Source organism: Kribbella sp. NPDC002412 (genome assembly GCF_053592935.1).
Genome location: NZ_JBSFBL010000038.1, coordinates 1 through 56547, shown reverse-complemented (window position 1 = coordinate 56547; position 56547 = coordinate 1). Strand labels below are relative to the sequence as shown.

At 69.0% G+C, this 56547-nt stretch carries 51 protein-coding genes (1 of these 51 only partly in view); 31 read left to right on the top strand and 20 right to left on the bottom strand.

Annotated features, from left to right (window positions below):
• Window positions 1–453: the 5' portion of a DUF4188 domain-containing protein gene (locus ACWCOV_RS27445; protein WP_449832186.1), read on the bottom strand. It extends 30 nt beyond the left edge of the window; the window shows 453 of its 483 coding nt (coding positions 1–453); it begins with the start codon at window positions 451–453; the stop codon falls past the left edge of the window.
• A gap of 23 nt (window positions 454–476) precedes the next feature.
• Window positions 477–1094, bottom strand: a complete 618-nt coding sequence (locus ACWCOV_RS27440) for an alpha/beta fold hydrolase (RefSeq protein ID WP_449832185.1) — start codon at window positions 1092–1094, stop codon at window positions 477–479.
• A gap of 23 nt (window positions 1095–1117) precedes the next feature.
• On the opposite strand from ACWCOV_RS27440, the gene ACWCOV_RS27435 reads away from it, so the two are divergent.
• Both ACWCOV_RS27435 and ACWCOV_RS27430 read left to right on the top strand, forming a co-directional pair.
• Window positions 1118–1534 carry an acyl-CoA thioesterase gene (locus ACWCOV_RS27435; protein ID WP_449832184.1) on the top strand — a complete coding sequence of 139 codons (417 nt, stop codon included), beginning with the start codon at window positions 1118–1120 and terminating at the stop codon, window positions 1532–1534.
• Window positions 1531–2640, top strand: coding sequence for a zinc-dependent alcohol dehydrogenase family protein (locus ACWCOV_RS27430; RefSeq protein ID WP_449832183.1), 1110 nt, complete (start codon window positions 1531–1533; stop codon window positions 2638–2640). Before ACWCOV_RS27435 ends, ACWCOV_RS27430 begins: the two co-directional genes overlap by 4 nt.
• Here the strand turns inward: ACWCOV_RS27430 and ACWCOV_RS27425 are convergent.
• Window positions 2619–3062, bottom strand: coding sequence for a YciI family protein (locus ACWCOV_RS27425; RefSeq protein WP_449832182.1), 444 nt, complete (start codon window positions 3060–3062; stop codon window positions 2619–2621). The two genes, ACWCOV_RS27430 and ACWCOV_RS27425, sit on opposite strands and share 22 nt — an antisense overlap.
• A gap of 198 nt (window positions 3063–3260) precedes the next feature.
• Between ACWCOV_RS27425 and ACWCOV_RS27420 the strand changes: the two genes are divergently transcribed.
• Window positions 3261–4691: a M12 family metallo-peptidase gene (locus tag ACWCOV_RS27420; protein WP_449832181.1), complete on the top strand. Its 1431-nt coding sequence runs from the start codon at window positions 3261–3263 to the stop codon at window positions 4689–4691.
• Window positions 4692–4774: 83 nt separating this feature from the next.
• Entirely contained in the window at window positions 4775–4951 is a 177-nt protein-coding gene (locus tag ACWCOV_RS27415; protein ID WP_449832180.1) for a hypothetical protein, read from the top strand.
• A 110-nt stretch (window positions 4952–5061) separates the two neighbouring features.
• On the opposite strand, the gene ACWCOV_RS27410 is transcribed toward ACWCOV_RS27415, so the two are convergent.
• Window positions 5062–6246: a M20 metallopeptidase family protein gene (locus ACWCOV_RS27410; protein WP_449832179.1), complete on the bottom strand. Its 1185-nt coding sequence runs from the start codon at window positions 6244–6246 to the stop codon at window positions 5062–5064.
• An 89-nt stretch (window positions 6247–6335) separates the two neighbouring features.
• On the opposite strand from ACWCOV_RS27410, the gene ACWCOV_RS27405 reads away from it, so the two are divergent.
• Complete coding sequence (locus ACWCOV_RS27405) at window positions 6336–7505, top strand: M48 family metalloprotease (RefSeq protein WP_449832178.1); 1170 nt, start codon at window positions 6336–6338, stop codon at window positions 7503–7505.
• A complete protein-coding gene (locus ACWCOV_RS27400) occupies window positions 7502–13516 on the top strand; it encodes an AAA domain-containing protein (protein ID WP_449832177.1) in 6015 nt (2004 codons plus the stop codon). Before ACWCOV_RS27405 ends, ACWCOV_RS27400 begins: the two co-directional genes overlap by 4 nt.
• Window positions 13517–13962: 446 nt before the next feature.
• Here ACWCOV_RS27400 and ACWCOV_RS27395 read toward each other — a convergent pair whose 3' ends face one another.
• The 4 genes from ACWCOV_RS27395 to ACWCOV_RS27380 all read right to left on the bottom strand — a co-directional run bounded on the left by ACWCOV_RS27395 (window position 13963) and on the right by ACWCOV_RS27380 (window position 18090).
• Window positions 13963–15123, bottom strand: coding sequence for a hypothetical protein (locus ACWCOV_RS27395; protein WP_449832176.1), 1161 nt, complete (start codon window positions 15121–15123; stop codon window positions 13963–13965).
• Window positions 15124–15532: 409 nt separating this feature from the next.
• Window positions 15533–16363 carry a DUF72 domain-containing protein gene (locus ACWCOV_RS27390; protein WP_449832175.1) on the bottom strand — a complete coding sequence of 277 codons (831 nt, stop codon included), beginning with the start codon at window positions 16361–16363 and terminating at the stop codon, window positions 15533–15535.
• A 66-nt stretch (window positions 16364–16429) separates the two neighbouring features.
• On the bottom strand, window positions 16430–17509 hold the full coding sequence (locus ACWCOV_RS27385; RefSeq protein WP_360513878.1) for an inositol-3-phosphate synthase: 1080 nt from the start codon (window positions 17507–17509) through the stop codon (window positions 16430–16432).
• On the bottom strand, window positions 17506–18090 hold the full coding sequence (locus ACWCOV_RS27380) for a helix-turn-helix transcriptional regulator (protein WP_396351408.1): 585 nt from the start codon (window positions 18088–18090) through the stop codon (window positions 17506–17508). Before ACWCOV_RS27380 ends, ACWCOV_RS27385 begins: the two co-directional genes overlap by 4 nt.
• 216 nt (window positions 18091–18306) lie before the next feature.
• Between ACWCOV_RS27380 and ACWCOV_RS27375 the strand changes: the two genes are divergently transcribed.
• The 4 genes from ACWCOV_RS27375 (at window position 18307) to ACWCOV_RS27360 (ending at window position 23846) form a co-directional block, all read left to right on the top strand.
• The gene (locus ACWCOV_RS27375) at window positions 18307–19794 is read left to right on the top strand and encodes a short-chain fatty acid transporter (protein WP_449832174.1); all 1488 of its coding nucleotides are present in this window, start codon (window positions 18307–18309) and stop codon (window positions 19792–19794) included.
• Between the two features lie 160 nt (window positions 19795–19954).
• A complete protein-coding gene (locus ACWCOV_RS27370; protein ID WP_449832173.1) occupies window positions 19955–22183 on the top strand; it encodes a transglycosylase domain-containing protein in 2229 nt (742 codons plus the stop codon).
• 103 nt (window positions 22184–22286) lie between these two features.
• On the top strand, window positions 22287–23504 hold the full coding sequence (locus ACWCOV_RS27365; protein WP_449832172.1) for a mannosyltransferase family protein: 1218 nt from the start codon (window positions 22287–22289) through the stop codon (window positions 23502–23504).
• A gap of 48 nt (window positions 23505–23552) precedes the next feature.
• Complete coding sequence (locus tag ACWCOV_RS27360; protein WP_449832171.1) at window positions 23553–23846, top strand: hypothetical protein; 294 nt, start codon at window positions 23553–23555, stop codon at window positions 23844–23846.
• A gap of 197 nt (window positions 23847–24043) precedes the next feature.
• Here the strand turns inward: ACWCOV_RS27360 and ACWCOV_RS27355 are convergent, their stop codons facing one another.
• The gene (locus ACWCOV_RS27355; RefSeq protein ID WP_449832170.1) at window positions 24044–27991 is read right to left on the bottom strand and encodes a GH92 family glycosyl hydrolase; all 3948 of its coding nucleotides are present in this window, start codon (window positions 27989–27991) and stop codon (window positions 24044–24046) included.
• 261 nt (window positions 27992–28252) lie between these two features.
• Between ACWCOV_RS27355 and ACWCOV_RS27350 the strand changes: the two genes are divergently transcribed.
• Both ACWCOV_RS27350 and ACWCOV_RS27345 read left to right on the top strand, forming a co-directional pair.
• On the top strand, window positions 28253–29152 hold the full coding sequence (locus tag ACWCOV_RS27350; protein WP_449832169.1) for an NAD-dependent epimerase/dehydratase family protein: 900 nt from the start codon (window positions 28253–28255) through the stop codon (window positions 29150–29152).
• Complete coding sequence (locus tag ACWCOV_RS27345) at window positions 29149–31368, top strand: glycosyltransferase family 2 protein (protein ID WP_449832168.1); 2220 nt, start codon at window positions 29149–29151, stop codon at window positions 31366–31368. The genes ACWCOV_RS27350 and ACWCOV_RS27345 overlap by 4 nt, the downstream gene beginning before the upstream one ends.
• Here ACWCOV_RS27345 and ACWCOV_RS27340 read toward each other — a convergent pair.
• The gene (locus tag ACWCOV_RS27340) at window positions 31268–31768 is read right to left on the bottom strand and encodes a GtrA family protein (RefSeq protein ID WP_449832167.1); all 501 of its coding nucleotides are present in this window, start codon (window positions 31766–31768) and stop codon (window positions 31268–31270) included. The two genes, ACWCOV_RS27345 and ACWCOV_RS27340, sit on opposite strands and share 101 nt — an antisense overlap.
• Window positions 31769–31927: 159 nt before the next feature.
• Here ACWCOV_RS27340 and ACWCOV_RS27335 point away from each other — a divergent pair, with 159 nt between their 5' ends.
• The gene (locus tag ACWCOV_RS27335; protein ID WP_449832166.1) at window positions 31928–33085 is read left to right on the top strand and encodes an NAD-dependent epimerase/dehydratase family protein; all 1158 of its coding nucleotides are present in this window, start codon (window positions 31928–31930) and stop codon (window positions 33083–33085) included.
• Here the strand turns inward: ACWCOV_RS27335 and ACWCOV_RS27330 are convergent.
• Window positions 33082–33438: a VOC family protein gene (locus ACWCOV_RS27330; protein WP_449832165.1), complete on the bottom strand. Its 357-nt coding sequence runs from the start codon at window positions 33436–33438 to the stop codon at window positions 33082–33084. The two genes, ACWCOV_RS27335 and ACWCOV_RS27330, sit on opposite strands and share 4 nt — an antisense overlap.
• A 10-nt stretch (window positions 33439–33448) precedes the next feature.
• Window positions 33449–34171 carry a methyltransferase domain-containing protein gene (locus ACWCOV_RS27325; protein ID WP_449832164.1) on the bottom strand — a complete coding sequence of 241 codons (723 nt, stop codon included), beginning with the start codon at window positions 34169–34171 and terminating at the stop codon, window positions 33449–33451.
• Window positions 34172–34288: 117 nt separating this feature from the next.
• Between ACWCOV_RS27325 and ACWCOV_RS27320 the strand changes: the two genes are divergently transcribed.
• Window positions 34289–34654 carry a VOC family protein gene (locus ACWCOV_RS27320; RefSeq protein WP_449832163.1) on the top strand — a complete coding sequence of 122 codons (366 nt, stop codon included), beginning with the start codon at window positions 34289–34291 and terminating at the stop codon, window positions 34652–34654.
• Window positions 34655–34736: 82 nt separating this feature from the next.
• Here ACWCOV_RS27320 and ACWCOV_RS27315 read toward each other — a convergent pair whose 3' ends face one another.
• The 4 genes from ACWCOV_RS27315 to ACWCOV_RS27300 form a co-directional block, all read right to left on the bottom strand.
• The gene (locus ACWCOV_RS27315) at window positions 34737–35402 is read right to left on the bottom strand and encodes an AIM24 family protein (RefSeq protein ID WP_449832162.1); all 666 of its coding nucleotides are present in this window, start codon (window positions 35400–35402) and stop codon (window positions 34737–34739) included.
• Between the two features lie 42 nt (window positions 35403–35444).
• Window positions 35445–36446, bottom strand: coding sequence for an alanine racemase (locus ACWCOV_RS27310; protein WP_449832161.1), 1002 nt, complete (start codon window positions 36444–36446; stop codon window positions 35445–35447).
• Between the two features lie 4 nt (window positions 36447–36450).
• Entirely contained in the window at window positions 36451–37581 is a 1131-nt protein-coding gene (locus ACWCOV_RS27305; protein ID WP_449832160.1) for a lipid II:glycine glycyltransferase FemX, read from the bottom strand.
• A gap of 81 nt (window positions 37582–37662) precedes the next feature.
• A complete protein-coding gene (locus tag ACWCOV_RS27300; protein WP_449832159.1) occupies window positions 37663–38580 on the bottom strand; it encodes an SDR family NAD(P)-dependent oxidoreductase in 918 nt (305 codons plus the stop codon).
• Between the two features lie 123 nt (window positions 38581–38703).
• On the opposite strand from ACWCOV_RS27300, the gene ACWCOV_RS27295 reads away from it, so the two are divergent.
• From ACWCOV_RS27295 to ACWCOV_RS27285, 3 genes are read left to right on the top strand one after another with little or no spacing between them, the layout of a single operon-like run.
• Entirely contained in the window at window positions 38704–39270 is a 567-nt protein-coding gene (locus ACWCOV_RS27295; protein WP_449832158.1) for a TetR/AcrR family transcriptional regulator, read from the top strand.
• Window positions 39270–39986, top strand: a complete 717-nt coding sequence (locus tag ACWCOV_RS27290) for an SDR family NAD(P)-dependent oxidoreductase (RefSeq protein ID WP_449832157.1) — start codon at window positions 39270–39272, stop codon at window positions 39984–39986. The genes ACWCOV_RS27295 and ACWCOV_RS27290 overlap by 1 nt, the downstream gene beginning before the upstream one ends.
• A gap of 31 nt (window positions 39987–40017) precedes the next feature.
• Complete coding sequence (locus ACWCOV_RS27285) at window positions 40018–41226, top strand: MFS transporter (protein ID WP_449832156.1); 1209 nt, start codon at window positions 40018–40020, stop codon at window positions 41224–41226.
• Here ACWCOV_RS27285 and ACWCOV_RS27280 read toward each other — a convergent pair.
• Entirely contained in the window at window positions 41195–41731 is a 537-nt protein-coding gene (locus ACWCOV_RS27280; RefSeq protein ID WP_449832155.1) for an NUDIX domain-containing protein, read from the bottom strand. The two genes, ACWCOV_RS27285 and ACWCOV_RS27280, sit on opposite strands and share 32 nt — an antisense overlap.
• Before the next feature lie 92 nt (window positions 41732–41823).
• Here ACWCOV_RS27280 and ACWCOV_RS27275 point away from each other — a divergent pair, with 92 nt between their 5' ends.
• Window positions 41824–42186 (top strand): hypothetical protein, encoded by a 363-nt coding sequence (locus tag ACWCOV_RS27275; protein ID WP_449832154.1) that lies wholly within the window; start codon window positions 41824–41826, stop codon window positions 42184–42186.
• On the opposite strand, the gene ACWCOV_RS27270 is transcribed toward ACWCOV_RS27275, so the two are convergent.
• Complete coding sequence (locus ACWCOV_RS27270; protein ID WP_449832153.1) at window positions 42167–42970, bottom strand: deoxyribonuclease IV; 804 nt, start codon at window positions 42968–42970, stop codon at window positions 42167–42169. The two genes, ACWCOV_RS27275 and ACWCOV_RS27270, sit on opposite strands and share 20 nt — an antisense overlap.
• Before the next feature lie 62 nt (window positions 42971–43032).
• Window positions 43033–43533 carry an Lrp/AsnC family transcriptional regulator gene (locus ACWCOV_RS27265; RefSeq protein WP_449832152.1) on the bottom strand — a complete coding sequence of 167 codons (501 nt, stop codon included), beginning with the start codon at window positions 43531–43533 and terminating at the stop codon, window positions 43033–43035.
• A 94-nt stretch (window positions 43534–43627) separates the two neighbouring features.
• Between ACWCOV_RS27265 and ACWCOV_RS27260 the strand changes: the two genes are divergently transcribed.
• The 6 genes from ACWCOV_RS27260 to rplI all read left to right on the top strand — a co-directional run bounded on the left by ACWCOV_RS27260 (window position 43628) and on the right by rplI (window position 47387).
• Window positions 43628–44773, top strand: a complete 1146-nt coding sequence (locus tag ACWCOV_RS27260) for an MFS transporter (RefSeq protein WP_449832151.1) — start codon at window positions 43628–43630, stop codon at window positions 44771–44773.
• Window positions 44770–45429: a DUF4241 domain-containing protein gene (locus ACWCOV_RS27255; RefSeq protein ID WP_449832150.1), complete on the top strand. Its 660-nt coding sequence runs from the start codon at window positions 44770–44772 to the stop codon at window positions 45427–45429. The genes ACWCOV_RS27260 and ACWCOV_RS27255 overlap by 4 nt, the downstream gene beginning before the upstream one ends.
• Window positions 45430–45641: 212 nt before the next feature.
• Window positions 45642–45932: a 30S ribosomal protein S6 gene (rpsF, locus tag ACWCOV_RS27250; RefSeq protein WP_132211461.1), complete on the top strand. Its 291-nt coding sequence runs from the start codon at window positions 45642–45644 to the stop codon at window positions 45930–45932.
• A 90-nt stretch (window positions 45933–46022) separates the two neighbouring features.
• Window positions 46023–46613 (top strand): single-stranded DNA-binding protein, encoded by a 591-nt coding sequence (locus ACWCOV_RS27245; protein WP_449832149.1) that lies wholly within the window; start codon window positions 46023–46025, stop codon window positions 46611–46613.
• A 79-nt stretch (window positions 46614–46692) separates the two neighbouring features.
• On the top strand, window positions 46693–46926 hold the full coding sequence (gene rpsR / locus ACWCOV_RS27240) for a 30S ribosomal protein S18 (RefSeq protein WP_133798335.1): 234 nt from the start codon (window positions 46693–46695) through the stop codon (window positions 46924–46926).
• 14 nt (window positions 46927–46940) lie between these two features.
• Window positions 46941–47387, top strand: a complete 447-nt coding sequence (rplI, locus tag ACWCOV_RS27235) for a 50S ribosomal protein L9 (protein WP_449832148.1) — start codon at window positions 46941–46943, stop codon at window positions 47385–47387.
• A 434-nt stretch (window positions 47388–47821) separates the two neighbouring features.
• On the opposite strand, the gene ACWCOV_RS27230 is transcribed toward rplI, so the two are convergent.
• A complete protein-coding gene (locus ACWCOV_RS27230) occupies window positions 47822–49237 on the bottom strand; it encodes a hypothetical protein (protein ID WP_449832147.1) in 1416 nt (471 codons plus the stop codon).
• A 304-nt stretch (window positions 49238–49541) separates the two neighbouring features.
• Here ACWCOV_RS27230 and ACWCOV_RS27225 point away from each other — a divergent pair, with 304 nt between their 5' ends.
• Genes ACWCOV_RS27225 through ACWCOV_RS27195 form a run of 7 tightly spaced genes read left to right on the top strand, consistent with a single transcriptional unit; the run spans window position 49542 to window position 56535 of the window.
• Window positions 49542–50168, top strand: a complete 627-nt coding sequence (locus ACWCOV_RS27225; RefSeq protein WP_360513974.1) for a DUF6668 family protein — start codon at window positions 49542–49544, stop codon at window positions 50166–50168.
• A gap of 60 nt (window positions 50169–50228) precedes the next feature.
• Window positions 50229–50456 (top strand): conjugal transfer protein TrbC, encoded by a 228-nt coding sequence (locus ACWCOV_RS27220; RefSeq protein WP_449832146.1) that lies wholly within the window; start codon window positions 50229–50231, stop codon window positions 50454–50456.
• A 32-nt stretch (window positions 50457–50488) separates the two neighbouring features.
• Window positions 50489–51343: a hypothetical protein gene (locus ACWCOV_RS27215; RefSeq protein ID WP_449832145.1), complete on the top strand. Its 855-nt coding sequence runs from the start codon at window positions 50489–50491 to the stop codon at window positions 51341–51343.
• Window positions 51343–52245, top strand: coding sequence for a type IV secretion system protein (locus ACWCOV_RS27210; protein WP_449832144.1), 903 nt, complete (start codon window positions 51343–51345; stop codon window positions 52243–52245). The genes ACWCOV_RS27215 and ACWCOV_RS27210 overlap by 1 nt, the downstream gene beginning before the upstream one ends.
• A gap of 1 nt (window position 52246) precedes the next feature.
• Entirely contained in the window at window positions 52247–53866 is a 1620-nt protein-coding gene (locus ACWCOV_RS27205; RefSeq protein WP_449832143.1) for a type IV secretion system protein, read from the top strand.
• A complete protein-coding gene (locus tag ACWCOV_RS27200) occupies window positions 53853–55361 on the top strand; it encodes an SCO6880 family protein (RefSeq protein WP_449832142.1) in 1509 nt (502 codons plus the stop codon). The genes ACWCOV_RS27205 and ACWCOV_RS27200 overlap by 14 nt, the downstream gene beginning before the upstream one ends.
• A 16-nt stretch (window positions 55362–55377) precedes the next feature.
• Window positions 55378–56535 (top strand): ATP/GTP-binding protein, encoded by a 1158-nt coding sequence (locus ACWCOV_RS27195; RefSeq protein WP_449832141.1) that lies wholly within the window; start codon window positions 55378–55380, stop codon window positions 56533–56535.
• Window positions 56536–56547: the final 12 nt, after the last annotated feature.

The window sequence follows — 56547 nt, the reverse complement described above, 5'->3', positions numbered from 1 at the left end:
GGCGGCGGTGTCGCCGCGCTCCTTGACCGGGACCACGCCGGCGACCTTGCCCAGCCCGATCAGCGGCATGTTGCCGTAGATGGTCTCGTGGCTCCCGGCCGGCACGATGTACGTCTCGTGCCAGATCCCGGCCGCGCCACCCTTGAACGACTGCCGGAAGTAGTCGAGCCAGGCCGGCCGATGGGTCCGGTCACCGTCGTTCGCGAACGCCTGCAGCTTCTCGACCGACTCCCAGTACTGGATCAGCGTGATCCCGCGCCACGTCGGGAGCATCCGGTACCCGAGCAGACCGCTGTCCGGGTCCTTCGAGAGCTCCCGCAGCATCGGGCCCATCGCCCGCGCCACCGGCCGCCACGCCTTGACCGCCCGCAGTGAGTTGATCCGCATCCCGATCAGGAACACCACCAGGTCCCCGTCGTACGCCGCCGTCTGCCGTCCCTCGACCACACCCATCCGGCCCGCCACCCCTCACGTCGTCAGATAGTCCGCCAGCACCTGTGGATGACCGAGCATCGGGAAGTGCGCCCCGGGCACCTCGTCGGGTCGAACCCGAGCCGCTCCCGCGTCACCCGCCGCAAGAAGTCTGCCGGGAACAGGAGGTCGTCACGCCCGATCACCGCCCGCGTCCGAACGTCCGGCCACCGCTCGATCGCGCACGGGTCACCCATCGGCCCGTCGCTCTGCGCCCACAACTGCCGCCGCGCCTCGGCCGCGAAGTTCGCCGGCAGATCGTGGAAGAACGTGTCCGTGTCGTCGTCGGCCGACGACACGTAGCCGGCGTTCGCCCACCAGTCCTGGATGCGCTCACCCGGCGCCGGCACCATCGCCGCGACCAGCACGAACTCCCGCACCGGCAGCCGCTCGCACACCATGGCCCCGGTGAAACCACCCAGCGAGTGCGCCGCCACCACGACCTCGTCACCCGCCGGTACGGCGTCCAGCACGACGTCGACGTACGCCGCCAGACCGGCCCGCGGGTCGTCACACGGCAGGTCGACCGCGATCACCTCGTGCCCGCGGCGGCGCAACTCGTCCGTCACGGGGTGCCAGTGCCACGACGTGCACCCCGCGCCCGGGATCAGGACGAATCTCATGTCCATCACCTTATGGTGGGGCGATGGACCGGAGCTCCTTTCCGCACTTCCTGGGGATCACGTTGCGGTGGAAGGACAACGACGTCTACGGGCACGTGAACAACGTGGAGTACTACAGCTTCTTCGACACCGTGATCAACGACTTCCTGATCCGGGTCGGCAGGCTCGACATCCACCGCGGCGCGGTGATCGGGCTGTGCGTGGACTCGCAGTGCACGTTCAAGGAGTCGCTGGAGTTCCCGGGCACGGTCGACGCCGGCCTGCGGGTCGGGCAGCTGGGGACCTCGAGTGTCCAGTACGACATCGGCCTGTTCCGCGCGGGTTCGGACCAGCCTGCCGCGACCGGCCGGTTCGTGCACGTGTTCGTCGGCCGGGAGGACCGTCGCCCGGTTCCGGTCCCCGACCCCATCCGCCAGGCACTCGAAGGGATCACGGGATGATCGTGCGCGGCGCCGTACTGCGGGAGATGGGCCTGCCCAGCCCGTACGCCGAGTCACGCCCGCTGCAGGTGGAAGAAGTCGAGCTGGCGCCACCCGGACCAGGGGAGCTGCTGGTCCGGATCCGCGCGGCCGGGCTCTGTCACTCGGACCTGTCGGTGATCGACGGCTCGCGGCCGCGGGTGATGCCGATGCTGCTCGGTCACGAGGCCACTGGTGAGGTCGTGGTCTCGGAAGCGCCGGGTTTCGCGGCTGGTGACACGGTCGCGTTCGCCTTCGTGCCGGCGTGCGGCGAGTGCGCGCCCTGCGCTGAGGGACGGGCCGCCCTGTGCGAGCCGGGCGCCGCCGCCAACACCGCCGGCACGTTGCTCAACGGCGTACGGCGTCTGGACGGGGTGCATCACCACCTCGGGGTGTCCGGGTTCGCGGACCACGCGGTGGTGTCGGCGCGGTCGGCCGTGCGGATCGACCCGGCGCTGCCGCCGGAGATCGCGGCGCTGTTCGGCTGTGCGGTGATGACCGGCGTCGGCGCGGTGGTGAACACCGCCCAGGTCCGAGCCGGCCGGAGCGCGGTCGTCTTCGGTCTTGGCGGCGTCGGGTTGTCGGCGCTGCTGGGCGCGGTCCTGGTCGGTGCGCATCCGGTTGTCGCGGTTGACGTCGTACCCGAGAAGCTGGAGCTCGCCAGGTCGCTCGGAGCCACTCACACGGTCGATGCCCGCGACAACGACGCTGTGGACCAGGTGCGGGAGGCAACGTCCGGGGGAGCCGACTACGCCTTCGAGACGGTCGGGAGCGCGAAGGTCCTCGAGCAGGCGTACGCCGCCACCCGCCGCGGCGGCACCACCGTGACGGTCGGGTTGCCGCACCCGTCGCAGTCGTTCAGCGTTCCGGCGGTCAGCCTGGTCGCCGAGGAGCGCACGGTGAAGGGCTCGTACCTGGGCTCGTCCGTCCCCAGCCGCGACATCCCGCGCTACATCGCGCTCTACCAGGCCGGCCGGCTCCCGGTCGACCGGCTGCTCACCTCGACCGTCGAGCTCGACGACCTCAACGAGGCGTTCGACCGGTTGGCGGCCGGTACGTCGATCCGTCAGGTGCTGCTGCTTCGGTAGTTCTCCGCGGCCTTCACGCCGGTCGCCGCCTCGCGGGCCCGCGCCTCGGGGGTGAACTCGTCGCCGAAGTCGTCCTCGGTGGCGACCTGCCGGATCTCCAGCCCGCCGGAGTTGCCGTCGTCGGCGGCCAGACAGCGCCAGCCCCACTCGAGCGCCTCCTCGCGGGAGGCCACCTCGATCAGGCAGAACCCGGCGATCAGCTCCTTGGTCTCCGCGAACGGCCCGTCGACGACCCGCTGCTTGCCGCTGCTGAGCTCCATCCGGAAGCCCCGCGAGCTGGGCAGCAGGCCCTCACCGGCGAGCAGGACGCCCTTCTCGGCCATCTCGGCCATCACCAGACCCATCTCGGTCAGGCTCTTCTCGCTGGGGTTCTCCCAGGCCTCGGACCCCTCGCTGGCCCGGAACATCATCATGAACCGCATCGGATCTCCCCTCGTTCCGTCGGCCTCATCATGGCGCAGCGACGGGTCGGCGGTCTGCGCGGCAGACGAAGGTTAATTCCGCGGAGAGCTATAGCCACCCGGACAACCATCGGGCAGGCTACGCACAGTGCGGAACCGCCCACCGCACGTGAGGCATGTCACAAGTGAGGCGTAGGAGTCCCTGAGGAGGACCCCCTAATGCACACCCGTTTCCGCCGCACCGGCGCCCTGGTCGGCGCCGGAGCCGTTGTCTTCGGCGCGCTGGCCGTAGTCGCCGGCAACCAGGCCGACGCCCAGCAGCCGGTCCCCACCCCGATCGACCAGCTCCTCGGTCAGGAGCTGCAAGGCAAGGCCGCGCTCGGCAAGGTCCAGTCCCGGCTCGCCGAGCTGTCCGAGCGCAACGGCATCCCCGCCCCGAAGCTGCAGCAGATCCTGGCCACCGACAAGACCGCTTGGCTGGACAAGGAGGGCACGCTCTTCTACCGCGAGCCCGTCGCCGGCACCCAGAAGGCGTCGGCCGCGTCCCCGCGCTGGGCCACCAAGGCGGTCGCCGCCGCGACCGGCCCGGCGTTCGAGCTGCACAGCAAGCCAGGCTCGAACCGGGTCATCTACTTGGACTTCACCGGTCACACCATCACCGGTACGGCGTGGAACACCAACGGCAAGCCTTCCACCGTCAACGTCACGCCGTACGACACGAACGGGAGCCCGAGCACCTGGAGTACGGCTGAGCAGGACGTCGTACGCGATGTCTGGGCCCGGGTTGCCGAGGACTACGCGCCGTTCGACGTGGACGTCACCACGCAGGAGCCGGCCGCGTCCGCGATCACCCGGTCCGGCGGCTCCGACCAGCAGTACGGCACCCGGGTCCTGATCGACCCGACCACTTGGTACCAGTCCGGCTGTGGCTGCGGCGGTGTCGCTTACGTCGGCGTGTACGACAACAGCAGCAACCACTCGTACTACCAGCCCGCCCTGGTCTTCACCAAGGGTGTCGGCACGGGTGCCAAGAACATCGCCGAGGCGGCGTCGCACGAGGCCGGCCACAACATCGGCCTGAGCCACGACGGCACGTCGTCCGTCGGCTACTACCAGGGTCACGGCGCCTGGGCGCCCATCATGGGCGTCGGCTACTCCAAGGCGATCAGCCAGTGGAGCAAGGGCGAGTACACCGGCGCCAACAACAAGGAAGACGACTTCGTGGTGGCCGGCCAGAACGGCCTGGCGCTGCGGGCCGACGACCACGGCAACGGTACGAGTGACGCCACTGCACTCACCCTCGGCACCAGCGTGAGCGGTGTGTACGCCAACGACTCGGACGTCGACACGTTCCGGATCGACCTGTCTGCCGGGACCTTCACCTTCGCGGCGAACGCGGCCGCCTCCGGCGCCGACCTGGACATCAAGCTGCAACTGCTGAACTCGGCTGGCACCGTGCTGGCCACCGCCGACCCGGCCGCGGGCCAGACGAACGCGTCGACTCCGACCGGCCTGAGCGCGAGCCTCAGCCGGCAGGTCACCGCGGGGCGGTACTACCTCCGGATCGAGAACACCGGCTACGGCAGCCCGCTGAACACCGGCTACTCGACGTACGGCAGCCGCGGCGCCTACACGGTCCGCGTCAGCTGACACACCTGAACTGCCCGGGGCCGCCGTTCCCACCGAGATCGACGGCCCCGGGTCCTGGTGGGGGATTCTGTGAGGAGATTCCGTTGCGTTCCCGTCTTGTCGAGGTTGCTGCCAACAACACCGAGTACGGCGACACCGATCTGTACCGCGTCGACGTCAGTGCTGCCGGCAACTACACCGTGACCGCGAGTGTTACCAGCGATCTCCAGCCGGGTACGTACTACTGCGGGTCGACAACGTCGGCTACGGCGACCTGCTGAGCACCGGCTACTCCACCTACGGCAGCCGTGGGGCCTACAGCCTCACCGTCGCGCCGTCCTGATCCCTGCGGCTGGCCGGCCTCTGGCGGGCCGGCCAGCCGTCAGGTCAATCAGCTCGGGATGAGGTGCGTGGTGGCCAGGTGCGCCAGGGCGGCGGCTTGGTCGGCCAGTACGGCGTCGTCGAAGCGGACCACGCTGGAGTGGTTCGACGGCCCGTCCTCGCCGACGTCGTCCGGGCGCGCGCCCAGCATCACGAACGTCCCGGGCACCTCTGCCAGGACCATCGAGAAGTCCTCCGACCCCATCAGCGGGTTGTCGAACGGCGGCACCCGGTCCGCGCCGAACAACTGGGTCAGTTGCTCGGTGGTGTGCGCCGTACGCGCGGCATTGTTGATCGTCACCGGGTACTGCAGGGCGAAGTCGGCCTCGACCGTGCAACCGTGGGCCGCGGCGATCCCCTGAGCCAACGCCGGCAGGTCGCGCGACAGCTGGTCGAACGTCTCGTGCGACAGGGTGCGCACGGTGGCGCCGAGCCGGGCCGTGTTCGGGATGACGTTGACCGCGACCCCGGCCGCGAGCTGGGTCACGGTGATCACCACCGGATCGAACACGTTCACCTTGCGCGTCGCGTACGTCTGCAACGCCAGCACGAGCTCCGCCACCACCGGCACCGGGTCCACGGTCGTGTACGGCGACGAGCCGTGCCCGCCCTTGCCGTGCACGGTGATGTGCAACTGGTTCGAGCCGGCCATCATCGTCCCCGGCCGGGTCTGGAAGAGCCCCTTCGCAGCCTGCGACCAGACGTGGATCGCGTACGCCGCGATCGGCTTGTCCCCGGTCGCCTGCAGCAGCCCCTCCCGGAGCATGTAGCCCGCACCGCCCAGGCCCTCCTCGCCAGGCTGGAACATGAAGAGCACGTTGCCCTCCAGCTCCTCGCGCCGCGCACTCAGCAGCCGCGCCGCACCGACCAGGCCGGCGGTGTGCAGGTCGTGGCCGCACGCATGCATGCTCCCGTTGGTGGACGCGTACTCGAGGTCCGTCTCCTCGACCACGGGCAGCGCGTCCATGTCGCCGCGCAACAACACCGTGGGCCCTGGACGACCACCGCGCAGTACGCCGACCACCGATGTCAGCTCGGTGCCGGTGCTGATCTCCAGCGGCAGCCCGGCCAGCGCGTCCAGCACCATCGCCTGCGTCTTCGGCAGGTCGAGCCCGACCTCCGGAATCCGGTGCAACTCCCGCCGCAGCTCGACAAGCCCCGGTCCGATCGCGGCGGCTTCCTCGACCAGGTTCATCAAGCAACTCCTTCGAACGGGCGACGTCCCGTCACCGTACCCGCCGCCATCGAGCGGCTTTCGTCGGTGGGCGTGGTTACTGTGGCGGAATGCTGTCGCCTCTGGGCTACCACCGGGCCGTGCTGGCGTACGTACGCCGCGTGGACGAGCGTGCCTGGACGGCTCTCCGGGGCGGGCCGGTTGGCCGGCTGGACGACGTACTGCTGCGGAACGCTTACCGACTGGAGAAGGCGGTGCATCCCGAGGTCCATGAGGCGGGCCGACGCGCGGCCGAAGCCTTGGGAGTGGATGCGGAGCTCGAGTTCTTCCAGGTGAACGGGGAGCCCAACGCCCACTACGTGCACCAAGCGGGTACGGCGGTTGTCGTCTTCGAGGGATCGTTGCTGGAGAAGCTGGACCAGGACGACCTGACCGCGGTGATGGGACACGAGTTGGCGCACCGGGTGCTGTGGAACACCGACGACGGCGACTATCTCGCAGTGGACCGGTTGCTGGACGCGGCGGCCGGTGACGCGCGCACACCACAGCAGTACCTCGAGACGCATCGGCGGTGGAGCCTGGCGACCGAGCTGTTCGCCGACCGTGGCGCGCTCACGGCCTGCGGCGACCTCAGCCTGACGATCCGCGCGCTCCTCAAGCTCCAGACCGGTCTCAGCACCGCCGACCCGGACGCCTACCTGCGGCAGGCGGACGAGCTCGATCTCAGCACCGGGAGCCGTGGCACCTCGCATCCCGAGGGCGTCGCCCGCGCGTGGGCGTTGAAGAACTGGCTCGCCGGCGACGACATGGAGTCGCTGATCACCGGTCCGCTCGACATCGACGCGCCGGACCTCCTCGACTCGGTCCTGCTGCGCGACCTGAGCCGGGAGTTCGCGGCGTCGATCGCCCACACCTCGGGTCTGCGCACGGATGCGGTCGCGACCTTCGCGGCAGGATTCTCGGATCCGCCGGGTCCGCTCGGCGTACCGGCGTCCGCGATGCCTCGGTTCGACGAGCCGCTGGCGGTCCGGCCGATCGACGGCGCACCGCTGCCCCGACCACGACCGCTGGCCGACGCCACCAAGCGGTACCTCTGCTACCTGCTGCTGGACCTGGCGACCGCCGACCCGGACACCGGCGATGCCGGATTGGTCGCCTCGATGGTAATCGCCCGTCGCGCCGGCCTGACGGCGTACGACGATCTGGCCGACGACGAGCTCGGCTGGAGCGACAAGCGCCGGGCGAAGCTGGCCAAGGCCGCGGACGAGGTGGTCGGATGAGCGCCGAGGACCTGGTCGCCCTGGCGGTCTCGCAGGGCGGGCTCGGCAACGACGCCCTGCTGGCCGCGGTGCTGCCGCTCTTCCACGCGACGGCTGCGGTGCATGAGCGCGGACTGGTCGCGCCGCTGCGCGGACTCGGCCGGCTCACGGTCGACGAGCAGGCCCGGCTCGGCTTCGACCCGTCCTTGGCCGGCCGCCCAGTGCTCGACGAGCCGGCGCTGGCGGAGCGGGAAGGTCCGCGGGCGAGTGCGGTCGAGGTGGTCGCGCACCGGCAGTCCGATGTCGACCTCGGTGCGAGCGGTAGCCGGCCGCGGACCACGGTGGTCGAGCCGGTTGCGGCGGCCATCACCGCGCCGGTGCATGTCGCCGGGTGGCAGAGCTGGGAGCACGTGGTCGGCCATCACGACCAGCTCACCGACATCTTCAGCCTCGGCCAGCTGCTGATCGGGCTCGGCTGCGGTCTCGACCTGTCCCGAACTCCTGACGTGGCCCGCCTGATCGATGCGCGAGGCAACCTTCACGCCCTCGACCCGGCCCTGCATCCGGTGATCGTCTCGGTCGCCGCCCGGATGGCCGAGCCGGACCGTCACCGGCGCGCGCAGGACCTGCGGTCCCTGATCGAGCAGTTGGAGAACTACCGCGACCAGCCGCTCGACTTCGACGTTGGGGCGATCACGCAGGGCGTGGCAGACCGCCGTACTGCGGTGCTTCGGGCGTTGCGTGACCGGCTGTTCGACCTGTCCCGGCGCAACCGGCTGATCAACTTCCGGCCGACCGCGCAGACGCTGAACCTCACCGAGGTGTCGGTCCCGCTGATGCTCGACGTGCGGACCATCCGCCCCGACCAGCTGTTCACCTGGCGCGACGATCTCGGCGCATCGCTGCTCGGCAAGCCGCAGCCGCTCGGGCGCTGGATCCGGTACGACGAGGCGCCGTACGCCGCTTTGTCGCTCGACAAGTTGATCGCGACCGCCCGACGGGATCGGGCGGAGTACGGCCAGGACCAGCTGCGGCTGGTGCCGGCGTTCCTGCGCTGGCACGACCTGAAGAACGATCCGCAGACCAGGCTCGCCTCCCCGCTGGTGCTGGCGAAGGTCGAGCTGGTGAAGAAGCGCGGCGTCCGGGACTCGTACACGCTGCGCATCACCGACCCGGTCGCCGAGATCAACCCAACGCTGCGGCACCACCTGCACCAGTTGTACGGGATCAACCTGCCGGAGTACGTCGACCTCGCCGAGCCGGGCGCTCTGGCGACACTGCACGCGCAGCTTGCGCAGGAGATCCGGTCGACCGAGCCGGGGCTGCAGCTGCACCTGCGGGAGAAGCCGCGGATCGACCTGGTCCGGCAGCGGGCGATGGTGAAGCTGCGGAACTACCGCCGCCGGCAGCACGGCAACGCCGAGCATGAGTTCGGTGGGCGGCAGTACGCCTACTCGTACCGGCGGACCGACTACCAGCCGCTGGGAGTGCAGATCTTCCGCGCTCAGCTCGCTGCTCCGGAGCTTCCGCTCGGCATCACCCTCGGCGGCGAGCCGCGGCGACCGGCGGCGATCGAGACCGACACGTACACCCTCGACACCGAGGGCGGTCCGTACTCCTGGGACGTCGACCTGTGCGCGGTGGCCCTGGCGAACTTCAACTACCGGACCCTCGGCCTCGTCCGGGACTACGACGAGCTCCTCGCGACCGGGACGTCGTGCCCGTCGTTCGACCAACTGTTCTCCGACCGGCCACGCCCGATCAGCAGCCCGCCCCCGGAGCTCCCGGTCGCCGAGCGCCAGTTGGTCGTCCCCGCCGACGGCTCCCAGGTCGCGGCCATCGCGCGGGCCCAGCGCGGCGAGAGCTTCGTCATCCAAGGCCCGCCCGGCACCGGCAAGTCCCAAACGATCACCAACATGATCGCGGACTTCGTAGCCCGCGGTCAGCGCGTCCTGTTCGTCTGCCAGAAACGCGCCGCCCTGGACGTAGTCCACGCCCGCCTCGCCAGCCGCCGCCTGGACGACCTGTGCACCCTCATCCACGACTCCCAGGCCGACAAGAAAGCCTTCATCCACAGCCTCCGCGAAACCTACGAGTCCTGGCTCACCGCCACCGACGACCTACCCCACCTCACCACCCGCCGCACCGAACTGATCACCCGCATCAACCACCTCCTCACCACAGTCACCACCCACGAACAAACCCTGGAATCCGGCCACCCCCCACTCCGAACCCTCCTAACCGCCCTAATCCACCACCGCCCCCACCCCACCTCCGCCTCGTCCCCCGCCCCAACGTCACCCGTCGGCCCGACCTCACCCCCCGCACCCGCTTCACCCACCGCGTCGGGCACGCCCACCTCGTCCCCCGCGCCCGCCGCCTTCGCCCACCTCGACGGTGAACGGCACCTGATTCCGTCGCCAGTTGACTGGTGGTCCGCGCGGGCGATCGTCCGCAAGCTCGCCCAGGACCTGGCATCCGCCGACCCCACCTCAGCCGGAATCCTCGCCCGCACCCCACTCGCCTACATCACCCCCACCCGCTGGTCCGACCCCGCGATACCCGACCAAGCCCGCGCCCTACAGCCCACCTGGACAGCCGTAGCCACCGCCCTAACCACCTCCGGCATCCCCAACCCCTCGCAGCCGTCCGGTATCACCGAGCAGGACAACAGCCGAACGGTCGAACAGCACACCGGCTGGACGGTCAAGCAGGCCAGGGCTCTCGGCGAACTGGGCCGCGTGATCAGCCCCCTCGCCGACCGCAACCTCGCCGACGCCATCGACCCCCGCTCATCCACCGCACAGCGCCTGAACGCCTCAGCCGCCGACCGCGAACGCCTGATCGCCACCGAACGCTCAGCCTGGGAAGAAGCATCCGGCTGGAGCGAACCGCTGACCCCCACCGACGCCCGCTCAGCCCTGAAGCTTGCCCAAAGCAAAGAAGGAACCATCTTCGCCTTCCTCAGCAGCGACTGGCGCCGACTGAAATCCCTGGTCAACACCCGCTTCGACATCACCACCCGAGCAGTCCGCCCGACAATCGTCGAACTACTCACCGACCTCGTCGCCGCCCACGACGCAACCGCCGCCGTACACCAACACGCCGAGCAAACCCAACGCGAGTGGGGCGCGGCCGACCCACGCCACCTGGTCACCCGCCTCACCGCCACCCGCAACGACCCGCACCTCGACGACTGGCGGCTCGCCCTGCAGGACGATGCTCCTGCTGCCCTCACCCGCATCGCCGACACCCTCGACCGAGCCGAGGCATCCACCTCCGGACTGCTCGCACCGGAGTACGAGGACCTCACCATCCCCGCCGTACGCGACCTGATCGACAACCTCGCCTCCGCCGAACCGATCCTGCGGTTCGTAGGCCCGGCCCTGCAGGACCTCGCGACCACGCCGGAGTCCGTCCAAACCGCGGTGCGACAACTCACCGCGACCCCAGACCAACTCGAGTACGCCGTCTGCGCAGCCGAATGGGACCGCATCCGATCCGCCGCCCCGCTGCAACTCTCCTCAACACGAGTCAACGCGATCGTCGGCGAACTGAGCCTCCTCTACGACGAACTCACCACCCTGAACGCCGACATCGTCGTCGCCCAGGTACGTCGCCGCTTCCTGACCGAACTCGCCCACTCCGAACTCAGCGTCAGCGGAATGTCCCCCGAGGACCGCGCCCGCAAGAAGACCTTCGCCACCGGCCGCCGCGAACTGGAACACGAGTTCGGCAAGGTCATGCGCTACCGCTCCATCCGCGACCTGGCCTCCGGCGCCCCCGGCACAGTCGTCTCCCTACTCCGCCCCGTCTGGCTCATGAGCCCGTCCTCGGTCTCCGACACCCTCCCCCTCACAACCTCCTTCGACGTAGTCATCTACGACGAAGCCAGCCAAATCCCCGTAGAAGAAGCCATCCCCGCCCTACACCGAGCCCCCCAACTCATCGTCGTAGGCGACCAAATGCAACTCCCTCCCACCCAATACTTCCAACCCCGCACCACCCCCCACCCCCTCCCCACCCGACCAACCCCCACCCCCCAAACCCCCAGCCCCACTCACGCCACGCACACTCCCGCCACCACCGACCCCGGACCCGCCGCAGCCGGTGTCACCCTTCCGAGACCCCACACCCCCGGCGCCATAAAAGCCACGCCCGACGCTCCCGGCACCAAGCCGCCCGCGCCCCGCACCTTCAACCCACAAGACCCCGCAGTTGATGGTGTGGATGAGTTCGAGGATGACGGGGTTGCCGAGCAGGTGGGGATCGCGTTGACCGAGGACAGCTTCCTCTCGATCAGCGCGTTGAGGCTGGCGTCGACGATGTTGACCTGGCACTACCGCAGTCGCTCCGAGGCACTGATCTCCTTCAGCAACTCGGCCTTCTACCAGGGACGCCTAGCAACCGTGCCCGATCGGCTTCCCCCGCACATCGCACCACCGTGGACGCTGCGTTCGGACGCACCCGCAGTGGCCGAGGTGTGCGACGGCCTGCTCGCCGGCAGCATCACCGCTGTCCGGCTCGTCGACGGTGTCTACGTGCGCCGTACCAACCCCGCCGAGGCGCAATGGATCGCCGGCCTGGTACGTGAACTGCTCGGACGCCGGACCGGCAAGAGCATCGGCATCGTCGCGTTCTCCGAGGCCCAGCAGGGCGAGATCGAACGCGCACTGGACGAACTGGCGGAGGCGGACCCGGCGTTCGCCGCGCTGTACGAGGCCGAGCAGGTCCGTACGCACGGCGAACAGGACATCAGCCTGTTCGTGAAGAACCTGGAGAACGTCCAGGGCGACGAACGTGACATCGTGCTGATGAGCGTCTGCTACGCCGCCGGCCCGGACGGCCGCATGCTGATGAACTTCGGCCCGATCAACACCGCCGGCGGAGAGAAGCGCCTCAACGTCATCTTCAGCCGCGCCCGCGAACACATGGTCGTCGTCAGCAGCATCGAACCCGACGCCATCACCAACACCTACAACGACGGCGCCAACACCCTCCGCCGCTTCCTCACCTACGCCACCGCCATCTCCCAAGGCAACCCCACCGCCGCCAAAGCAACCCTCTCCACCTATCCCCAAGCCCACCCCATCGCGACGAACAAACCCGCCGATCCCAGCGCAACCGCCGCCGTCGGCGGAACACCGGACGCGCCCGGCGATCGCCGCACAGGAGTTGTTGCTCCCGGCGCGGAAACCCACGCCGCTGAATCTGCAGCGTCGAGCGCCGGGCAGCTAGATGCAAGCCCCGGCCTCGATCGCCACGCTGTGACAGGTCGAGACAGAGCCCCGGGTGCGGCCGATGCCGGTGCGGATACTGCTGCCTCGGGTGGCGGGGAGTTTGGGGCCGGCGCCGGTGTTCATGGCGTGCAGGGTGTGGCCGACGAGGGTGGTGCTGGGTCGGGCGCTGGTGCTGATGCGGGCATCCGTGCCGGTGGATCTGTTGTGTCGGGTGGTGGCGAGCGAGATGCAGGTGACGGCCTCGACCGCGGCGGTGTGCCCGGTCGAGGCGGGGAGCCTGGTGCGGGCGACGGCGGTGTGGGTCCGGCTGCGTCGGGTGGCGGGGAGTTTGGTGCGGATGCTGGCTTCCGTGGTGTGCGGGGTGATGACTCTCGGGGTGTGTCAGCTCGGCAAGGAACTCAGGCGTCGCCGGCGGCCAGCGGTCGTGGTGTGGGTGCCGTTGGGTCGGGCGCGGGTGTTGGCAGCGGGGTGGGTGGGGGTGTGGTTGAGCAGTTGCGGTGGGCGTTGGAGGGGCGGGGGGTTGTGGTGGAGACAGGTGTGGGGGAGTCGGTGTTTCGGTGTGATCTGGCGTTGAAGCTGCCTGGTGATGTTGGGTATCGGGTTGCGGTCCTCGTTGACACTCCGGAACGGGTCAAGGCCGACACGTTGCTCGAGCGGCTGACCACGCACCCGAGAGCTCTGACCGCCACCGGTTGGCGAGTTCACCACGTACTCACCACCGACTGGACCCGAGCCCCCAACACCGTCGTGGACCAACTAGTCGACGCCCTCCACCGCCCGACCGACACCTAACAACACCGCAGACACCGCCATCCCGCAGCACCACCTGGTGGAGTGTCTGCGGTGTGGCGCGGGTTTGTGTGGTTCGTGAGTTCCCGCGCCACACCTGTTCGGCTGGTGGCTCCGCGCCGCGGTTTCGGTGCCGCAGACAACGGCGCCACTTGTCTGCGGGCTGGTGGGCCGACGGTGGCGCGAAGGGCGGTCTTGGTGCCGCGTGGGTGAGTTCCTGTGGCTGGTCGGGCCCCTGATCCTCGGCGTCGCCCAAGGGCGGACTGGTACGGCGTGGGGCGCCATGCCGCATGGCGTGTGCGCGGTGCGGGTGGTGGGTTGGTGCGGGTTGCGTGACGGGTGGGGGTGGTGGGTTGGGGCGGTGGGTAGGCGCGGGGTGGGTCCTGTTGGTGGGGCGGCTGGGTGGGCGGGTGTGGAGGGTGGGCGCTCGCCGTACGCGTGGAAGGCGGTTAGCGGGTTAGGGCTTGGGAGGTTGGGGTTCGGCGGGGTGGTGGGGAGGGTGATGTGGGGGTGGTGGTTTGGGTGGGTGTTGGGGGAGTCAGGCCGGTGAGGGCTGTGTAGAAGGCGTGCGGGGTTGATTGGCGTGGGGCCAGGCGTGAGGGGGCGGTTGGAGGCTGGGTGGGCGTCGGTGCGGATGCGGGTGGGGTCTCGGTGGTTGGTGGAGGCGCCGAGGTCGGCGTGGACGCGGTGGTTGGGGTGGGAGCTGTGGGGGATGCGGGGGTGGGGGTGGGGTCTGGTGTGGGGGTTGGGGCGGGGAGGGTGCAGGCGGAGGGGTGGGGGGTGTGGGCGGATTCGGCGTTGGTTAGTTCGGTTTGGAGGTGGATTAGGAGGCGGGCTGTGGTGGAGCGGGAGCGGGCGGCGGCGTGGCCGGGTGGGTGGAGTTCGTAGGTGTCCAGGTGGGAGAGGGCTTCGCGGAGAAGGAGTTCCAGGCGGTTGCGGGTGGTGGTGGCTTCGGTGGGGGTGTCCAGGTCGGGTAGGCGGGTTGAGTTGTAGAGGAGGCTGATGAGGAGGGGGAACTGGCCTTCGGCGGTTTGGCGGTTGAGGGTGTTGAGGACTTCGCCTTGGTCGAGGCCGGCTCGGGTTTCCAGGTCGGTGGTGAGGATGCGGATGGCCGGGACGAAGGCTGGGTAGTAGCCGGTGGACTGGACGTCGTGGATGCCGGGGGCAACTTCGTCGACTCCTAGGCGGATCAGGAACTCGTCGAGGTTGTCCTGGGCCCAGGCTTCGGCGACGCCTTCCTCTAGTTGGCGGCCGCCGGGCTGGACGAAGGCGCCCCGTGCCGCCTCCTGACTTGCGCCGGCTGGGCCCAGGAAGTGGGCGTGTTCGTGGAGGAGGGTGGCCAGGGCTTCGCGGTAGCTGATGAGGGCGGTGACCGGTTGTTCTTGGCCTGCACGCTCGTACATCTGGCGTAGTGGGTCGAGGATGCCGTCGCCGAGGTAGAGGGTGCCGTCCCAGTGGGCGAGGCCGAGGACGCCGTCGGTGGTTTCGACGATCTCACCGTTCCAGGCGGACTGGTCGGCGCCGGAGATCGCGACCGCCGCGGGCGCACTGCGGGCGAGCAAGTCGTCGAGTGAGGTGGCCGCGTGGGAGGCGACCAGGGTCGCGGTCACGGCTGGTGGGCCGTGGCGAGGCGGATCAGGGAGTCCGCGGATCTCTGGAGATTCGCTCGCTCGTGGGGGTTGTCGGTGGCGGCTGCGAGCCGCCGCAGCTCTGTGACCAGCCAGTCGGCCCGGGCACGCCGCTCCGCCGGCGTCGAGCGAGGCGAGGACGGCGTCGAGTGATGTGACGCTCCGGTCGAGCGGGCCGGGGCCGGGGTCGTGTGGTGCGGTGTCGAGGTCGTGCCGACGGGTACTGCGGTCGAGTGGGGCGGGGCTGGGGTCGGGACGGCCGACGCTGGGGTCGCGGTGGTTGGGGTGGGGTGTGAGTGGTCCATGTGTTCTCCCGAGGTGTGGTGTCGGCGGGGAACATATGGAGATTTGGGCCGGTCTCAGCGGTGAAGTTGTTGGTTGTGGATAACTCTTAGAAGAGCGTGGGAGGTTCGAGCTCGATCGGCTCGGGGAGTGGGGGGAGGGCGGGGAGGTGGGTTCGGATGGTGGTGTGGAAGTGGCGGGCCAGGTTGAGGGACTCCGCGTTGTCGGGGGTGTGGAGGAAGATCGTGGGGGAGCGGCCTTCGGTGAGCCAGGTGATGACCAGCTCGACCAGGTACTGCCAGCCGGCGATGGTTTCCTCGACCGAGTCCCGGCCGATGTAGCGGACCATCGGGAAGCCGGTGAGGGCTTGGGTGCGGCGGGCTACGCGGGGCTTCTTCATCCAGGCGTCGCGTTCGGCGTAACTGGTGGGGCGTTTGCTGAACAGGGTGCCGGTGTCGAAGGGGATCCATTCGGCGCCAGCACGCGCCAACACCTGTTCAAGGTTGCCGGCCGCACGGTCGTCGTCGAAGAAGGCACGGTGGCGGACCTCGACGGCGTAGCGGTGGTCGCGGGGTGCCTGGTGCAGGAAGGCTGCGAGGGCGCCGAGGTCGGTGGGAGAGAAGGCGGCCGGGAGCTGGATCCAAACCGCGTGGTTGCGGGGGCCGAGTGGCTCGATCGCGTCCAGGAATGAACGGAGCTCGGCGGCGACGTTCGTGAGGCGGCGTTCGTGGGTGATGAGTTGGGGCAGCTTCACCACGAAACGGAAGTCGGGCGGGGTCTGGGCAGCCCACGAGGCGACCGACGAGGGCGATGGAGTCGCGTAGAAGGTGGTGTTGCTCTCGACCGCGTTGCACCAGGACGCGTAGGCCTGCAGCTTCGAGCGAGGCGGCTGCGGCCAGGCAGGATGCGTCCACTGCGCACAACCCACATGCAGCCGCATGCAGGCCAACCTATAGAACAGCCCCGCAGCCGGACCAAGCCGACTGCGGGGCCAACTACAGCTGGATCAGCGCTCGACCTCGCCGCGGATGAACTTCTCCACCAGGTCGCGGCAGACGTCGTCGGCGTACTGCTCCGGCGGCGACTTCATGAAGTACGACGACGCCGACAGGATCGGCCCGCCGATGCCGCGGTCCTTCGCGATCTTCGCGGCCCGGATGGCGTCGATGATGATGCCGGCCGAGTTCGGCGAGTCCCAGACCTCGAGCTTGTACTCCAGCGACAGCGGGACGTCGCCGAAGTTGCGGCCCTCGAGCCGGATGAACGCCCACTTGCGGTCGTCCAGCCAGGCCACGTAGTCGGACGGGCCGATGTGCACGTTGCGGTCGTCGATCTCGTCGCGAAGCTGCGAGGTGACGGACTGGGTCTTGCTGATCTTCTTGGACTCCAGCCGCTCCCGCTCGAGCATGTTCTTGAAGTCCATGTTGCCGCCGACGTTCAGCTGGTAGGTCCGGTCGACGGTGACGCCGCGGTCCTCGAACAGCTTGGTCAGCACCCGGTGCGTGATGGTCGCGCCGATCTGCGACTTGATGTCGTCGCCGACGATCGGCACGCCGGCCGCGGTGAACTTGTCCGCCCACTCCTTGGTGCCGGCGATGAACACCGGCAGCGCGTTCACGAACGCGACACCCGCGTCGATCGCGCACTGGGCGTAGAACTTCGCCGCCTGCTCGGAGCCGACCGGGAGGTAGCAGACCAGTACGTCGACCTGGGCCTCACGCAACGCCGCGACGACGTCGACGGGCGACGCGTCGGACTCGGTGATGGTCTCGCGGTAGTACTTGCCGAGGCCGTCGAGGGTGTGACCGCGCTGGACGGTGACGCCGGTCGGCGGCACGTCGCAGATCTTGATCGTGTTGTTCTCGCTGGCGCCGATCGCGTCGGCGAGGTCCAGGCCGACCTTCTTGCCGTCGACGTCGAAAGCCGCGACGAACTGCACGTCCTTGACGTGGTAGTCGCCGAACACGACGTGCATCAGACCGGGGACGCGCTCCGCGGGCTTCGCGTCCCGGTAGTAGTGCACGCCCTGGACGAGCGAGCTGGCGCAGTTGCCGACGCCGACGATCGCTACGCGGATCGAGGTCATCTGGGATCTCCTTGGGTAGGCGGGTGGTGCTGGTCAGGGGGCCGCTGTTGCCGCCGCTCGCCGTCGATCAGTTCGTTCAGCCAGCGGACCTCGCGCTCGGCCGACTCCAGGCCGTGCCGTTGCAGCTCGAGGGTGTAGGCGTCCATCCGCTCCGCGGTCCGGCTCATCGCTGCCCGGAAGTTGGCCAGCCGCTCCTCCATCCGGGCCCGGCGGCCCTCGAGGATGCGCAACCGGGTGGCCGGATCGGTCCGGCCGAAGAACGAGAACCGGACGCCGAACGTGTCGTCCTCCCACGCCGACGGACCGGCGTCGTGCATCGCGTGCGCGAAGTAGTCCTTGCCGTCGGCGGTGATCGTGTAGACGATCTTGGGCCTGCGACCGGACTCCGGCGTGCCGGAGTCGGCCGTGATCAGGCCGTTGCGGAGCATCGCCTTCAAACACGGGTAGAGCGAGCCGAACGACAGCACGCGTCCCCAGCCGAACTGGGCGTTGACGCGCTTGCGGAGCTCGTAGCCGTGCATCGGCGCTTCATGCAGCAGACCGAGTACGGCGAGTTCCAGGACCCCACTGCGGTTTCCCATGACCCCACCTCCCTCGGTCTAGTTTGTCATGACCTGATGTATCGACTCGATACATCGTGCCGCCACTGTAAGCAGAACCGAGAGCTGTGGACAAGACCTGACAAAGTCGCCGTATGTCACCTTCCTCACGGCTACACGCCGAGAAACCTGTTACGTCAGTCGACGATCTGCGTTAATCAGTCGACACACAGCGTTGTGGTCCAGGAGCGGAGGGTCATGGCCGACAGCCATGCGAAGCACGCGAAGCACGAGCTCGAGAGCGAGGGCCCGCTGGCCCGGACCGCGCTGCGGTTCACCGCCTTCACCGAGAAGTGGCTGCCCGACGCGTTCGGGTTCGTCCTGGTCGGCACCTTCGTGGTGCTGGCCTTCGGGCTGGTCACCGGGGAGCCGCTGCTGAAACGCCCGGACGATCCGGCGGCGACCAAGGGCTACGGCATGGTCGACGCCTGGGGCCTCGGCTTCTGGTCGCTGATCACGTTCACCCTCCAGATGGCGATGATCATCATCGGTGGGTACGCCGTCGCGACGAGCGGACCGGTCGCCCGGTTGATCACCCGGTTGGCGCGCCTCCCCAGGACACCCCGGTCCGCGGTCGCCTTCGTCGCCGCGGTCGCGATGCTGGCGTCGTACCTGAACTGGGCGTTCAGCCTGATCTTCGCCGCGATCCTCGCGCGCGAGGTGGCCCGCAACGTGCCGAAGGCCGACTACCGCGCGCTGGGGGCGATGGCGTTCCTGGGTCTGGGCACGGTGTGGGCGCAGGGGCTGTCGGGCTCGGCCGCGTTGCAGGTGGCGAGCGCGAGCAGCAGTCCGGCGCCGGTGCAGGAGGTCATCAAGGAGGGCGGCCGCGCGAGCGGGCTGATCCCGCTCAGCGACACCATCTTCACCTGGCAGGCACTGCTTGCGACCCTCCTCGTGTACGCGGTCGGCGTCGCGATGGCGTGGTTCATCGCACCCGGCGAGGACAACGCGCGGACCGCGGAGCACCTCGGCATCGAACTGAAACCGCTCATCGGCCGCGGGTCGGCGTACAACGGCCAACGGGAGAACGGCGAGACGCGCAGGCCCGGGGACTGGCTCGAGCACTCGCCGCTGTTCAGCCTGCTGATCGTGCTGCTCGGGGTGGTGTACCTGATCCGCTACTTCAGCGGGAAGAGCTTCTTCAACGCGCTCGACCTGAACACGGTCAACCTGATCCTGTTCCTGCTCGCGCTGCTGCTGCACTGGCGGCCGTGGCGGATGGCCCGGGCGGTCCGCGACGGCGCTCCGGCGGCGGCCGGCGTACTCCTGCAGTTCCCTTTGTACGGCGGCATCTTCGGCATGATCGCGTACACCGGCATCTCCGCTCGGCTGGCCGGTTGGTTGGTGCAGGCAAGCAACCAGTTCCTGTTCCCGCCGCTGGTCGCGATCTACTCCTGCATCCTCGGCATCTTCGTGCCCAGTGGCGGCAGCAAGTGGGTGATCGAGGCGCCGTACGTGCTGCAGGCCGCGAACGAGCTCAAGGTCGACGCCGGCTGGATGGTGGTCGTCTACGACCTCGGCGAGGCGAGCGCGAACCTGCTGCAACCGTTCTGGATGCTGCCGACGCTGGCCATCCTCGGCATGAAGGCCCGCGACATCATGGGCTACACCTTCACCATGTTCCTGGCGTGCTTCCCCGCCGCCCTGATCGCCGTGACTTTGCTCGCACCGCACGTCACGGGGTAATCGCTTGCCAACGGCTCCGGCAGAACTTGGTAAGGCTCTGCCCGCCCGACTCGCGGCTGACCGGGTGGGTTGTTAGCATCCGGAGCGGATTCGGGGCCGTTACCACACCCACCGTAGTCTGTGGGGCAATGACTTCCGCGAGATCGTCGAGGATTGCACTGTGAGTGAAGCTCGTAGAAAGGCCGTACCCGTCCGGCGCAAGAAACACTGGGCGCTCCGGGTCGGCGGCTGGCTCCTCGCTCTGTTCTTCGTCGGAGTGATCGGATCGGTCGCCGCTTTCTTCATCGTCTACCAGTCGACGACGATCCCCGACGTCAACAAGGAGTTCCAGACCAACACCACCACGGTGTACTTCGCCGACGGCAAGAACGAGATCGGCCAGTTCTACGAGCAGAACCGCCGGTCGGTGCCGCTGGCCCAGATCCCGAAGCACGTCCAGGACTCGGTGATCGCCGCCGAGGACCGGACCTTCTGGACCAACCCGGGCATCTCGCCGACGGGCATGGTCCGGGCGGCGGTCAACATCGCCCGGGGTGAGCAGCTCCAGGGTGGCTCGACGCTGACGCAGCAGTACGTGAAGATCATGTACCTGACCCAGGAGCGCACGGCGTCGCGGAAGTTCAAGGAACTGTTCATCGCGACCAAGCTGAGCCGCTCCGAGGACAAGAAGAGCATCCTCGAGGGCTACATGAACACCATCTACTACGGTGAGGGCGCGTACGGCGTCGCCGCTGCCGGCCAGGCGTACTTCAGCGTGAAGGAACCGAAGGACCTGACCGTCCCACAGGCGGCGCTGCTCGCCACCGTCCTCAACAACCCGACCGTCTTCGACCCGGACGACACGTCCCCGGCGACGCAGAAGCGCATCCTCGGCCGGTACCAGTACGTGCTGGACGGGATGCGCCAGATGGGCACGATCACCGACGCGCAGTACGCCCAGTACAGCAAGGCCATTCCGAAGCTCAAGAAGCCGGAGAAGAGCAGCCGGTTCAAGGGGCCGAAGGGCTTCCTGCTGGACATGGTCCGCAAGGAGCTGGTGAAGCAGGGGTTCGACGACGACGAGATCGTCGGCGGCGGTTTGAAGATCTACACCACGATCGACCGGAAGGCGCAGGAGGCAGCGGCCCGCGCCGTCTTCAGCAAGAAGCAGCCCGGCAAGTCGACCGACCTGCACATCGGTCTCGCTTCGGTGCGGCCGCAGACCGGTGAGCTCGTGGCCGTGATCGGCGGTCCGGACTACCTGAAGAGTCAGATCAACTGGGCGACGGCCAAGGCCAGACCCGGTTCGTCGTTCAAGCCGTTCGCGGTGGCCGCGGCACTGAAGGACGGCAAGACTCTCGAGGACACCTTCGAGGGCGACGGGCCGATCGAGATCCGCGGCGGCAAGTACGACAACGAGTTCGGCGAGGACTACGGCCGGGTGAGCCTGCTGTCCGCGACCGAGCAGTCGATCAACACCGCGTTCTACGACCTGGTGGACCGGCAGATGGAGAACGGTCCGGAGAAGGTCAGCGAGGTCGCCGAAGCCGCGGGCATCCCGACGATCCCCAAGGCCGACCGCGACGCGCCCGCGCTGGTGCTCGGCCCGAACGCCTACGCGTCACCGGTGGACATGGCCGGCGCCTACTCCGTCTTCGCGAACGAGGGCAAGCGGACCCCGGTGCACATGATCAAAGAGGTGCGCGACTCGAAGAACGTGGTCGAGTTCTCCGCGAAGTCGAAGTACAAGGAAGTCCCCGCGCTCGACCCGGACATCGCGAACACGACGAGCTACGCGCTGCAGCAGGTCGTCGAGGACCGCAAGGGCACCGGCCGGAAGGCGCAGGAGATCGACCGCCCGGCGGCCGGCAAGACCGGGACCGCCGGTGGTATGTCCATCGACCACCGCCGCGCGAACGAGAAGTGCAAGTGCGAGAAGTTCGAGGAAGGCGACGACACCCTGACCTCGTGGTGGGTCGGGTACACGCCACAGCTGTCCACCGCCGTGCTCTACCGGGCCGGCAAGGAGGGTGAGTCCGACCTCGACGCGTACACCGACGAGAACGCGTTCTTCGGTGGTGACTTCCCGGCGCAGACCTGGGTGGACTACATGACCGACGCGATGGAGGGTCAGCCGGTCGAGGAGTTCCCGGAGCCGTCCGACGACAACATGGGTACGCCGACCCCGACGTACACCCCGTCCAAGACGCCGACGAACACGCCGACCAACACTCCGCCGAGCACGCCGCCGACGTCGTCGAACACGCCCTCGAACACGCCGACGAGAACTCCGACCCGGACGCCGACGAAGACCAAGCCGACCAAGACGCCGGCCTGGCCGCCGATACCCACCGGTGGACCGTCGACCGATCCGACCGCGACACCGGAGCAACCCGGCGAAGGACAATAGCTCTGACCGGCGGCACCCACCCGGGTGCCGCCGGTTGCTTTCTCCATGGGGCACCATGGGGTCGTGAGTCGGGCTCGGGTGGGTTTCTGGGGGTGGGTCGTCGGTGTTTGAGCGGGCGGCCGATGAGCAACGACCCGAGAAGCCGGGCGGGCCCGAGAAGACGGGCCGGGCGCGGCGGGCTCGGGTCGAGGGCGTGCGCTGGCAACGGTGGATGCCGACCGCGATGACGCGGGAAGTGCTCGGGTGGTGGCTGGTCACCCGGGCCGCGCTGTTCCTGCTGGCCATCTCGGCGCCGCTGCTGTTCAACCGGGGCAAGGACTACCCGAACGTCTGGCGGGCCTGGCTGCAGTGGGACGTCTGGCACCTGAACGCGGTCGCCGAGTTCGGCTACGCGAACGGCGAGCCGTCCGGGGCGCCGCTGGCCGCGTTCTTCCCCGGCTTCCCGGCGCTGGTCCGGCTGGTGAGCTACACCGGGATCGGATACGTTGCCGCGGGCATCGTCGTGTCCGCGGTCGCCAGTGCCTTCGCCGCCGTCTCCCTCGCGCGACTGGCGCAGTACGAGTTTCCCCAGCTGAAGGACCTCGGCCCGACCACGGCGCTGGTCTGGTTCGCCGCGCCGGTCGGCGTGTTCCTTGCCGCCGGCTACACCGAGGCGCTGTTCTGCGCGTTCGCGTTCCCGGCCTGGCTGGCCGCGCGGCAGGGCCGGTGGGCCCGGGCCGCGATCCTGGTCGCGATGGCGTCGACGGTCCGTGTGTCCGGGATCTTCCTGGCGTTCGCGCTGCTGGTCGAGTTCGTCACCTCGAAGAAGCGGGACTGGCTGTCACTGCCGTGGCTGGCGTTGCCGGCCGTCCCGGTGCTCGGCTTCATGGCGTACCTGAAGCAGATCCACGGCTCGTGGTTCGCCTGGCAGGAGGCGCAGGAGAAGGGCTGGGCGCGCGAGTTCACCTGGCCGTGGACCTCCATCTGGCACACCATCGAGGCCGCCAGCAGGGGCCACTTCGCCGCCGAGCGCAGCGACTGGACCTGGATGTTCCGGGCTGAGATGGTCACTCTGGTGATCGGCCTGGTGTTGCTCGCGTGGCTGGTCTGGCGCCGCTCCTGGGGTGAGGCCGCCTGGGTCGCCGCCACGGTCGGCGCGTTCTGCACGTCGTTCTGGATCTACTCACTCACCCGGGCGACCCTCCTGTGGTGGCCGCTCTGGATCGGCCTGGCCGTCCTCGTCCGGCGAAAACGCTGGCTCGGCCGCCTCTACCTGGCCCTGGCCATACCCCTGGCCGCGATCTGGGCCGCCGGCTTCTTCACCGGCCGCTGGACCGGCTGAGTAGTTTCACTCAGGTACGGCGGGTGGGCCCTCGCCTAGCGTGATGGCATGGACACCCGGTTGCTCGGCAGGAGCTTGCTGCAGGCGGTGTTGACCGGCCTGCTGGCCGCATTCGCGTACGAGTTGATGGTGCGCACCGGCGCTCCGTTGTGCGCGCCGTCGGCGAATCACTGCGTGGTCGACCTGCTGGGCGACCTGTTCACCGTGCAGATCGGCGGTCTGGCGATGGCGCTCGCGCTGCCGGTGTTCGCCCGGCGAGCGGGTCTCGGCTGGCCCGCCACGGTCGCGGCCGGCGCGGCAGTGGTTGCGCTCAACCTCGCCTGGTTCACCGTCGTCACCTGACTTGATGTCCGGCATGTGGACATTTTGGGCCCAAGGCAACCCTACGGACGGCTCGCACGTCGTTAGGGATGAAGGGGTGGCAGTCCGGGCGGGGACCGCCACCCCTCCTCACTCGTCCGGCGGAACCTTTCAGGGGCAGGCTCCGCCGGAAGATCGTCCAGCAGGGGCGGCGGCACCAGCCGCCGCCCCGCTGGGTTTTACCCGTAGTTCCGGTCAATCGACTCAGACGGGGTCGGGCTGGGCTTGGTCGCGGCGGCCCGCTTGTCGCTCGGGTGCGTCCCGGGCTCGACACCCCTCAGCGTCCCGAGCAGCTCGAACTCGGACAACGTGACGCCGTCCGCGCCCGCGGCCGTCAGCACCAGCCGGTACTGCGTGTAGGCCTTCGGCGAGGCGATCGAGAAGGACCGCGTGTACGACGCCCACGCCCACTTCTCCCCGGTACGGCGATCCACCGGCGACCACGTCGTACCGTCGTTCGAACCCTCCAGGACCCAGCCTGACGGCGCAGCACCCGTGGCGCCGCTGGTCAGCGTGTACATCCCGACCGGGCGACCCTGCGGCAGCGCCACCGTGATCGTCGGGTTCGCGCCGGTCAGCGTGACCTGGGTCTTGGCGTCGTCGTCGGTCAGCGCGGTCACGTCCAGACCGCCGGCGCCGACCACGGCGCCCTCGTCCGACGTGGAGTCCTGCCACGTCTTCGGGTCCTCGCCCGGGGTGGTGATCGACGGCGGCGCGTCGTTGCGGCCGGTGCCCCACTTCGACGGCTGGTCGGTCATCTCGAACTCGATCTTGCCGCCGTTCGCGATCAGCTCGTGCGGCAGCGCGGTCGAGGTCCACTTCTTGCCGTTCACCCGGACGCTCTTCACGTAGATGTTGCGCGCGTCGTTGCCCGGTGCGCTGACCACCAGCTTCTTGCCGTTCGCCAGCCGCACCGTCGCCTTGGTGAACAGCGGCGACCCGATCGCGTACGACGGAGCGCCCACCTGCAGCGGGTAGAACCCGAGCATGCTGAACAGGTACCACGCGGACATCTCCCCGTTGTCCTCGTCACCCGGGTACCCCTGCCCGATCTCGGACCCCAGGTACAGCCGGGACAGCACCTCGCGCACCTTCTCCTGCGTCTTCCACGGCTGACCCGCGAAGTCGTACATGTACGCGATGTGGTGCGACGGCTGGTTGCTGTGCCCGTACTGACCCATCCGTACGTCGCGGGCCTCGAGCATCTCGTGGATGGTGCCGCCGTACCCGCCGGTGTGCAGCGCGTCCTCCGGCGTGCTGAAGAACTCGTCGAGCTTCTTCGCCAGCCCGTCGCGGCCGCCGTAGATCGCGGCCAGGCCGGCGCCGTCCTGCGGGGTCGAGAACGCCATGTTCCAGGCGTTCGTCTCGGTGTAGTCGTGACCCCAGTCGCGCGGGTCGAAGGTGCTCGGCGAGCTGCCCCAGACACCGTCCGGCCCCTTGCCCTGGAAGAAGCCGAGCGCCGGGTCGAACAGGGTCACGTAGTTGCGGGCCCGGTTCAGGTAGTACTTGTAGTTGTCCAGGTACTCCTGCTTGCGCGGGTCGTTCTTCTTCGCGGTGTCGTAGAGCCGCTTCGACATGTTCGCGATGCCGAAGTCGTTGATGTAGCCGTCCATCGACCAGCTGAAGCCCTCACCGGTGGTGTTGGCCGTGTAGCCGTTGAAGGTGGACAGGTCCAGGCCCTTGCGGCCGACGTTCTGCGACGGCGGCACGGCGGCGGCGTTCTTGAGCGCGGCGTCGTACGCGGCCTGGACGTCGATCCCCTTGATGCCCTTCAGGTAGGCGTCGGCGAAGGCGACGTCGGAGCTGGTGCCGACCATCAGGTTCGCGTAGCCCGGGGACGACCACCGGGAGATCCAGCCGCCGTCCTTGTACTGCTGGACGAACCCGTTGACCAGGTCGGCCGCGGAGTCCTGGGCGAACAGCGAGTACGCCGGCCACACCGTCCGGTAGGTGTCCCAGAAGCCGTTGTTGACGTACGTCTGGCCAGCCACGATCTTCGAGCCGGTCGTGGTCGGGGTGTCGGTGCCCACCTTCGGCGAGGTCGGCGATGCGTACTTGATCACCGGGTCCTTGCGGGTGCCGGTGTTCTCCGAGCCGTTGTTCGGGTAGAGGAACAGCCGGTAGAGGTTCGAGTAGAGGGTGGTCAGCTGGTCGGCGGTCGCGCCCTCGACCTCGACAACGCGCAGCTTCGCGTCCCACTGGGCATGGGCGTCGTCCTTGACCTGGCCGAACTTCGACCCGGCCGGCAGCTCGAGCTCCAGGTTCCGGCGCGCCTGCTCGGTGCCGATCAATGAGGTCGCGATCCGGAGCTGGACCTGGGTGACCTTCGGGTCGAAGCCGAAGTAGCCGCCGACGTTCGCGCCGCCGCCGTTCGACAGTTTGCCGGAGGCAACCACCTTCTGGTCGACGACGCCGTACACGAACAGCCGTCCGGCGCCGGTGGACAGGCCGCTCTTGACGTCGCTGAAGCCGGTGACGACCCCGGTCTCCGGGTCCAGCGTCAGGCCGCCGTTGTTGTTGACGTTGTCGAACACCAGCGACGCCTTGCCGGCCGGGAACGAGAACCGCAGCAGCGCCGCGTGGTCGGTCGGCGCGATCTCGGCGGCGTTGCCGTTGTCGAAGGTGACGCCGTAGTAATACGGCCGCGCGATCTCGTTGTCGTGGCTGAACGACCAGGCCCGCGCCTTCCGGTCCGCGGTCGGGCTCGCGGCCGTCGACGGCATCACCTGGAACGTCTGCCGGTCACCCATCCACGGGCTCGGCTCGTGGCTGATCGACAGCGCCTGGATGGTCGCCTTGTTGGCCTCGTTGTTGCCCTTGGCGTAGTCGTACAGCCAGGACGTCGAGCCCGCGTTCGTCACCGGCGTCCAGAAGTTGAAGCCGTGCGGTACGGCGGTCGCCGGGAAGTTGTTGCCGCGCGAGAACCCACCGGTCGAGTTGGTCCCGCGGGTGGTGATCGCCAGGTCCGACGGGTGCTTGGCCGCGGTCTTCTGGGCGGCCCGGTCCGGGTTGATCGCGGCGGCGATCCGGATGTCGTCGATCCAGCCGCGGAACTCGGCCGGGCCGGACGGCTTGTCGTAGCCGACCAGGATCCGGGTCACCGTCTTGCCGGCGGCGACCTTGCCGAGGTCCGCCTCGACGTTGTTCCACTGGTTCGTGGACAGGCCCTTCGCGTCACCCTGACCGCGCGGGCTGAGCTCGAAACCGTGGTGGTCGCGAGCCTTCAGGTCGCTCAGGTAGGTGCCGTCCGAGAACGCCAGGTCGAGCGCGGCGAACGTGCTCGGGTAGCTCAGGTCGCCCTCGGTGTGCTCGGGGAAGATCCGGTACGACAGCCGGGTGTCCTTGCCGACCTTCAGGTCGACGTCGGCGATCCGGTTCCAGCTGTAGCCACGCCCCTCGGCGGTCTGGTGGCCGGCGTACCGGAACGACTTGACGCCGGTGTAGCCGACCCGGGCGCGGGCGTTGTAGGCGCTGGTCGGGCCGGAGTCCAGCCGGGACTCGACGACCGGGCCGGGCGGCGGCAGCGGGGCGCCGTTCGAGAGGTACCAGTCGGCGAGCTGGACGATGTTCTCGCCGTGGTTCAGCGTGATGTCCAGCTTGAAGTAGGCGTACGGCGTCTCGTTCGAGAAGCTGTACTCCTTGGTCTGGAACCGGTTCTCGAAGCTCTCGCCGGTCCGGGTGTCCAGCGTGGTCCAGGTGGTCGCGTCGTTGGAGCCGGAGACGGTCCAGTTCTGCGGGTCGCGGCCGTCGGCGTCGTTGGCCGAGGTCAGCGCGTACTTGCGGATCACCACCGGGGCCGAGGTCTGGTAGACCAGCCAGCCGGTCGGCTCGAACACCAGCCACTTGGTGAACTTGTCCCCGTCGGCGGCGTTGGTGGCGATCTCACCGCCTCCGGTGTTCTCGCCGTTCGCGGTCACCTTGGTGACCTTGTCCATCTCGCTGCCGCCGATCCCGGTCGGCGTCGGGCCGCGGACACCGTCGGTGCGCGGCTTCCCGTCCGGCCCGGTCTCGACCGTGTCGGTGTAGCCGGGCTGTGGCTGACCCGGCTCGAACGAGGTGAAGAAGGAGGACCCGGTGGCCACCGGCTGGTCCTCCGACGTGGTCGAGACGGCATTCGCTGGCGTCATGGCAGTCGACATTGTCACAACGAGTCCCAGAGACGCGACGAGCCCCAGTGGGCGGCGGAGATTCATCCACGCTCCTTGCACGGCCGGACCGGCGCAACGGGTCTCACCCCGTCCCCCGGTGTGGGTTGCGCGGCCCCGATGACAAGGTTGTCAGCCCGCGCCCGGGGTGATCCTGCCCAGCTTCGTCACCCCTGGTCAATAGTTCGTAGCGCACTGTCGATGGCTAGTCGGGGATTGGCACTCCAGCGGTAGGTTGAAGCCATGGACGAACGTGTGCTGGTGACCGGGGCGGCCGGATTCATCGGGCGGGCCGTGGTGGCCGGCCTGCGACAGCGCGGAGTCCCGGTGACAGCGGTGGATCGTGAGCCGCCGGACCCGTCGTGGGACGAGGGCGTCCACGTGGTGACCGGCGACCTGGCCGACCAGGAGGTCTGCATCGCCGCCTTCGAGACCCGGCCGAGCGCCGTGGTCCACCTGGCCGCGCTGACCTCGGTGCTGCGCTCGGTCGACGCCCCCATGCAGACCTTCGCCCAGAACGTCACGATCACCCAGGTTCTCCTGGAGCTGTCCCGCGGCAGCGGGGTGGACCGCTTCATCCTCGCGTCGACCAACGCCGTCGTCGGCGACGTCGGTACGGCGACCATCACCGCAAACCTCCCGCTCCGGCCGCTCACGCCGTACGGCGCGACCAAGGCGGCCTGCGAGATGCTGCTCTCGGCGTACTCGGGCAGCTACGGCCTCGCGACTGCCGCGCTGCGGTTCACCAACGTGTACGGGCCGGGCATGTCGCACAAGGACAGCTTCGTGCCGCGGATGATGAAGGCCGCCCTCAGGGGCGAAGGCGTCCGGATCTACGGCGACGGCAAGCAGCGCCGCGACCTGGTCTACATCGACGACGTGGTCGCCGGCATCATGCTCGCCCTGGACAAGGCGTACGACGGCCGCGCGATCCTCGGATCCGGTCGGTCCGTGTCGGTGCTGGAGATGGTCGAGGCGGTTCGCGTGGTCACCGGCCGCCCGGTCCCGGCCGAGCACATCGAGGCACCGGCCGGTGAGATGCCGGCGGTGGTCGTCGACATCACGAACGACCTCGGCTACGAGCCGGCGGTGTCGCTGGAAGACGGGCTCGCCCGCACGTGGCAGTACTTCCAGTCAAAGTGAGGCGCGTCCTCAGGACGCACTGGCTGCTCGCTGTCTTCCTGCTGGCGGGCACCGTGCTGCGTGTCCTCGCCACCATCGCCTACCGCCCGGCGATCATCTACACGGACTCGGTTCAGTACCTCAACAACATGGCGGCGCTGAGCCCCAACCAGCTCAACCCGATCGGCTACGAGTTCCCACTGCGGCCCTTGGTGAGCCTGGGCGGTCTCACCCTCGTCGTCATCGTGCAGCACGCGGTCGGGCTGCTGCTGGGCGTCGCCATCTACGCGCTGGCCCGCCGGCTCAACGTCTACCGCTGGCTGGCCGCACTGGCGGCCGCACCCATCCTGCTCGACGCCTACCAGGTGCAGATCGAGCAGAACATCATGGCCGAGACCACCTTCGACGTACTGCTCGTCGCAGTCCTGTGGCTGCTCCTGGGTTGGGGGATCCCTGGCTGGAAGCGTGCGCTGGCGGCCGGTCTGCTCCTCGGCGCCGCCTTCGCGGTCCGCACCATCGGCCTGACCCTGCTCGTCGCAGTTGTCCTCTACCTGGTCGTCGTCGGCAGTGCCTGGCGTCGCCGCCGGCTCGAGCTGGTACGGCGTACGGCGGCAGCGATAGCCGGATTCGCGGTGGTGTTCGGCGCCTATGCGGTCTACTTCCACGCCGAGACCGGGCGCTGGGGATTCACCGGCGCCGAGAACCAGGTGCTGTACGGCCGGACCGCTGTGGTCGCCGACTGCTCGAAGTTGCCGCTGAACGAGGGCACCAGGCTGTTCTGCCCCAAGGAGCCGCTCGGCGAGCGTCTCGGCGTCGACAAGTACGCGCACAACCACTACGGCGACCCCAACTGGCCTGGCCCGCTCCCGCCCGGCACCACCAAGCAGGAGCTGGCCACGGAGTTCGCCCGGCTGGTCATCCGGCACCAGCCGCTGGACGTCACCTGGGCCGCGCTGAAGGACTTCGCCAAGGGTTTCGCGCCGACCCGGACCACGTCGCCCGACGACGTGCCGCTGGAGCGCTGGCAGTTCCAGACCACCTACCCGAACCTGCAGGACCCGAACACCGCCAAGGCTGCGGAGAAGTGGGGCGGGTCGGAGCCGCACGTGGCGCATGTGCCGGCCGTGATCCTGCGCGCCTACCAGCTGAACGGCGGCTACACCTCCGGAACCCTGCTGGGGATCTGCGTGCTGATCGCCCTGGCCGCAGTGGCCGGTCTGGGCCGTGCCAAGACGTCCGGTCTCCGGTCTGCCGCGCTGCTGCCTGCGGCCGCCGGTGTGATCCTGCTGCTGGGTTCGGCGGCCTTCGAGTTCTCCTGGCGCTACCAGCTGCCCGGTCTGGTGCTCTTCCCGCTGGCAGGAGCGATCGGTTTGCGTGCACTGCTCGGCAAGGACCAGGCGCGCCCCGCGATGGCGGACTACCCGGACGACGTGGATTCCCTCGCGGTGAAGGACTTCGGGAAACCGTCCTTCGCGCCGATCGTCGTGGTCATTGCCGCGTACAACGAGGCGGGCGGGATCGGACCGGTGCTGACGAACATGCCGCGCACCTGCGCCGGTCTTCCGGTCGACGTACTCGTCGTGGTCGACGGCGCGACCGACGACACCGCCCACGTCGCCGGCCGGCAGGGCGCCTACGTGTGCGTTGCCCCCAGCAACCGTGGGCAGGGCGCCGCGCTCCGGCTCGGCTACCACCTGGCCGCTGCGGGCGGAGCGCAGTACGTCGTGACGACCGACGCCGACGGGCAGTACGACAACGACGAGCTCGACGTGCTGCTGCAGCCGATCCTGGATGACCGGGCCGACTTCGTCACTGGGTCGCGCCGGCTCGGGGCCGAGGACGCGGACAGCCGGCTGCGCTGGGTCGGGGTGCGGGTTTTCGCCGTACTGGCGTCGATTCTGACCCGGCGGAAGCTGACCGACACCTCGTTCGGCTTCCGGGCGATGCGGGCCGAGCTGGCGACCGCGGTGACGTTGCGCGAGCCGCAGTACCAGTCGTCGGAGTTGTTGCTCGGGGCACTCGCTCTCGGCGCGCGCGTGGTCGAGCTGCCGATGACGATGCGGCGCCGCGGCGACGGGACCAGCAAGAAGGGCCCGGGCCTGGTGTACGGCGCGAACTACGCGCGGGTGATGACGACTACGTGGCTACGGGAGTACGTGGTTCGGCGGGGTCGGCGGACGCCGGCGCAGGCTTCTTGGCGAACACGTAGCGATCGAACAGCACGAACTTCAGGATGAACAGCACACCGTAGGTGGCCAGGTAGGAGCCGCTGACCAGGACGGTCTGCCAGGCGTGCGAGGCGATCCGGTCCTGGACCAGGTTGTCGGTGACCGTGGTGACGATCGCCGCGAGGACGGCGGACACCACCGAGATGATTGCGTACGGCAACAGCTCGCGACCGCTCGGGTTCCGGTGCCCCCAGGTCCAGTGCCGGTTGATCAGGTAGCTCGGCACCGTGCCCGTCACCCAGGCGACCAGCGTCGCGATCAGCGGCGCCGTGCCGAACCAGTAACAGAGCGCGAACGCCGCCTGGCTGATCACGGTGGCGACTACCGAGGCCGCCGAGTACTTCGCCCACAGCAACAAACGGGTCCGGCCGATCCCGAATCCGCTGATTACCTTGGTCAACGTACGCATTGGCCCTATTGTGCACCCCCGCACCCAATACCGTCCTCCGCTTGCGAATTCATAGCCAATTGCCAGCTTCCTAGTGGGCCCGATCACGTTAGGGGAGCGGGTACTCGGGATAGGAAGGACAGTGAAAAGCCAACATCCCTCAAGGAAGGCGGCCGAGCCGTGCGAGTACTCGTCCTGGGCGGTGACGGTTACCTAGGGTGGCCGACAGCGCTGCATCTGTCAGACCGCGGCCACGACACGGCCGTCCTCGACAACTTCGCCCGCCGGGGCTACGACCAGGAGCTGGGGGTGCAGAGCCTGGTCCCGATCCAGGACCTCGACACCCGGGTGGCGGCCTGGGAAGAGGTGTCCGGCCGGCGGATCGCGGCGTACACCGGTGACCTGCTCGACGCCGACTTCGTCTACCAGGTGGTGCGCGAGTTCGAGCCCGACGCGATCGTGCACTTCGCCGAGCAGCGGGCGGCGCCGTACTCGATGATCGACCGCGCGCACGCCGTCTACACCCAGCACAACAACGTGGTCGGCACGCTGAACCTGATGTACGCCGTGGCCGAGACCAACCCGGACATCCACCTGGTCAAGCTCGGCACGATGGGCGAGTACGGCACGCCGAACATCGACATCGAGGAAGGCTGGCTGGAGGTCGAGCACAACGGGCGCAAGGACCGGATGCTCTACCCGAAGAAACCGGGGTCGTTCTACCACCTGAGCAAGGTGCACGACTCGCACAACCTGGAGTTCGGCTGCCGGATCTGGGGGATGCGCGTCACCGACCTGAACCAGGGCGTCGTCTACGGCCAGCAGACCGAGCAGACCGTGCAGGACCCGCGGCTGGCGACCCGGTTCGACTACGACGCGGTGTTCGGCACCGTGCTCAACCGCTTCGTCATCCAGGCCGTGCTCGGTGAGCCGCTGACCGTCTACGGCAGCGGCGGCCAGACCCGCGGTTTCCTGGACATCCGGGACACCGTCGAGTGCATCCGGCTCGCGGTCGAGAACCCCGCCGACGCCGGCGAGTTCCGGGTCTTCAACCAGATGACCGAGAGCTACTCGGTCGCCCAGCTCGCCGACAAGGTCGCGGAGTGCTTCCCCGGCCCGGTCCAGGTCGAGCACCTGGAGAACCCGCGGGTGGAGCAGGCCGAGCACTACTACAACGTGAAGCACACCGGTCTGGTCGGCCTCGGCCTCCAGCCGCACCTGCTGTCCGACACGCTGATCGACTCGATGTTCGACATCGTCGCGGCCAACAAGGACCGCGTCGACCACGCCGCCCTCCTTCCGACCGTGTGGTGGAAGGGCCACCTCAAGCAGCGTTAGACGAAGAAGCAGAAGATGTGGCCGACCGGGTCGGCGTACACCCGGACGTCGGGCTGCGGCTGGAAGTCCTGCAGCCGGGCGCCCAAGGAGGTCGCGCGCTCGTGCGCGGCCTCCAGGTCGTCCACCTGGAGATCGAGGTGCAGCTGCATCTGCTGCTTCTCGGTCTCGCTCGGCCAGGTCGGCGGCCGGTAGTTCGGCTCCAGCTGGAACGACAGCTTCGTGTCGCTCGGGCCGATCGCGGTAGCCCACGTCTCGTCGTCGTCACCGAGCCGCCAGCCGAGCAACTCGCAGTAGAACCGCGCGAGCTGCCGCGGATCCGGTGCGTCCAGCACCACGCCTTTGAGTGGAATCATTCTTCGCACGCTAACGGCGGCCACCGACAAGTAACACTGGCAGTACAGCGAGGAAGCGGTCACGCCGGCCTCGATCCGCCTGCTCGGCCAGCCAGCCGTCCGCGTCCTGCTGGGTGATCAGCGCCTTCTCGACCGCGGCGGCCGCGGCCGCCTCCAGTTGGCCGGCCAGCAACCCGTGGTCGGTGACCACCTCGGTGTGGACGACGACCTCGACCCCTCGGAACCCGGCGTCCAGCAACAGGTCGCGCAGGCTGCGAGCCGCCCGCGGCGCGACGGACCGTGACTCCAGGCCGAGCAGGACGACGTCGGTCAGATCCTGGTCGGCGCTGTCGATCAGCAGGAAGCCGTAGTCCTGGCCGCCGAGCACGATGTGCCCGCCCGGGCGGATCACCCGCCGAGCCTCGGCCACCGTCGGGACCGGGTCCTCCAGCAGGTGGAAGAGCCGGACCGCGCGGTAGCCGTCCACCGACGCGTCTTCCAGCGGCAGGTCGTCGGAATGTGCCACGTGAAACATCGCCTCCGGCACCCGGGTCCGGGCGGCATCGATCGCCGCCGGGTCCGCGTCCACCCCGATCACCTTCAGCCCGGCCGCGGTCAGGTCGGCGACCGCGTGACCGGCGCCGCAGCCGACGTCGACGCAGGTGCCGCCGCCGGCCAGGTCCAGCAACCGGTACGACTCCGCCCGGAGCTCCGCTGCGCCAGGACGCTCCTCGATCCGTTCCAGAAAGCTCATGCTCCCAGGCTGAAACTTCAGGTCCACCTGAAGTCAACCTGTCACACTTCCGGGCCCGGACACGTCAGGCTGGGTGGCGGGAAGGTCCCGCCGCTGAGTCGAACCGGGAGACGAGTGATGAAGTTCGCCAAGACCATCGTGTACGTCGAGGACGCCAAGGCCTCGATCGAGTTCTTCGAGCGGGCGTTCGGGTTCAAGGGGACGTACTGGGACAACGGCGCCGGCATGGTGGACGCCGGTGGCACTCAGGTGCACTTCGCGACGTACGAACTCGGGCAGAGCCATCTGCCCACCATCGGCAAGCCCGGTGCCGTCGCCTTCGAGCTGTCGCTGACCACCGAGGACGTCGACGCCGCCTTCCAGAAGGCCGTCGAGGCCGGCGCCGAGCCGTTGAAAGAGCCGGGGAAGTCGCCGTGGGGGCAGGTCACCTCCTACCTCCGCTGCCCCGACGGCACCATCATCGACCTGGCTTCGCCCGCCTGAGGGCGTCTCGCCGTCAGTGCGGACCGTGCCGTCGGCGAGCGTTTGCCGGCGGCAAAAGTCCTTGCACTCGGTCAGCCGGCCGTCATGACGTGGTGACTATGGGGGCGCCTTCGCTGGCCTGTACCAGCACGAACCCCTGCCCCGTGAAGGCCAGCTGCACGGCCTCCCCGCTGCCCCGTCCGATCAAGGCCCCCGCCTTCATGGTCCGATTGACCCCGACCTGAAGCCCGGTGCTCCAGCAAACCGCCGACTGCGCGTCGGCGGCCGTGGGCATGCGGGCGACGTCCAGCAGCACCGGCGTGCCGTGCGTGGTCACCGCCACCCACCCGGTCCCCGTCACCGTCGTGTTGAACAACCCACCGGCGGCCATCCCGGCTCCCTGGACCCGGTGGATGTCCCAGGTGAGCTGTGGCTGGAACGCCAGCAGGTTCCGCCCGTTGACGGTCAGCCCTTCGTCCTCCAGGAAGAACAGCTGAATATCGTCAGCGTTGTCGGCAAGGTAGAGCAGCCCCTCACCACGAACCCGCATCAGCGACGCGCCCTCACCTGTCGCGACCTTCTTGAACAGCTTGCCGAGGCCGCCGGCGCCCTCGTAGTCGAAGTCCATCCGCCCTTGGAACGCGACCATCGAGCCTTGCTTCGCGAGCACCTGGTCGGGCAACTGGACACGCAACATCTTCTTGTTCTCCAGCCCGAAGCCGCCGGGCAGCGGCTGGCCGTCGAGATTGCCGAGAACCGAGCTTCGCACGACGTCCCCCTTCGACCGGGAATGATGTCGACAGCCTAAGCCTCAGTCCATCGACACCTTGTCGAAGGAGGTCGTGGTGTAGCGGACGTCGACTCCGACCTCGTCGCCGACCGCGGGGGGAGCCACGGTGGACGGCAGGAAGAGCATGCTGGCCTGCATGTGCGGGGGCTCGGCGAACCAGCGCTGCTTGCCTTCGATGGTGAACGGCGACAGCGCCATGCCGGCCGCGTCGAGGCTGCCCTTCGCCATCGCGATCGCGCGCTGGCGAACGGTGGCCGCCGCGGTCGGCGCCTCCAGCCCGACGCCGTGCGCCGTGCCGCCCGACACCACCAGGATGTGACCGTCACCGCTGACCCGGCGCTGCCGGTAGCCGACCCGCTCGCCGCGCCGGACCGAGTGCACGTCGAGCACGGTCGCCCGCACCGACAGCGCGCCGCGGTCGCCGAGCCACAGCCCGGTGCCCATCCGCAGCTTCACGTCCTCGCCGATGTCGGCGAGCTTCTGTGCCGGTACGTGCGACACCCAGAGCGGTCCGCGCCGGACGGCCAGGGCCGCCTTGCCCAGCTCCGCGGCTTCCCTCAGGTTGGCCGACGTGCCGCCGGCGCCCATCGGGAAGTGCAGGGACCAGCCCTCGAACCGGATCCGGTCGAGGGCGTTCAGCAGCATCGTGTGCCGGAGCTCGCGGGCGCCGATCCCGTGCCGCCGCATCGAGGTCTGCACCTCGATCAGCACCCGGCTGCCGGCCGGGATCGAGACCAGGTCGGCCAGCCGGCTGACCGTGTGGATCACGTTCTTGCTCTGCGGGATCTCGTGGAACGGCCGCCACGGCGACAGCACGACGATGTCCTCACGCGGGTCCGGCGGGACCTCGAAGTAGGTGCCGACCGCGACCGTGCGGGCGCCGAGGGCGCGCGCCTCGGCCAGCAGCCGGTGGTTGCCGAAGCCGTACCCGTTGCCCTTGGCGACCGGGACGATGTCGGGGTTCCACGTGGAACGCAGGTGTTCGCGCCATCGATCGGAATCGACGTGCAGGACTAGGGGCATGGTGTCAACGCCGTCTCATGTAGAGGTCGAATGCGGTGTAGAGCGCCTTGTTCAACGGCAGATCCCACTCACCGACGTACTCGACGGCCTCGCCGCCGGTGCCGACCTTGAACTGGATCAGCCCGACGTGCGGGTCGTTCGGGTCCAAGGTGTCGGTGATGCCCCGTAGGTCGTACACGGACGCGCCCGCCGCGAGCGCGTCCGTCATCATGCGCCACTGGATCGCGTTCGATCCGCGCACGTCTCGCTTGGCGGTCGAGCTGGCACCGTAGGAGTACCAGGAGTGACCGCCAACCCGGACCCAGATGGTCGACGCCACCAGGTCGCCTTCGTGGTAGGCGTTGTAGATCCGGAAGTCACAACAGCCGGACGGCTGGTCGGCCATCGCGGCGTACATCTTCTCGAAGTACGGCAGCGGCCGCGGCGTGAAATGGTCCCGCTGCGCGGTCTCGACGTACAGCTGGTGGAACGCCTTCAGGTCCTCGGCGCCACCCTGGCTCACCTCGACGCCGGCCTTGTCGGCCTTCTTGATGTTGCGCCGCCACAACTGGTTCATGCCCTTGAGCAGGTCGTCCTGCCCGCGGCCGGCCAGCGGGACCTGGAAGACGTACTGCGGCTGCCCGGCCGCGAAACCTTCTCCGGTGCGCGGTGCCTTCCAGCCCAGCGCGCGCAGCTGCTTGGCGACCAGCTCGCCGGACGGCTCGATCACGTCGGCCCGGACGTCGCCCAGCTTGGGCTGCTGCCCGCCGGCGATCGCGTCCTTGATCGTCTTCGCGCCCCACCGCCGGGTCGCCACCGGCGGACCCATCCGGATGCCGAACGCGCCGCGCTCCTGCAGGTGCGCCGCGAGCGGGCGCAGGTAACGGCCGAGGTCGACGGCGTCCCAGTCGATCACCGGGCCCTCGGGCAGGTAGGCCAGGTACCGCTTCACTTTCGGCATCTGCCGGTACAGCACCAGACCGGCGCCGACCAGCTCTGCCGGGTTCGCCGGGTCGTACCAGCCGAGTGACTCCGCCTTCCACTCGCTCTTCACCGCCGCCCACCCGGGGGTCTGCAGGAAGCTCGCCGCCGGTTGCGCCGCAATGTAGGCAGCGTGCTCGTCGGCGGAGATGGTCCGGATGCTCAAGTCACTCACGGTCGGTCAGGTTACCGGCCCGGAGCTTTGAACCGTAGCCGAGCCGGTGACCTGATCAAACCTGTGGATAACTGGCTCGCTCTACTGGGCGAGCAGTTTCTCCGAGAGCTCCCACAACCGAGTGGCCGACTCCGGATCGAGGGCGTACGCCGAGACGCCGCTGAAGTCGTCGTCACCGTGCGGCAGCGCCTCGTTGTTGTCCTCGAAGTACCGGCCGGTGACGCCGTCGACCAGTGGCGACGCCGCCAGCAGCACCGAGGTCGACGCGCCCTGTTCGACGCTCTTCCAGGCGAAGCCCTCCCAGTTCTTGAAGAACTCCTCCGGCAGGTGCCGCTGCAGCGCGGTCCGGATGCCGCCCGGCATCAGCGCGTTGGCGACGATCCCGTCGCTCGCCCAGCGCTTCGCCGCCTCGACCGCGAAGAGGATGTTGGCCGTCTTCGACTGCCCGTACGCCGCCCACTCGTCGTACGGCCGGTGCTCGAACTGGATGTCGTCGAAGACGACGTCCGAACGGTTGTGGGCACTCGAGCTGACCGACACGATCCGGGCGTTGCCTGCCTGCGCGAGTGCCGCGTGCAGACCGGTCGCCAGGCCGAAGTGGCCGAGGTGGTTGGTGGCGAACTGGTGTTCCCAGCCCTCGGGTGTGCGGTTGAGCGGCTCGGCCATCACGCCGGCGTTGTTGACCAGGATGTGGAGCGGTCCGTCCCAGTTCTCGGCGAACGCGCGCACCGAGGCGCGGTCGGCGAGCTCGAGCGGCGCCACGAAGACGTGGCTGTTGCCGGTCGTCTCGATGATGTCGGCCGCGGTGCGCTCACCGGCGGCGGTGTTGCGTACGGCGAGAGTCACCTCGGCCCCCGCCGACGCGAGGGCACGGGCGGTCTCCACGCCGATACCGGACGCGCCGCCGGTGACGACCGCGCGACGCCCGGACAGGTCCACGCCGGCGATCACGTCGGCGGCGGTGGATGAAGCGGTGAAGGGGGTGGTGATTCGGCTCATCAGGTTGGGTCCTGTTCTGCGAGCTAGGCTTTAACCGGAGGAACCTCCGGTAATGCCAGTTAACTGGAGGGACCTCCGGTTATCAAGTCCGATAGGTTCTGGGGTCAGGAGGGAGGGGGAGAGATGGGCACTGGCGAACGTCCGCTGCGGGCGGATGCGCAGCGCAACCGCGACCAGATCCTGGCCGCCGCGTCCCGCGCGTTCTCGACGTGCGGCCTGGAGGCGACACTCGAAGGGATCGCGAAGGACGCCGGTGTCGGCATCGGCACCCTCTACCGGCACTTCCCGACCCGTGAACTACTGATCGAGGCGGCGTACCGGAGTGAGCTGGCCGCGATCTGCGACGCCGCGCCGGTGCTGCTCGACACGATGCCGCCTGCCGAGGCGCTGCGAGCCTGGATGGACCGCTACATCGACTACATGACCCGCAAGCTGGGGATGGCCGACGCGTTGCGCGCGGTGATCGCGTCCGGCGCCAATCCGTACGCCCAGAGCTTCGAGCTCCTGGTCGGCGCGATCAAGCCGTTCCTGGACGCCGGCGCCGCGTCCGGCGATCTCCGCTCCGACGTCTCGGCGGACGACGTACTGATCAGCATCAGCGGGGTCGCCTTGGCCACCGGGAAGAACCGCGACCAGGCGGACCGCGCCCTCAACTTGTTGATGGACGGCCTCCGCTACCGGAGCTCTTAGTGCAGAAGGTCGCACTGGTGACGGGGTCGGCTTCGGGGATCGGGGCAGCGACGGCCCAGCGGTTGGCCGCGGACGGGATGACGGTCGCGGTGCACTCACGGTCGAGCCGGGACGTGGGTACGGCGCTGGCGCGCGAGCTGAACGGGTCCTACTTCCAGGCCGATCTCGCGGATGACGCCGAGGCGGCGGGGTTGGTGCCGCGGGTGCTGGCCGAGTATGGGCGGCTCGACGTACTGGTGAACAACGCCGGGATCAGCTGGCCGGTGCCGCACGCGGATCTCGAGGCGTTGACGGCGGACGACTGGCGGCGGCTGCTCGACGTCAACCTGATCGCGCCGTGGTTGCTGTGTACGGCGGCCGTGCCCGCGCTCCGGGAGTCGGGCGGGTGCATCGTCAACGTCACCAGCCATGCCGGTGTCCGGCCGAAGGGAAGCTCGATCGGGTACGCCGCCTCGAAGGCCGCGCTCAACCACATGACCAAGCTGCTGGCCGCCGCGCTCGGACCGGCGGTGCGCGTCAACGCGGTCGCGCCCGGCCTCGTCGACACCCCGCTCACCGCGTCCTGGACCGACGCCCAGGAGCTGTGGAAAACCACGAGCCCGATGCGTCGCGCGGCCCAGCCGTCGGACGTCGCGGACCTGATCTCGGCACTTGTCCACAACACCTACGTGACCGGCGAAGTCGTCCTCCTGGACGGTGGCCTGAACCTCCGCTGATTCTGTCGGTGCCGGCTCCTACGATCGCCGGATGTCTTTGGGTCGAGACTTCCGGCGGCTGTGGGTCGCGTTCACCGTCAGCGCAGCCGGATCGGCGGTCGGCCTCGGCGCGCTGCCGCTGATCGCCGTACTCGCCCTCGATGCCAGCACCTTCCAGGTCTCGATGCTTGCCGCGCTGTCCGCGATCGCCGGCGCCGCGATCGCGTTGCCGATGGGGGACTTCATCGAGCAGCGCCGGAAGCGGCCGGTGATGATCGCCGCCGACCTGATCCGGTTCGTCGTCCTGCTCTCGGTGCCGGTCGCGGCGGTGTTCGACGTACTGACCTACACCCAGCTCTGCGTGGTCGGCGTCGTCCAGGCGGCGGCGCTGATCGCGTTCCAGGCGGCGAGCGGTGCGCACCTCAAGGCACTTGTTCCTCCTGAGGGTCGAGCCGAGGCGAACAGCCGGTTCGAACAGACCAACTGGATCACGTTGAGCGTCGGACCGGCGGTCGGTGGCGCCTTGGTCAGCTTGGTCGGTGCGACCGTCACGTTGGCCGTGGACGCAGTGTCGTTCCTCGGCTCGGCGCTCGGCATCCGGCGGATCCAGCAGCCCGAACCCGAGCCGGTACGGCGAGACGGCAAGGCGGACATCACCGCCGGGTGGCGCTACATCCTGCGGCATCGCGGACTGCGCGTGCTGTTCTGGAACTCGCAGCTGTTCGGCGGACCGGTGATGATGACGTCGCCGCTGCTCACCGTCCTCATGCTGCGTGACCTCGGCCTGCCGCCGTGGAACTACGGGCTCTCGCTCGGGTTGTCCTGCCTGGGTGGCGTCCTGGGCGCACGGTTCGCGCCTCGGCTCACCCGACGGTACGGACTGCACTGGATGCTGCTCGTGTTCGGCGTACTCCGGGCCCCGTGGCTGCTGCTGATGCCGCTGGCGCCGGACGGCTGGGGTGGGTTCGCGCTGATCACTGCGGCCGAGGTCGGGCTGCTGGTGGCCGCCGGTGCGTTCAACCCGTCGTTCGCGACGTACCGGATGGAGGTGACCGAGGACGGCTACATGGCGCGCGTGGTGGGTGCGTGGTCGATCAGCTCGCGGTGCGTGCAGCCGGCGTTCATGGCGCTCGGCGGGGTGCTTGCTGCGGTGATCGGACTCCGTAATGCGCTGTGGATCGCGGGCGGTTGCTGCCTGCTCAGTGCCGCCGTACTGCCGTGGCGATCGGCTAGACCAGCTCCATTGCCTGAGCCAGTCTGACCTGGCTGCCCATCATCCCGCCGTCGGCCTGGGCGTCCAAGTAGGTGACCGCCTGCTCGGCCGGCAGTACGAGGACCTCGACCACCTGTTCGCCGTCCTCGGGGTTGGTCGGCTCCTGGTCGACCACGACGTCCGCGACGACCGTGGCCCAGTACGAGATCGGGTGCGGGAGGTGCGGACGGTAGGGGCCGGGGCGGCGGTGCTCGGCGCGGTGCGCACCGAGCCAGGTCAGCGGCCCGGTCAGCCGGGCGCCGGCCTCCTCGAGCAGTTCGCGCTGCACCAGCTGCTCGATCGTCTCGTCCGGTTCGCGAGTGCCGCCGGGCAGGAAGCGCCAGCCCAGGTCGTTGCCGCAGACAACGATCCCGCCGTCGGTGCGGCCGATCACGTGCACGTTGCTGATCAGCTCGTCCGGCGGCTCCTCGGTGGAGAACCGGACGTCGAGCTCACCCCAGGTCCAGTGGTCCGGTGCGAAGAGCTCGGGAAACCGCTCGGCCCAGGTCTGCATGGGGGCCATTCTCGTGGCTGCGCTACCGTCCATCCATGGCGGCCCAACCAGCGGACCCTTCGCCCGACCCGGCACGTGCCCACCGTACGGCCGTGCGTCTGCTCGGGACCTGTGCCGCGCTGACCGCGCTGGTCGGCGTCTTCCAGCTCGCCGGCATCCTCGGCGGCGCCTCGCAGTACGGCGCCGGCGCCTGGGTCGGCGTGGTCGTCGCACTCCTCGCCGTCCTCGCCTTGATCGCGGGGTACGGCGCCTGCGCACTCGACCGCGCGACGCTGCGTACCCGCGTGATCGGCCGGCTCGACCTCTTCCAGGCGTCGACCGTCGTACTGCTGATCGCGATCACCGCGGGCATTCTCATCCCCACCCGCAACACCACTGCGCTCGCGCTGCTGCTGCCGTGGGGTATCGCCTACTGGGTGCACGGCCTGCCCGCGGCTACTTCAGATGAGACCTGAGGTAGTCGATGTCGGCCTTCTGGCCGTGGTTCGCGTTCGGAGTCTCGACGACCACCGGGGCGCCGGCGGCCTGCACCACGGCGACGATGTCGGCCGGGTCGATGTGACCCTCCTCGAAGTTGCTGTGCCGGTCCGCGCCGGAGCCGAACTCGTCGCGTGACCCGTTGGCGTGCACCAGGTCGATCCGCCCGGTGATCGCCTTCACCTTCTCAACGATCGTCGGCAGCTCCTCGCCGGCCGCGTGGAAGTGACAGGTGTCCAGGCAGAAGCCGACGTTCTCCAGCCGGTCGGTGCCGGAGGACTGGACCGCGTCCCACAGCCGGGCGATCCGGTCCAGCTGGCGGGCCATCGCGTTCTCACCGCCGGCCGTGTTCTCGATCAGCAGCGGGACCGGCAGCTCGGCCCGCTCGATGCACTTGCGCCAGTTGTCGAAGCCGGCCTCCGGGTCGTCCTCCTCGCCGACGTGCCCACCGTGCACGATGACGCCCTTGACCGCGATCTCGGCCGCCTTGTCGAGGGTCTGCTGGAGCAGCTTGCGGCTCGGGATCCGGATCCGGTTGTTCGTGTTCGCCACGTTCAGCCGGTACGGCGCGTGCACGTACAGGTCGACGCCCGCCGCGGCGGCTCGCTCCTTCAGTGCCGCTTCGCCGTCGGCGTACGCGAGCTTCGGCGCCTTGTAGTCCTGGGGGTTGCCCAGGAAGAACTGCACCAGGTCGGCGCCCCGGTCGGCCGCCTCGGCCAGCGGGTCTTCCTGGTCCACGTGCGCACCCAGCTTCAAGCTCATGACCCCACCCTAGAACCGCCGACCGACAGTACTGATTCCTCCCCCGCCCCACCGCCCCGATCTCAGGAACCCCATCCCTTGGAACGCGTCACCGGCCGGGAGTCCTGAGCGGGCGGCTGGACCGGGCGGCCCTCGAACTCGGTGGACAGGACCACGTGCGTGTTCATCTCCCCGTGCTCGCCGAGGCGTTCGAAGAGACCTTCCAGGTGGCGCATGGAGGTCACGCGAACACGGAGCATCGAGCACGAGTTGCCGCTGAGCTTGTGGATCTCCAGCACCTCGGGGAAGTCCTCGGCGCGGGTGGTCTTCAGCAGGCAGCGCCCGGTCGTGCAGCGCATCTGGACGAAGGCGGACAGCGGTTGGCCTGCGCGGGCCGGATCGACCTGTGCGCGGTAGCCGACGATCACGCCCGACTCCTCCAAGCGCCGTACCCGATCTGCCACGGCAGGCGGTGACAGGTTGACCCGTTTCCCCAGCTGGTTGAACGACAGGCGTCCGTCAGCCTGCAGTTCGGCGAGGATCTGCCAGTCCGTCGCGTCCAGGTTTCGCTCCTGAAAGGTCATCTCTCCAGAACACCTTCGACATCGCCGCTCCACAAGGGCGAACGCCTTACTTCGTGCCTTCAGGGACGGCGACGGCCTTTCTAGCGTTGCAGGCATGCTGATCCCCGTCGTTCTGGCCGCCGCCCTGATGAACGCTGCCATGGTCGCAGCGAGCGCGGTGAGCACCATCCTGATCTCCGACAAGCTGAGCCCTGGCTTGGCCGGTCTGCCCAACACAGCAGGCGTACTGGGCACAGCCGCCGGCGCACTGGCCGTCGGCAGATGGACAGCCCGCCACGGACGCGCTCAGGCACTCCGCACTGGGTACGGCGTTGGTGTCGCGGGTGGAGCGCTGACCGTGCTAACCGCCGTGGGCGCTCACGTCGCGCTGCTGTTTGTCGGCATGTTCCTGCTCGGGGCGGGCAACGCAGCGAGCCTGCTGTCGCGGTACGCCGCGGCTGACGCCGTACCTGCCGCCCGACGCGCGTCAGCCATGAGCACAGTCGTCTGGGCCAGTACGGCGGGTGCCGCCGGCGGACCGTTCCTGATGGCGCCGTCGCAGTCCTTCGCTCGCGCACTGGGGCTGCCATCGGTCGCGGGACCGTTCCTGCTGGCGTTGGCGGCTGTGTTCGCCGCATTGATTGCGTCCACCTACATCCCGCGGGTCCGGGCGGTGGATGTGCCGACGGATCACGAGCCGTTGGCGGCGCCTCGCCGTACTCAGGTTGTGCTGGCGGCCGCTGTGATGGTCGTGGGGCATCTGGTGATGGTGGCGCTGATGACTGCGGTGCCGGTGCATGCACACCACCACGGCGCAGGGCTCGGGGCGTTGGGGGTGATGCTGTCCGCTCACACGCTCGGCATGTTCGCGTTGTCTCCGCTGACCGGATGGAGCATCGACCGGTTCGGCACTCGGCCCGTGGTGGTGGCCGGCCTCAGCTTGCTGCTTGTATCCGGAGTCCTGATCACTCAGTCCGGTCCGGTCTTCACGCCGGCGTTGTTCCTGCTCGGCTACGCCTGGAACCTCTGCTACCTGGGCGGCAGCGCGCTACTGGTCTCCGCGGAACTCGAGAGCAAGGTCGAGTCGTCCATCTGGACCGTCTCCGCGTTGGCTACCGCCGCGTCTCCTTGGCTCTTCACGCTTGGTGGATTCAGCCTCCTGTCGACATTCTCCTGGCTACTGGCGGTCCCGCTGCTCCTGTTGACCTTGCGACGTACCTCTGCGGCCGATCGTCGCCACCCCTCTAGCCTTGGCTCGTGATCAGCCCCGAGTACTTCCGTGCCCTCCGCCCTGGTCCCGTCGAGGTCGACGGAAGGACCTGGTCCTTGACCGTCCACGACCTCGGCGTGCTGCGTGTCCCGAGTGGCCGCCTCGAAGCCTGCGACCCGTTCGTCACGCTGGGGGAGGCGCCGGTGGTCGACGTACCGCCTGGTGACTACCCGGTGCAGGTCACCGTGGCTGACGTGTCGGAGGAGCAGGACGGGAGCCATTTGCGCGAGGCGTTCCTGTCGCTGCGCGTCGCGGACGGGGAGGTCGCTCGGGTGGAGGCGGCGACCAGCTCCGACGAGGCGCTGGGCGAGGACGAGTTCTGGCTGGTCGGTGTGGACGCGGGCACGGTCGCGTTCGTGGACGCCGAGGCCGTCCGGACGAAGATGCCGGAGGGCGACTGGTACGACGACCTGTTCGACAACGGCCGTGACGACAGCTGGTTCGCGCTGATGGACTCGGCCGACCACCTCCGCGAGGGCTGCGCGAACATCGTGCTGCCGCTCGCCACGGACGGTGAGAACGTGGTGCTGACGCACTCCGGCTGGGGTGACGGCGCGTACCCCGTGGTGCGGACTGTGGACGCGGCCGGCCGGGTCCTCGCCGTACACATCGATCTGCTGGTGGTCGGGCCGGAGAGTGACGACTGATCGCCGTGGCGTGACGGAGAGTCACCGGAAGTGCCCTGTGGATATGGTCAAGAGGGCGTCCGGACGCTGGTATTCTTTTGGGTGTGGCCCGGTCCATCGACCGGGCTCATTGCTTGGCGCCGGTGGCAAGTGCCGACGCCGGGCATCATCGCATCGCCCTCCTGCCACGGAGAGACCGTGGCCGCCAAGTCCGAAGGAGGTGGAGTTCGCGCATGCGTCGTTACGAAGTCATGGTGATCCTCGACCCTGAGCTCGATGAGCGCACCGTAGAGCCGTCCATCGACCAGTACCTGAACATCGTCCGCAAGGAAGGTGGCACGGTCGAGAAGCTCGACATCTGGGGTCGTCGCAAGCTTGCCTATGACGTGAAGAAGAAGGCCGAAGGCATCTACGCCGTCATCGACCTGACCGCGGAGCCCGCGGTGGTGAAGGAGCTCGACCGCCAGCTCACGCTGAACGAGTCGATCCTCCGCACCAAGGTCATCCGGCCGGACCAGCACTGACTCTGGGGTCGTCAGCAACCATCGGTACTGTCGGCGCCAGCCGCTACTGATAGTTGTTGAGAGCCACACCCGAAATCAGGAGGAGTTGTCATGGCCGGTGAACCACCCATCACTCTGATCGGAAATCTGACGGGTGATCCGGAGCTGCGCTTCACGCCGTCGGGCGCCGCGGTGGCGAACTTCACGATCGCCTGCACCCCGCGGACGCTGGACCGGCAGAGCAACGAGTGGAAAGACGGCGAAACCCTCTTCATCTCGTGTGCCGTGTGGCGTCAGGTCGCCGAGAACGTCGCCGAGTCCCTGACCCGAGGGTCCCGTGTCGTCGTGCACGGTCGCCTGAAGGCGCGGAGCTACGACGACCGCGACGGGAACAAGCGCACCGTTTTCGAGTGTGATGTCGAGGAGATCGGCGCGAGCATGCGCTACGCGACGCTCAAGATCTCCAAGACGTCGCGCTCCGACGGCGGTGGGTTCGGTGGCGGTGGCAACCAGGGTGGCGGCTATGGCGGCAACCAGGGTGGCGGCGGCTACGGCGGCAACCAAGGCGGCGGCCAGGGTGGCGGCCAGCAGAACGACCCCTGGGCGACCCCGCAGGGACAGGGCGGTGGCGGCCAGTCCGCCCCGCAGAACGACCCCTGGGCCAGCCAGGGCGGCGGCTCGATGGAGGAGCCCCCGTTCTGATCCGGTCCGGGTCGTGACCAGTTAGGAAACAGACCATTCCGGCACGTGTGCCGGGCTCTGGAAGGAAGAGAGCACCACAATGGCCAAGATCATTCGGAAGCCGAAGAAGAAGATTTGCGGCTTCTGCAAGGACAAGGCGACGTACGTCGACTACAAGGACACCGCGCTGCTGCGCAAGTTCATCTCGGACCGCGGCAAGATCCGCGCCCGCCGGGTGACCGGGAACTGCGTGCAGCACCAGCGTGACGTGGCCACCGCTATCAAGAACGCTCGTGAGGTGGCGCTGCTGCCGTACACGAGCACGGCTCGCTGAGGGAGGTCCGGCACATGAAGCTGATTTTGGCGCAGGAGGTCGAGGGCCTCGGAGCCCCCGGCGACATCGTCGAGGTGAAGGACGGCTACGGCCGCAACTACCTGGTCCCGCGCGGCCTGGCCATCGGCTGGTCCCGCGGCGCCGAGAAGCAGATCCAGTCGATCAAGCGGGCGCGCGACGCCCGGGCGATCCAGGGCAAGGAGCACGCGAGCGAGGTCAAGAACCAGCTCGAGCAGCTCACCGTCACGCTGGACGTCAAGGCCGGTGAGACCGGCCGGCTGTTCGGCTCGGTCACCCCGGCCGACATCGCCGGCGCGATCAAGTCCGCCGGCGGCCCGCTGGTCGAGAAGCGCGCGATCGCGATCGCGTCGCCGATCAAGACCACCGGCAAGCACCAGGTCTCGGTGCAGCTCCACCCCGAGGTGGCCGCCACGGTCCGCCTCGAGGTAGCAGCCAGCTGACCTAACCTCGTTCAAGGCCCGCACTTCCCTCCCGGAGGTGCGGGCCTTGTGCATTCCCTACCCAAACCGGCTCCCACCAGCAGCCCGGCTGGGCTCAGCCCGTTCCCTCGGCCGGGGGAAGGCTGTGGCTGGTCAGCTGGTTTTTGTCGGGGCGGGCCACTGGACTGGAGCCGGGTTCGAGGAGGAGCCGGTGTCTTCCGGCTTGGTGACGCTCGGCCAGCTGATCGGTGCCGGACCACCCTGCCCGCCACCACCCGACTCCGGCTTGCCGATCGACGGCCACGGAACCGGCGCCGGATCATCCTCCGCCACGGCCCATCCCGAAGGCACCACCAACACAACCACCGCCACCAACCACGCCACCACCCGCACAACGCGCCGCCGAATCCCAGCAGTCAGCTCAACCGCCGTACCTGTCGGGTAAGCCATCGGCGTCACTTCTTCTTGTCCAAGGCGTAGAGGACTGAGTTGTGGACGACGATGGCGTGGGTGCCGGCGATGCCCCAGGGTCGGGCGGTGCCGGCGGTGAGGGGGTGGGTGGGCTTGCCGGGAGAGGTGGCGACCAGCTTGCCGGTCAGGTTGCCGTAGACGACGTTGGCGGTGATCGACAGCGGCTGGAAGTCGGGCGACGGGAACGTCTGCTTCCGGGTGAAGTCGATCAGGCACTCACCCCAGGCAGCGACCTTGCGGCCGGTGTCCGGGACCCAGTCCCAGTTCTCCACGGTGCCCTCGGAGTCGCCCTGACAGATGGCGACGACCGCGCCGTTGGCGCTCGAGTGCACCGCCGGGATCACCACGTTGGCGTCCGCGGTCTTCCACAGCACCAGCACGTACCCCGGGCTGGCGGCGAGCACGCGGAGGAGGCCGTTCGACCCGGCCGGCGGCCTGGGGTCCACCTCCTGCAGGTCCTTGCCCGGCTGGCTCCAGTAGAGCGGTCCGCCGTACCGGGCCATCAGCGCGCGGTCGCCCTCGGCGAGCAGGATGGTCGCCTCGCGGCGCTGGTGCTCGACCGTCTTGAGCTCGCCGCCGGAGACCACGCTGGCCCCGGCGCTGCCCATCTCGATCAACGGCGACGTGCCGAAGAACTGCACCTTGGCCGAGTCCGGCAGCTCGATCTCGGTGGCCTCCGCGCCGTCGCCGGCCCAGTAGTACAACGTGTCCGACGTCGCGACCGCGAGCACGACCTTGGAGTCGACGGTGGTGTAGACGGGGTTCTGCGCGTCGTTCGGGACCTTGTCCTGCCACAGCACCTTGCCGTTGCTGTCGAACACCGCGATCTTGTCGTCGGGCGTCAGTACGGCGACCTCCGTGCCGTCCGGCGACACCGCGGGCACCGTGTCCTGGGCGATGTCGACCGTCCAGCTCGCGTTGGTCGTGAACCCGGGCGGCGCCGGCCGGGAGGCAAGCTGGTCCGGCCCGACGCTCGGCTCGGGCAGCGCGGGCAGCTTCGGCGACTCGGTCGGCTTGGCGACACCGTCGCCCTTGGGGAGCACGGTCAGGTAGAGGACCGTGCCGACGACCAGGCAGCCGGCTACCACGGCGGCGACGATGATCGGCCAGATCGGCTTCTCGGCACCGCCGCCCTTGCCCTTGCGGGTCTGCTCCTCGACCGCCTCGACGCGGCCGTCCGGGTGGATGACCAGCGGCCAGGAGGCGCCGTCGGACTCGACCGCGGTCGCCTTCACCGGCCGGCCGAGCTGAGCGGCCCGCTCGCTGACGAGGGCGATCGCGGCCTGTCGCGGATCGTGATGGTTGACCGGGTGGCTGCGGCCGGCGATCTTGACCTCGGCGTTGTGGTCGTCGTACAGCCGGATCGTCACCTTGGGCCAGGACGGGACCTTCTCAGCCACGACGACCTCTCATTCCCGCCACCTGACTCCTCACTCGTCCGACTCCGCCACCGTCATCAGTGGTCCAGACCGCTGTACCAGTGAGCCACCACCCGAGTCCCCGGCAAAGTAGACCATTAGCATGTCCACCGCATCAAAGGCCGGCCGGGGAGACCGGGTCCGCCGATGACGCGAGATCTCGGCTCGACTGACCCCGACAAGGGGGTAGAAACATCCTCGCCTGTGGATGGGTCACGAAAGTACACCCGGAAAGCGAGAGAATACTGTGGGCGACAGCCTGTGACGCACTGCGAGAGGAGGGGGCATGACGCAGAACCCATGGACTCGGCAGCAATCGCCGACCCCGGGTCCGGAACAGTCGGCTCCAGGTCCCTCGCAGCCTGCGGATCTCTCCCGGCGCGGGCCGTCCGCCCCGCAGCACGGCGTCCCGGCCCCGGCCGAGGACCAACGGCTGCCGAAGTTCGCCATTCCCGCTGCCGACACGCTCTGGTGGGTCGGTGTGCACGGGGGTGCGGGCGAGACGACCATGTCGCTGCTGCTTCCGGGGACCCGGGCGGCCAACCATCGCTGGCCGATCCCGCCGCCACCGGTGCCGACCCCGGTGATCCTGGTCGCGCGGACCAACGGTTCGGGCCTGCGGGCCGCTCAGCGGGCCGCGATCGAGTGGGCCTCGGGAGTCGTGCAGGGCGTCGCCGTACTCGGCCTGGTGCTGATCGCGGACGCTCCCGGCCGGCTGCCTCGCGTCCTGGACGACTTCGCCGACATCGTCGGCGGTGGCGTGCCGAGGGTGTGGGACATCCCGTGGATCGAGGAGTGGCGCCGGGGGGAGGCACCCACCCCTGACAACACACCTGACGAGGTTTTCGAAGTCCTTGAATCCATCTACGCTCTTCGCGCGTCAAACCCAGCGGACTATCCCGCCCCGTACTGAAAGGCAACCACCGCAATGATGCTCGTACATCTGGTCTCGGAGGCCGCCAGCCTGGTCCCGATGATCGACGACAACCCGCCCGGCATGGACAAGCTCAAGGGCGTCATCAACTGGGTCAAGATCATCGCGTACCTCATCTGCGGTCTGGGCATCATCATCGCCGGCGCCATGATGGCCATCGGCCAGCGCCGTGGTGAGGGTGGCGAGCACGCGGCCCGGCTGGGCTGGGTCCTGGCGGCCTGCATCATCATCGGCTCGGCGACGGCTATCGTCGACCAGCTGAAGTGACCGCGCTCTCCGTCGCCGGAGCCTGATCGGCTGTGGGACTGTTCAGCAGAGACTCAGGCTCCGGTTCCGCGGGTGGCGACGGCGACGGCGACACGTCCGGCAGCTTCTGGCAGGACAACGGCTTCATCGCCTCGGCGATCGTCGTCGGCGCGGTGGTCGTCTGCCTGATCGTGTGGCTCTTCGCCCGCGACCCGGGGACGCCGACGTCGCAGCCGTCGACCTCGCCGAGCGTGGTCGAGCCGACCGAACAGCCCACCGAGGAACCGTCCGTGCCGCCCGCCACGCCCACGGGCCGACCCACCTCCACCGTGACACCGTCCGGGCCGCCCACGCCCGGTGTCGGTGGCTGCAAGCTCAAGAACCCTGACCAGAGGATCCCGCGGATGGCGCCGTCGGCGGTCACCTGGCAGTTCGAGGCAGACATGCTGATTCCGCTCCAGCAAGAGGGAGGTCCGGCCGTCATGGACCGGACCGGTGTGCGCTCCTGCTTCGCCCACTCGCCGACCGGCGCCGTGCTCGCCGCGATGAACGTGCTGGGTCAGATCCGCAACCCGGACCTGACCGACGACGTGCTGGCCACCCGGGTGGTGCCCGGACCGGGCCGGAACCGGGCGATCAGCGAGGCCCGGGTGAGCACGACGCCGCGCAACGAGGGCAAGGTCGCGCAGTTCATCGGGTTCAAGGTGTTCGACTACCTGCCGAACCGGGCCGTGCTGCAGATCGCCGTACAGATCGACGAGACGAAGATCGCCTCGTTGCCGGTGACGATGCAGTGGTACCGCGACGACTGGCGGGCGGTGTTGCAGGCGGACGGCAGCTTCAACGGCGAGACCGCGCCCGATGTGCTGCAGTCCCTGGACGGCTACGTCCGGTTCCGGGGGGCGTGATGATCGTCCTCGGCTGTTCCTGGGCGCCCTGGGACTGGGACGACTGCGTCGAGGAGAAGCTCGGCGACGTGATGGAAGCGGTCATGGGGCCGTTCTTCAAGATCATCCTCGAGGTGATCAGGGACGTCGTGGTGGCGGCCGTCGAGGTGGTGCTCGAAGCGGTCGGCTTCCTCTGGGTCTGGATCGACACCCCGAACGTGGGCAACACCGGCGCGGCCGGTTTCATCCAGGTCCACACCAACTACATCCTGGCGGTCGCGGCCACCATCGCGGTGATCGTCGCCGCGATCCAGATGGCGATCTCGCACCGTGGTGAGCCGCTGCGCGACATCCTGCGGTCGTTGATCACGATGGTGGTCGTCTCGGCCGCCGGCGCGGCCTTCGCGGCCACCCTGATCCAGGCCGCCGACCAGTTCTCGCAGTGGATCATCCACGAGGCGGTCGGGGCCGACGACTCCGGCTTCGCGAACAAGGTCGCCTCGGTGATGCTGGATCCGCTCAAGGATCCCGGCGAGTCGTTCGCGATGGCGCTGATCATCTTCGTCGGCATCCTGATGGTGATCACCGCGATCATCCAGCTCGCCTTGATGGTGGTCCGGTACGGGATGCTCGTCCTGCTGGTCGGCGTACTTCCGTTGACCGCCGCCGCCACCAACACCGAGATGGGCATGATGTGGTTCAAGCGGGCGCTGGCCTGGCTCGCGGGCTTCATCATCTACAAACCGGTGGCAGCGCTGATCTATGCCACCGCGATCAAGCTGATGGGAAGTCCGGAGGCGCCCGCGGGCGCACCCGACGGCACCTCGCAGACACTCAAGCTCGTCATGGGCGTGACGCTGATGATCCTCGCCTGCGTCGCGCTGCCCGCCATCCTGCGGTTCGTCTCACCGAGGACGTCCTGACATGATCCCGCTCGGATGTGGTGACGGCTGGTACGAGTGCCTGAAGGCCGCTGTCGAGGTTGTGCTCAAACCAGTAGCGGAAGCGGTGATCAACTTCGTGTTCCAGCCCATTCTCGACATCGTCGCCGAAGCCGTCACGGTGCTGATGGGCACCATCGGCACCTTCTGGGTGTACGTCGACACGCCCGCCGTGGGCGGGGCCAACGGCGCGCCCGCGAACGACACCGTGGGCTGGATCTGGCAGCACACCCAGTACATCGCGCTGTTCGTCGCCGCGATCGGCCTGATCGTCGGCGCCATCCAGATGGCGTGGAGCCACCGCGGTGAGGCGGCCCGGGAGATCCTCCGGTCGCTGATCACCCTGGCCATCGCCTCCGCGCTGACGATCGGCATCGCGCAGGCGCTGATCGAGGTCGTCGACAAGTTCGCCGACTGCATCGTCACCACGTCGCTCAGCGACTCCGGCGAAGGCTGGCGCTGCGGCATGGGCAACACCGGCGGTGGCAAGAGCTTCGGCGAGACGATGGGCGCCATGATCGGCCTGTCGCCGGCGGCCGGGCCGCTCGGCATCGGGCTGGCGATCACCATCGGCATCCTGGCGATCATCGCCGGGGTGATCCAGATCGTGCTGATGATCGTCCGCAGCGCGATGCTGATCCTGCTGCTCGGCGTGCTGCCGATCGCGGCCGCGGCGACCAACACCGAGATGGGCCGGACCTGGTTCAAGAAGATCCTGGGCTGGATCTTCGCGTTCATCCTCTACAAATTCGTTGCCGCGATCATCTATGCGACCGCGATCAGGCTCACCTCGAACAACGGCCAGGGGCTGAACTTCGACGAATCCTCCGAACCCGGCGGCACCCAGGTGATGAACATGGTCACCGGCCTCACGCTGCTGATCCTGGCCCTGTTCGCGCTGCCGGCCCTGATGCGCTTCCTGGTCCCGATGGTCGCGGCGACCGCGGGCTCGGCCGGCGCCGGCATGATCGGCGCGAAGATGCTCGGCATGGACAAGCTCGCCGACAAGGCTTCGCAGGGGGCCGACCAGGGCGGCGCTGACGGTAGCGGCGGCGGTGGCCAAGGCCCGAGCGGCGCCCGCAACGTCGGCCGGCCCAGCCAGGCCCAGAGCGGTTCCGGTGGCGGCGGTGGTGGCGGAGGTGGAGCCACTGGTGGCGCCGGCGGCGGCGGTGGGGGCGGCGGCACGGCTGCCGCAGGCGGTGGCGGTGGTGGTGCGGCCGCAGCCGGTGGTGGCGGAGGCGCAGCTGCCGCAGGTGGCGGTGGCGGTGCGGCTGCCGCAGGTGGTGGCGGTGCTGCGGCGGCCGGTGGTGCCGCGGCTGCTCCGGTTGCTGCTGCGGTGGTCGCGTTCCAGAAGGCCAAGGAAGCGTCGGAGACGGTCGCCTCCGAGGTGTTGGACGACGACTCCACAAGCGGCGGTGGCGGAGGAGGCGGCGGTGGTGGTGGCGGTGGTGGCGGTGGCCCGTCGGGCAGCGGGGGCTCGCAGCGCGACATGAGCCGCGACCGCGACCGCGCTCGCATCCAGCAGCAGGACACCCGTTGGCGGGACGACCAGGACCGCCGCGACGATCGACGAGACTCGGACGGACCACGTGGCAGCGGCTGACAACGTACGAAGCGCCCCGCGCACCTACGGCAACTGGAGGCAGCCCGTCTCGGCGGGTATCGCCGGCCTGGGCACCCTCGGCACCGCCCTGATGATGGGCGGCCTGCTGATGACGGTGTTCGCCATGATGTCCGGCGGACCCGAGGCGGCGATCGTCACGATGGTGATCGTCGGCATCTGCCTGCTGATGCTGATGACCAAGGACAAACACGGGTTGTCCACACTGCAACGGCTCTCGACCCGTATTGGATGGCAACGAGCGACCATGGCGAAGCACAACATCTACCGTTCGGGTCCGCTCGGCCGGACCGCGTGGGGCAAGTTCCAGCTCCCCGGACTGGCCGCCGCGTCCCAGCTGAGCGAGTACCAGGACTCGTACGGCCGGCCGTTCGCGCTGCTGTACTACCCGAGCACCCGGCACTTCACCGTGGTGATCAACGCCGAGCCCGACGGCGCCTCGCTGGTCGACGAGGAGCAGGTCGACGTCTGGGTCGCGCACTGGGGCCAGTGGCTGGCCTCGCTCGGCCACGAGCCGGGCATCGTCGCCGCCTCGGTGACGGTCGAGAGCGCGCCCGACACCGGCATCCGGCTGCGTCGCGAGGTCAGCAACAACATGATGGACGGCACGCCGGCCATCGCCCGGGCGATGCTGACCGAGGTCGTGCAGTCGTACCCGGAAGGCTCCGCGCTGATCTCGGCCCGGGTCGCGCTGACCTTCAAGGGCACCGACCGCAGCGGCAAGCGCCGTAAGGAAGACGACATGGGCCGCGAGCTCGCGTCCCGGCTGCCCGCGCTCACCCAGAGCCTGAACGCGACCGGTGCGGGTGCTGCCCGGCCGGTCACCGCGCAGGAGCTGTGCGAGACCGTGCGGATCGCCTACGACCCGGCCGCCGCCGTCCTGATCGACGAGGCGCGCGGCCAGGGGATGGCGCCGGAGCTGCAGTGGACCGACGTCGGTCCGGCGGGCGCGCAGGCGTTCTGGGACAAGTACCGGCACGACTCCGCGTGGTCGGTGACCTGGCAGATGACCCAGGCGCCGCGTGGTGAGGTGTTCTCCTCGGTGCTGTCCCAGCTGGTCGCGCCGCACAACGACATCGACCGCAAGCGCGTCACCCTGCTCTACCGTCCGCTGGACGCGGCCACCGCGGCCCGCATGGTGGAGGCGGACAAGCGCAACGCGTCCTTCCGCGCGACCACGTCGAACCGTCCGACGGCCCGCACGATGGCCGAGGCCCGGGCGGCGGACCGCACCGCGCAGGAGGAGGCCCGAGGTGCGGGTCTGGTCAACTTCGGCATGGTCGTCACCGGCACGGTGATGACGGTCGAGCAGATCCCGGACATGATCGCGGCCATCGACAACCTGGGCGCGACCGCGCGCATCCTGCTCCGGCCGGCGTACGGCTCGCAGGACTCCGCGTTCGTGGCCGCGCTGCCGCTGGGCGTCGTACTGCACAGCCACCTGTCGGTCCCGGCCGGCATCCGGGAATCGCTCTGACCGCTGGGGAGTCATCGTGAGCAAGAACGCGAAGCAGCCGGCCGACCCCAAGCGTCGCGGCAAGCGGCCGATGCCGCGGGGCTGGCCCGGGATGGGCGGCGGCTACTCGACGTACATCCAGGCCCCGGCGGAGTGGCGCGGTACGACGGTCCAGGTCTGCGGACTGTGGCCGTTCTCGGCCGGCACCGGCAGCCCGATGGTCGGCGTGCCGATCGGCCGGAACATCCTGTCCGGCGCGACCATGTGCTGCGACCCGATCAGCTGGTTCATGCGGGCGAAGCTGATCTCGAACCCGTCCATGTTCGTGCTCGGCAAACCCGGTCTGGGCAAATCGACGATCACCCGGCGGATGGCGCTCGGCCTGGCCGGGTACGGCATCCAGCCGCTGGTGCTCGGTGACCTGAAGCCCGACTACAAGGACCTGATCGAGGCCCTCGGCGGCCAGGTCATCCAGCTCGGCCGCGGCCGCGGACACCTGAACGTGCTCGACCCGGGCGAGTCCCGGCAGGCAGCGCTCCGGCTCACCGGCAAGGCCCGGGAGGCGATCCAGGCGGACGCGCACGGCCGCCGCCAGACGATGGTGTCGGCGCTGATCTCGATCATGCGCTCGGCCCCGCCGACGGACCGCGAGGAGACCATCATCGACGAGGCCCTCAAGGTCCTCGACGAGCGGCACCAGGGCACGCCACTGCTGCGCGACCTGCTGAAGGTCATCCAGGACGCGCCGGACCAGGTCCGCAACGTGGCCCTGGACCGCGGCAGCCTGGACCGGTACCGGCAGATCACCGAAGGACTCGAGGCCTCGCTGATCGGTCTGGTCGGTGGGGGCCGGCTCGGCGAGATCTTCTCCGAGCAGACCGACAACCCGATGCAGATGGACCGCCCGGTCGTCTTCGACGTGTCGAACATCGACGACTCCGAGACCAGCTTGCAGGCAGCCGTACTGCTGGCCTGCTGGTCCTACGGGTTCGGTGCGGTGGCGGTGTCGCAGGCGCTCGCGGATGCCGGGCTGGAGCCGCGACGGCACTACTTCGTCATCCTCGACGAGCTGTGGCGAGTGCTGCGGGCCGGGCGCGGCCTGGTCGACCGGGTCGACGCGCTGACCCGGCTGAACCGGCAGCGCGGTGTCGGGATATCCCGGTCCGCTGTGACCGGTGCCCGGACGTGTCCGTAGGCTAGCCATCAT

Excerpts from the sequence above, each read along its gene's own strand:
- ACWCOV_RS27330 (WP_449832165.1), bottom strand. The coding sequence starts at position 33,438 with ATGATTCCACTCAAAGGCGTGGTGCTGGACGCACCGGATCCGCGGCAG.
- ACWCOV_RS27420 (WP_449832181.1), top strand. The coding sequence starts at position 3,261 with ATGCACACCCGTTTCCGCCGCACCGGCGCCCTGGTCGGCGCCGGAGCC.
- ACWCOV_RS27320 (WP_449832163.1), top strand. The coding sequence starts at position 34,289 with ATGAAGTTCGCCAAGACCATCGTGTACGTCGAGGACGCCAAGGCCTCG.
- ACWCOV_RS27355 (WP_449832170.1), bottom strand. The coding sequence starts at position 27,991 with ATGACGCCAGCGAATGCCGTCTCGACCACGTCGGAGGACCAGCCGGTG.
- ACWCOV_RS27405 (WP_449832178.1), top strand. The coding sequence starts at position 6,336 with ATGCTGTCGCCTCTGGGCTACCACCGGGCCGTGCTGGCGTACGTACGC.
- ACWCOV_RS27385 (WP_360513878.1), bottom strand. The coding sequence starts at position 17,509 with ATGACCTCGATCCGCGTAGCGATCGTCGGCGTCGGCAACTGCGCCAGC.
- ACWCOV_RS27340 (WP_449832167.1), bottom strand. The coding sequence starts at position 31,768 with ATGCGTACGTTGACCAAGGTAATCAGCGGATTCGGGATCGGCCGGACC.
- ACWCOV_RS27440 (WP_449832185.1), bottom strand. The coding sequence starts at position 1,094 with ATGAGATTCGTCCTGATCCCGGGCGCGGGGTGCACGTCGTGGCACTGG.
- ACWCOV_RS27270 (WP_449832153.1), bottom strand. The coding sequence starts at position 42,970 with ATGAGCTTGAAGCTGGGTGCGCACGTGGACCAGGAAGACCCGCTGGCC.
- ACWCOV_RS27265 (WP_449832152.1), bottom strand. The coding sequence starts at position 43,533 with ATGACCTTTCAGGAGCGAAACCTGGACGCGACGGACTGGCAGATCCTC.
- ACWCOV_RS27220 (WP_449832146.1), top strand. The coding sequence starts at position 50,229 with ATGATCGACGACAACCCGCCCGGCATGGACAAGCTCAAGGGCGTCATC.
- rpsF (WP_132211461.1), top strand. The coding sequence starts at position 45,642 with ATGCGTCGTTACGAAGTCATGGTGATCCTCGACCCTGAGCTCGATGAG.
- ACWCOV_RS27400 (WP_449832177.1), top strand. The coding sequence starts at position 7,502 with ATGAGCGCCGAGGACCTGGTCGCCCTGGCGGTCTCGCAGGGCGGGCTC.
- ACWCOV_RS27360 (WP_449832171.1), top strand. The coding sequence starts at position 23,553 with ATGGACACCCGGTTGCTCGGCAGGAGCTTGCTGCAGGCGGTGTTGACC.
- ACWCOV_RS27430 (WP_449832183.1), top strand. The coding sequence starts at position 1,531 with ATGATCGTGCGCGGCGCCGTACTGCGGGAGATGGGCCTGCCCAGCCCG.
- ACWCOV_RS27435 (WP_449832184.1), top strand. The coding sequence starts at position 1,118 with ATGGACCGGAGCTCCTTTCCGCACTTCCTGGGGATCACGTTGCGGTGG.
- rplI (WP_449832148.1), top strand. The coding sequence starts at position 46,941 with ATGAAGCTGATTTTGGCGCAGGAGGTCGAGGGCCTCGGAGCCCCCGGC.
- ACWCOV_RS27280 (WP_449832155.1), bottom strand. The coding sequence starts at position 41,731 with ATGCAGACCTGGGCCGAGCGGTTTCCCGAGCTCTTCGCACCGGACCAC.
- ACWCOV_RS27210 (WP_449832144.1), top strand. The coding sequence starts at position 51,343 with ATGATCGTCCTCGGCTGTTCCTGGGCGCCCTGGGACTGGGACGACTGC.
- ACWCOV_RS27225 (WP_360513974.1), top strand. The coding sequence starts at position 49,542 with ATGACGCAGAACCCATGGACTCGGCAGCAATCGCCGACCCCGGGTCCG.
- ACWCOV_RS27245 (WP_449832149.1), top strand. The coding sequence starts at position 46,023 with ATGGCCGGTGAACCACCCATCACTCTGATCGGAAATCTGACGGGTGAT.
- ACWCOV_RS27295 (WP_449832158.1), top strand. The coding sequence starts at position 38,704 with ATGGGCACTGGCGAACGTCCGCTGCGGGCGGATGCGCAGCGCAACCGC.
- ACWCOV_RS27325 (WP_449832164.1), bottom strand. The coding sequence starts at position 34,171 with ATGAGCTTTCTGGAACGGATCGAGGAGCGTCCTGGCGCAGCGGAGCTC.
- ACWCOV_RS27310 (WP_449832161.1), bottom strand. The coding sequence starts at position 36,446 with ATGCCCCTAGTCCTGCACGTCGATTCCGATCGATGGCGCGAACACCTG.
- ACWCOV_RS27425 (WP_449832182.1), bottom strand. The coding sequence starts at position 3,062 with ATGCGGTTCATGATGATGTTCCGGGCCAGCGAGGGGTCCGAGGCCTGG.
- ACWCOV_RS27205 (WP_449832143.1), top strand. The coding sequence starts at position 52,247 with ATGATCCCGCTCGGATGTGGTGACGGCTGGTACGAGTGCCTGAAGGCC.
- ACWCOV_RS27380 (WP_396351408.1), bottom strand. The coding sequence starts at position 18,090 with ATGGGAAACCGCAGTGGGGTCCTGGAACTCGCCGTACTCGGTCTGCTG.
- ACWCOV_RS27390 (WP_449832175.1), bottom strand. The coding sequence starts at position 16,363 with ATGCGGCTGCATGTGGGTTGTGCGCAGTGGACGCATCCTGCCTGGCCG.
- ACWCOV_RS27410 (WP_449832179.1), bottom strand. The coding sequence starts at position 6,246 with ATGAACCTGGTCGAGGAAGCCGCCGCGATCGGACCGGGGCTTGTCGAG.
- ACWCOV_RS27350 (WP_449832169.1), top strand. The coding sequence starts at position 28,253 with ATGGACGAACGTGTGCTGGTGACCGGGGCGGCCGGATTCATCGGGCGG.
- ACWCOV_RS27300 (WP_449832159.1), bottom strand. The coding sequence starts at position 38,580 with ATGAGCCGAATCACCACCCCCTTCACCGCTTCATCCACCGCCGCCGAC.
- ACWCOV_RS27285 (WP_449832156.1), top strand. The coding sequence starts at position 40,018 with ATGTCTTTGGGTCGAGACTTCCGGCGGCTGTGGGTCGCGTTCACCGTC.
- ACWCOV_RS27375 (WP_449832174.1), top strand. The coding sequence starts at position 18,307 with ATGGCCGACAGCCATGCGAAGCACGCGAAGCACGAGCTCGAGAGCGAG.
- rpsR (WP_133798335.1), top strand. The coding sequence starts at position 46,693 with ATGGCCAAGATCATTCGGAAGCCGAAGAAGAAGATTTGCGGCTTCTGC.
- ACWCOV_RS27260 (WP_449832151.1), top strand. The coding sequence starts at position 43,628 with ATGCTGATCCCCGTCGTTCTGGCCGCCGCCCTGATGAACGCTGCCATG.